59 protein-coding genes and 1 tRNA gene (1 of these 60 only partly in view) are annotated in these 55,752 nt (G+C 56.8%); 31 read left to right on the forward strand and 29 right to left on the reverse strand.

Going from position 1 to position 55,752, the window contains the following annotated elements:
- Positions 1–65 precede the first annotated feature (65 nt).
- Together IBX59_RS07545 and IBX59_RS07550 are read right to left on the reverse strand one after the other, a co-directional pair.
- A tRNA-Arg gene (locus tag IBX59_RS07545) sits at positions 66–142 on the reverse strand.
- Between the two features lie 46 nt (positions 143–188).
- Positions 189–500: an ETC complex I subunit gene (locus tag IBX59_RS07550; protein WP_296374064.1), complete on the reverse strand. Its 312-nt coding sequence runs from the start codon at positions 498–500 to the stop codon at positions 189–191.
- A gap of 165 nt (positions 501–665) precedes the next feature.
- Between IBX59_RS07550 and IBX59_RS07555 the strand changes: the two genes are divergently transcribed.
- The 3 genes from IBX59_RS07555 (at position 666) to uvrB (ending at position 5,293) form a co-directional block, all read left to right on the forward strand.
- The gene (locus tag IBX59_RS07555) at positions 666–1,238 is read left to right on the forward strand and encodes a hypothetical protein (protein ID WP_296374065.1); all 573 of its coding nucleotides are present in this window, start codon (positions 666–668) and stop codon (positions 1,236–1,238) included.
- A 24-nt stretch (positions 1,239–1,262) separates the two neighbouring features.
- Complete coding sequence (locus IBX59_RS07560) at positions 1,263–2,993, forward strand: methyl-accepting chemotaxis protein (protein ID WP_296374068.1); 1,731 nt, start codon at positions 1,263–1,265, stop codon at positions 2,991–2,993.
- Between the two features lie 74 nt (positions 2,994–3,067).
- Positions 3,068–5,293, forward strand: a complete 2,226-nt coding sequence (gene uvrB, locus IBX59_RS07565; RefSeq protein ID WP_296374070.1) for an excinuclease ABC subunit UvrB — start codon at positions 3,068–3,070, stop codon at positions 5,291–5,293.
- Positions 5,294–5,325: 32 nt separating this feature from the next.
- Here the strand turns inward: uvrB and IBX59_RS07570 are convergent, their stop codons facing one another.
- The 3 genes from IBX59_RS07570 to IBX59_RS07580 all read right to left on the reverse strand — a co-directional run bounded on the left by IBX59_RS07570 (position 5,326) and on the right by IBX59_RS07580 (position 7,524).
- On the reverse strand, positions 5,326–5,952 hold the full coding sequence (locus tag IBX59_RS07570; RefSeq protein WP_296374072.1) for a hypothetical protein: 627 nt from the start codon (positions 5,950–5,952) through the stop codon (positions 5,326–5,328).
- A 139-nt stretch (positions 5,953–6,091) separates the two neighbouring features.
- Positions 6,092–6,925, reverse strand: a complete 834-nt coding sequence (locus tag IBX59_RS07575; protein WP_296374074.1) for a universal stress protein — start codon at positions 6,923–6,925, stop codon at positions 6,092–6,094.
- 98 nt (positions 6,926–7,023) lie between these two features.
- Positions 7,024–7,524: an Lrp/AsnC family transcriptional regulator gene (locus IBX59_RS07580; protein ID WP_296374076.1), complete on the reverse strand. Its 501-nt coding sequence runs from the start codon at positions 7,522–7,524 to the stop codon at positions 7,024–7,026.
- Positions 7,525–7,687: 163 nt separating this feature from the next.
- Here IBX59_RS07580 and trxB point away from each other — a divergent pair, with 163 nt between their 5' ends.
- Positions 7,688–8,632, forward strand: coding sequence for a thioredoxin-disulfide reductase (trxB, locus tag IBX59_RS07585; RefSeq protein ID WP_296374077.1), 945 nt, complete (start codon positions 7,688–7,690; stop codon positions 8,630–8,632).
- A 195-nt stretch (positions 8,633–8,827) separates the two neighbouring features.
- Complete coding sequence (locus IBX59_RS07590) at positions 8,828–10,537, forward strand: bifunctional sulfate adenylyltransferase/adenylylsulfate kinase (RefSeq protein WP_296374079.1); 1,710 nt, start codon at positions 8,828–8,830, stop codon at positions 10,535–10,537.
- A 49-nt stretch (positions 10,538–10,586) separates the two neighbouring features.
- Here IBX59_RS07590 and IBX59_RS07595 read toward each other — a convergent pair whose 3' ends face one another.
- On the reverse strand, positions 10,587–10,811 hold the full coding sequence (locus tag IBX59_RS07595) for a DUF1150 family protein (protein ID WP_296374081.1): 225 nt from the start codon (positions 10,809–10,811) through the stop codon (positions 10,587–10,589).
- 3 nt (positions 10,812–10,814) lie between these two features.
- Positions 10,815–11,228: an Hsp20 family protein gene (locus IBX59_RS07600; RefSeq protein ID WP_296374083.1), complete on the reverse strand. Its 414-nt coding sequence runs from the start codon at positions 11,226–11,228 to the stop codon at positions 10,815–10,817.
- 188 nt (positions 11,229–11,416) lie between these two features.
- On the opposite strand from IBX59_RS07600, the gene IBX59_RS07605 reads away from it, so the two are divergent.
- From IBX59_RS07605 to IBX59_RS07615, 3 genes are all read left to right on the forward strand, one after another.
- Positions 11,417–11,617 carry a DUF465 domain-containing protein gene (locus IBX59_RS07605; protein WP_296374085.1) on the forward strand — a complete coding sequence of 67 codons (201 nt, stop codon included), beginning with the start codon at positions 11,417–11,419 and terminating at the stop codon, positions 11,615–11,617.
- Positions 11,618–11,684: 67 nt separating this feature from the next.
- On the forward strand, positions 11,685–12,173 hold the full coding sequence (purE, locus tag IBX59_RS07610; RefSeq protein ID WP_296374087.1) for a 5-(carboxyamino)imidazole ribonucleotide mutase: 489 nt from the start codon (positions 11,685–11,687) through the stop codon (positions 12,171–12,173).
- Entirely contained in the window at positions 12,166–13,236 is a 1,071-nt protein-coding gene (locus tag IBX59_RS07615; protein ID WP_296374089.1) for a 5-(carboxyamino)imidazole ribonucleotide synthase, read from the forward strand. Before purE ends, IBX59_RS07615 begins: the two co-directional genes overlap by 8 nt.
- A 137-nt stretch (positions 13,237–13,373) precedes the next feature.
- Here the strand turns inward: IBX59_RS07615 and IBX59_RS07620 are convergent, their stop codons facing one another.
- From IBX59_RS07620 to IBX59_RS07645, 6 genes are all read right to left on the reverse strand, one after another.
- A complete protein-coding gene (locus tag IBX59_RS07620; protein WP_296374091.1) occupies positions 13,374–14,096 on the reverse strand; it encodes an alpha/beta fold hydrolase in 723 nt (240 codons plus the stop codon).
- A 53-nt stretch (positions 14,097–14,149) separates the two neighbouring features.
- Positions 14,150–14,461, reverse strand: coding sequence for a hypothetical protein (locus IBX59_RS07625; RefSeq protein ID WP_296374093.1), 312 nt, complete (start codon positions 14,459–14,461; stop codon positions 14,150–14,152).
- Between the two features lie 3 nt (positions 14,462–14,464).
- Entirely contained in the window at positions 14,465–14,959 is a 495-nt protein-coding gene (locus tag IBX59_RS07630) for a GNAT family N-acetyltransferase (protein WP_296374095.1), read from the reverse strand.
- Between the two features lie 162 nt (positions 14,960–15,121).
- The gene (groL, locus tag IBX59_RS07635; RefSeq protein ID WP_296374097.1) at positions 15,122–16,765 is read right to left on the reverse strand and encodes a chaperonin GroEL; all 1,644 of its coding nucleotides are present in this window, start codon (positions 16,763–16,765) and stop codon (positions 15,122–15,124) included.
- A gap of 56 nt (positions 16,766–16,821) precedes the next feature.
- Positions 16,822–17,106: a co-chaperone GroES gene (locus IBX59_RS07640; protein ID WP_296374099.1), complete on the reverse strand. Its 285-nt coding sequence runs from the start codon at positions 17,104–17,106 to the stop codon at positions 16,822–16,824.
- Between the two features lie 148 nt (positions 17,107–17,254).
- A complete protein-coding gene (locus IBX59_RS07645) occupies positions 17,255–17,689 on the reverse strand; it encodes a MarR family winged helix-turn-helix transcriptional regulator (RefSeq protein WP_296374100.1) in 435 nt (144 codons plus the stop codon).
- A gap of 68 nt (positions 17,690–17,757) precedes the next feature.
- On the opposite strand from IBX59_RS07645, the gene hmgA reads away from it, so the two are divergent.
- From hmgA to IBX59_RS07675, 6 genes are all read left to right on the forward strand, one after another.
- Positions 17,758–19,113: a homogentisate 1,2-dioxygenase gene (gene hmgA / locus IBX59_RS07650; protein WP_296374102.1), complete on the forward strand. Its 1,356-nt coding sequence runs from the start codon at positions 17,758–17,760 to the stop codon at positions 19,111–19,113.
- On the forward strand, positions 19,110–20,066 hold the full coding sequence (locus IBX59_RS07655) for a fumarylacetoacetate hydrolase family protein (protein ID WP_296374104.1): 957 nt from the start codon (positions 19,110–19,112) through the stop codon (positions 20,064–20,066). Before hmgA ends, IBX59_RS07655 begins: the two co-directional genes overlap by 4 nt.
- Positions 20,067–20,154: 88 nt before the next feature.
- A complete protein-coding gene (locus IBX59_RS07660; RefSeq protein WP_296374108.1) occupies positions 20,155–21,384 on the forward strand; it encodes an MFS transporter in 1,230 nt (409 codons plus the stop codon).
- Positions 21,385–21,437: 53 nt separating this feature from the next.
- Positions 21,438–22,088: a peptide-methionine (S)-S-oxide reductase MsrA gene (msrA, locus tag IBX59_RS07665; RefSeq protein ID WP_296374110.1), complete on the forward strand. Its 651-nt coding sequence runs from the start codon at positions 21,438–21,440 to the stop codon at positions 22,086–22,088.
- 411 nt (positions 22,089–22,499) lie between these two features.
- The gene (locus tag IBX59_RS07670; RefSeq protein ID WP_296374112.1) at positions 22,500–23,369 is read left to right on the forward strand and encodes a 50S ribosomal protein L11 methyltransferase; all 870 of its coding nucleotides are present in this window, start codon (positions 22,500–22,502) and stop codon (positions 23,367–23,369) included.
- Positions 23,370–23,428: 59 nt separating this feature from the next.
- Positions 23,429–23,812 carry a hypothetical protein gene (locus tag IBX59_RS07675; RefSeq protein WP_296374114.1) on the forward strand — a complete coding sequence of 128 codons (384 nt, stop codon included), beginning with the start codon at positions 23,429–23,431 and terminating at the stop codon, positions 23,810–23,812.
- Between the two features lie 78 nt (positions 23,813–23,890).
- Here IBX59_RS07675 and IBX59_RS07680 read toward each other — a convergent pair whose 3' ends face one another.
- On the reverse strand, positions 23,891–24,169 hold the full coding sequence (locus IBX59_RS07680; protein WP_367119367.1) for a DUF1127 domain-containing protein: 279 nt from the start codon (positions 24,167–24,169) through the stop codon (positions 23,891–23,893).
- A gap of 242 nt (positions 24,170–24,411) precedes the next feature.
- Between IBX59_RS07680 and ruvC the strand changes: the two genes are divergently transcribed.
- The 16 genes from ruvC to folD all read left to right on the forward strand — a co-directional run bounded on the left by ruvC (position 24,412) and on the right by folD (position 39,750).
- A complete protein-coding gene (ruvC, locus tag IBX59_RS07685; protein WP_296374115.1) occupies positions 24,412–24,918 on the forward strand; it encodes a crossover junction endodeoxyribonuclease RuvC in 507 nt (168 codons plus the stop codon).
- Complete coding sequence (gene ruvA, locus IBX59_RS07690; protein ID WP_296374118.1) at positions 24,915–25,577, forward strand: Holliday junction branch migration protein RuvA; 663 nt, start codon at positions 24,915–24,917, stop codon at positions 25,575–25,577. Before ruvC ends, ruvA begins: the two co-directional genes overlap by 4 nt.
- Positions 25,578–25,586: 9 nt before the next feature.
- Positions 25,587–26,606, forward strand: a complete 1,020-nt coding sequence (gene ruvB / locus IBX59_RS07695) for a Holliday junction branch migration DNA helicase RuvB (RefSeq protein WP_296374120.1) — start codon at positions 25,587–25,589, stop codon at positions 26,604–26,606.
- 57 nt (positions 26,607–26,663) lie between these two features.
- Entirely contained in the window at positions 26,664–27,284 is a 621-nt protein-coding gene (locus IBX59_RS07700; protein ID WP_296374122.1) for a hypothetical protein, read from the forward strand.
- A complete protein-coding gene (gene ybgC, locus IBX59_RS07705; RefSeq protein ID WP_296374124.1) occupies positions 27,281–27,667 on the forward strand; it encodes a tol-pal system-associated acyl-CoA thioesterase in 387 nt (128 codons plus the stop codon). The genes IBX59_RS07700 and ybgC overlap by 4 nt, the downstream gene beginning before the upstream one ends.
- A gap of 114 nt (positions 27,668–27,781) precedes the next feature.
- A complete protein-coding gene (gene tolQ, locus IBX59_RS07710; RefSeq protein ID WP_296374126.1) occupies positions 27,782–28,456 on the forward strand; it encodes a protein TolQ in 675 nt (224 codons plus the stop codon).
- Between the two features lie 2 nt (positions 28,457–28,458).
- Positions 28,459–28,947, forward strand: a complete 489-nt coding sequence (locus IBX59_RS07715; protein WP_296374128.1) for an ExbD/TolR family protein — start codon at positions 28,459–28,461, stop codon at positions 28,945–28,947.
- A gap of 18 nt (positions 28,948–28,965) precedes the next feature.
- Positions 28,966–30,087, forward strand: coding sequence for an energy transducer TonB (locus IBX59_RS07720; RefSeq protein ID WP_296374130.1), 1,122 nt, complete (start codon positions 28,966–28,968; stop codon positions 30,085–30,087).
- 101 nt (positions 30,088–30,188) lie between these two features.
- Entirely contained in the window at positions 30,189–31,505 is a 1,317-nt protein-coding gene (tolB, locus tag IBX59_RS07725) for a Tol-Pal system beta propeller repeat protein TolB (protein ID WP_296374132.1), read from the forward strand.
- A 73-nt stretch (positions 31,506–31,578) separates the two neighbouring features.
- The gene (gene pal, locus IBX59_RS07730) at positions 31,579–32,109 is read left to right on the forward strand and encodes a peptidoglycan-associated lipoprotein Pal (protein ID WP_296374134.1); all 531 of its coding nucleotides are present in this window, start codon (positions 31,579–31,581) and stop codon (positions 32,107–32,109) included.
- A 19-nt stretch (positions 32,110–32,128) separates the two neighbouring features.
- Positions 32,129–32,950 (forward strand): tol-pal system protein YbgF, encoded by an 822-nt coding sequence (ybgF, locus tag IBX59_RS07735; RefSeq protein WP_296374136.1) that lies wholly within the window; start codon positions 32,129–32,131, stop codon positions 32,948–32,950.
- Complete coding sequence (tilS, locus tag IBX59_RS07740; RefSeq protein ID WP_296374138.1) at positions 32,941–34,224, forward strand: tRNA lysidine(34) synthetase TilS; 1,284 nt, start codon at positions 32,941–32,943, stop codon at positions 34,222–34,224. The genes ybgF and tilS overlap by 10 nt, the downstream gene beginning before the upstream one ends.
- A gap of 77 nt (positions 34,225–34,301) precedes the next feature.
- On the forward strand, positions 34,302–36,215 hold the full coding sequence (gene ftsH / locus IBX59_RS07745) for an ATP-dependent zinc metalloprotease FtsH (protein WP_296374139.1): 1,914 nt from the start codon (positions 34,302–34,304) through the stop codon (positions 36,213–36,215).
- A gap of 153 nt (positions 36,216–36,368) precedes the next feature.
- On the forward strand, positions 36,369–36,962 hold the full coding sequence (locus IBX59_RS07750; RefSeq protein ID WP_296374141.1) for an MOSC domain-containing protein: 594 nt from the start codon (positions 36,369–36,371) through the stop codon (positions 36,960–36,962).
- 125 nt (positions 36,963–37,087) lie between these two features.
- Positions 37,088–38,764, forward strand: coding sequence for a formate--tetrahydrofolate ligase (locus IBX59_RS07755; RefSeq protein ID WP_296374143.1), 1,677 nt, complete (start codon positions 37,088–37,090; stop codon positions 38,762–38,764).
- 92 nt (positions 38,765–38,856) lie between these two features.
- Complete coding sequence (gene folD, locus IBX59_RS07760; RefSeq protein ID WP_296374144.1) at positions 38,857–39,750, forward strand: bifunctional methylenetetrahydrofolate dehydrogenase/methenyltetrahydrofolate cyclohydrolase FolD; 894 nt, start codon at positions 38,857–38,859, stop codon at positions 39,748–39,750.
- Here the strand turns inward: folD and pdeM are convergent.
- The 15 genes from pdeM to IBX59_RS07835 all read right to left on the reverse strand — a co-directional run bounded on the left by pdeM (position 39,747) and on the right by IBX59_RS07835 (position 55,319).
- Positions 39,747–40,394 carry a ligase-associated DNA damage response endonuclease PdeM gene (gene pdeM, locus IBX59_RS07765; RefSeq protein ID WP_296374146.1) on the reverse strand — a complete coding sequence of 216 codons (648 nt, stop codon included), beginning with the start codon at positions 40,392–40,394 and terminating at the stop codon, positions 39,747–39,749. The genes folD and pdeM overlap by 4 nt on opposite strands.
- Before the next feature lie 39 nt (positions 40,395–40,433).
- Positions 40,434–42,839 carry a ligase-associated DNA damage response DEXH box helicase gene (locus tag IBX59_RS07770; protein ID WP_296374148.1) on the reverse strand — a complete coding sequence of 802 codons (2,406 nt, stop codon included), beginning with the start codon at positions 42,837–42,839 and terminating at the stop codon, positions 40,434–40,436.
- A gap of 142 nt (positions 42,840–42,981) precedes the next feature.
- Positions 42,982–44,292, reverse strand: a complete 1,311-nt coding sequence (locus IBX59_RS07775; protein WP_296374150.1) for an ATPase — start codon at positions 44,290–44,292, stop codon at positions 42,982–42,984.
- Positions 44,293–44,400: 108 nt separating this feature from the next.
- Positions 44,401–44,901 carry a prepilin peptidase gene (locus IBX59_RS07780; RefSeq protein WP_296374153.1) on the reverse strand — a complete coding sequence of 167 codons (501 nt, stop codon included), beginning with the start codon at positions 44,899–44,901 and terminating at the stop codon, positions 44,401–44,403.
- Positions 44,902–45,756 (reverse strand): tetratricopeptide repeat protein, encoded by an 855-nt coding sequence (locus tag IBX59_RS07785; RefSeq protein WP_296374155.1) that lies wholly within the window; start codon positions 45,754–45,756, stop codon positions 44,902–44,904.
- 27 nt (positions 45,757–45,783) lie between these two features.
- On the reverse strand, positions 45,784–46,344 hold the full coding sequence (locus IBX59_RS07790; protein WP_296374158.1) for a tetratricopeptide repeat protein: 561 nt from the start codon (positions 46,342–46,344) through the stop codon (positions 45,784–45,786).
- Between the two features lie 4 nt (positions 46,345–46,348).
- Entirely contained in the window at positions 46,349–47,317 is a 969-nt protein-coding gene (locus IBX59_RS07795; RefSeq protein ID WP_296374159.1) for a type II secretion system F family protein, read from the reverse strand.
- A 10-nt stretch (positions 47,318–47,327) separates the two neighbouring features.
- On the reverse strand, positions 47,328–48,293 hold the full coding sequence (locus tag IBX59_RS07800) for a type II secretion system F family protein (RefSeq protein WP_296374161.1): 966 nt from the start codon (positions 48,291–48,293) through the stop codon (positions 47,328–47,330).
- 5 nt (positions 48,294–48,298) lie between these two features.
- Positions 48,299–49,750, reverse strand: a complete 1,452-nt coding sequence (locus IBX59_RS07805; RefSeq protein ID WP_296374164.1) for a CpaF family protein — start codon at positions 49,748–49,750, stop codon at positions 48,299–48,301.
- A gap of 11 nt (positions 49,751–49,761) precedes the next feature.
- Complete coding sequence (locus IBX59_RS07810) at positions 49,762–51,006, reverse strand: AAA family ATPase (RefSeq protein WP_296374166.1); 1,245 nt, start codon at positions 51,004–51,006, stop codon at positions 49,762–49,764.
- Between the two features lie 258 nt (positions 51,007–51,264).
- Entirely contained in the window at positions 51,265–51,924 is a 660-nt protein-coding gene (locus IBX59_RS07815) for an OmpA family protein (protein ID WP_296374168.1), read from the reverse strand.
- Between the two features lie 16 nt (positions 51,925–51,940).
- Positions 51,941–53,350 carry a type II and III secretion system protein family protein gene (locus IBX59_RS07820; protein WP_296374170.1) on the reverse strand — a complete coding sequence of 470 codons (1,410 nt, stop codon included), beginning with the start codon at positions 53,348–53,350 and terminating at the stop codon, positions 51,941–51,943.
- 213 nt (positions 53,351–53,563) lie between these two features.
- A complete protein-coding gene (gene cpaB, locus IBX59_RS07825) occupies positions 53,564–54,400 on the reverse strand; it encodes a Flp pilus assembly protein CpaB (protein ID WP_296374172.1) in 837 nt (278 codons plus the stop codon).
- 340 nt (positions 54,401–54,740) lie between these two features.
- Positions 54,741–54,920: a hypothetical protein gene (locus IBX59_RS07830; protein ID WP_296374174.1), complete on the reverse strand. Its 180-nt coding sequence runs from the start codon at positions 54,918–54,920 to the stop codon at positions 54,741–54,743.
- Between the two features lie 219 nt (positions 54,921–55,139).
- Entirely contained in the window at positions 55,140–55,319 is a 180-nt protein-coding gene (locus IBX59_RS07835) for a hypothetical protein (protein WP_296374176.1), read from the reverse strand.
- Between the two features lie 347 nt (positions 55,320–55,666).
- Here IBX59_RS07835 and IBX59_RS07840 point away from each other — a divergent pair, with 347 nt between their 5' ends.
- Positions 55,667–55,752, forward strand: the 5' end (the start) of a protein-coding gene (locus IBX59_RS07840) for a lytic transglycosylase domain-containing protein (RefSeq protein ID WP_296374189.1). Its footprint extends 748 nt past the window's final position; only the first 86 of its 834 coding nucleotides appear in the window; it begins with the start codon at positions 55,667–55,669; the stop codon falls past the right edge of the window.

The following is a 55,752-nucleotide window of genomic DNA, read 5'->3' on the forward strand; positions in this document are numbered from 1 at the left end:
AACGGTATATGGGGATGCTTCGGCTGGGTGCAAGCATGTGCGCCACGCACAATACATCGAAAAATTGGTGATCCCACGAGGACTCGAACCCCGAACCTGCTGATTAGAAGTCAGCTGCTCTATCCAGTTGAGCTATGGGACCGTGCGCTTGTTCGCTGGCATGCAGGCAGGCGACGCAGGCCAGAACTCTAGTGTGTCCAGGCACCGCGGCGTTGGGTTGCGAAATTCTCTCCGTATCCGCCGGGGCGAATATTCGGTTTGCGCCGCTGTGGTTCCTGCACGACGGCGTCAATTCCGTGTTCGCGGGCATAATTCAGCGCGGCATCTTTTGTTTCGAACCGCAAACGCACCTGTGCCTGCGTGTCGGATGACGATGTCCAGCCCATCAATGGGTCAACTTCGCGTGCACTTTCCGCAACATGTTCCAAGACCCAATCATGGGTTTTGGCCATGCCTGAGGACATCGCGGTTCGGGCGGGTCTGTAGATACGTGCGCGCATGCTGGTTCTCCTTGCGTGTGATTTATTTCGAATTCGGGGATGCTTGGCAAGGTGGGGCAATTCGAAAAAAAGAGGACGCATTAATTAAGCGTCAAGTTAGTGGGTCTATGGTGCATGTCACAAGCCTCATTTTGGCTTTTGATTAGAAGTTGGGAACAAAAGATCATGATCAAGCAAAGTGTCACAACCCTCGCCATGCTGTTTGCCTGTCAGGCCGCGCTGGCGGATGAATTTACCCCCGCGCTTCAGGGGTACCTGGATACGAATATCAGCCAATGGGCCACCAATCCTGTCATCCTGGATGCGTTGCGCGCCGCGAATGCGAAAACTGCTGAATATGACCTTGTCAGCATCAACGCCTTGGACTTGGCCTGGCAGGCAGAGATCGGGATGTCCGATACCCCGACAATCACCCCTGTTTTGACAAATGATGCTGCGGATTTCCTGCGTGACCAAGTTGATGCATCGAATGGCGTCATTTCCGAAATTTTCATTATGGATCAGGTTGGACTGAACGTCGCGGTGTCGTCCGTGACATCGGATATGTGGCAAGGTGACGAAGAAAAGTTCACCCAAACCTATGAAGTCGGTGCCGGCGCCACACATATCGCAGAGGTCGAATTTGACGAATCCACACATAGTTACCTTGCCCAGGTGTCTATCAGCATCAGCGACCCCCAGACTGGCGACCTTCTTGGCGCGATGACCATCGGGCTGAACGCCGAGGCACTTTTTTAATCAAATCACGCAACGGGGGAGCCCATGTCTTTCTTCAACTCTGGTGCGATGCGTCGCATTTTCGGCCAATCTGTCTATGCAAAATGCCTGTGGATCACCGCAGTGACAACAGTGGTGGTCGCCACGCTGGTCAGTGTGCAAAATTTCAGTGTGAGCGAGAAAATAGCACGGGAAAGCATCATTGATCTTGGCACCACCAACACGGTGAATGCGGCCAGGGCGATGGGTGGCGCCATCCGGTTTCAGAAAACGGAAGAAATTAACAGACTGTTGGCGCAATTGCTGGACGGTTCGGATGGGCGGGCGCACGCGGCAATTGTGTTGTCGTTGCAAGGGAACGTTTTGTCTGAACTTGCCCGTCCCGGCGGTGATGTTGCGCAGCTTGTCCAAGTCGCCCGTGCTACATTGCGGGACGACATGCCGCGATCTGGCACGGATGGATTGGATATTGCGATTCCCGTCAGCTTTGGCGCCACGGATGAGACTGTCGGTGTGCTTGCCGTTGGTTGGACCGCTGCGCCGGTCCTGTCCAGGCTTGCACAGGAAAAAATACGTACATTGATTATTTCTGCAGTGTCTCTTTCAGCCATGCTGGGGCTTTCGATTTTCCTGTTGCAGCGCATTCTGGGCCATCCCTTACGTTGTCTTGAGGTTGCTGTTCAATCCGTCGCGAATGGCGATTATGGCGTGCCGATCGCTGGGGCAGGGCGGCCAGATGAAATTGGGCGTCTTGCACGCAATCTGGATCAGATGCGGTTGGGGCTGGCCGAGGCCAAGCTGGTCTCGGACCGGGCCGCGGAGGATCATGTAGAACAGCAAAACGTCATTGCTGCGCTGACAAGTGGATTGCAATCCCTTGCCGCCGGGGACCTTACGGCACAGATATCACAGGATTTTTCGACCCGTTACCAGCAGCTTAGCGTGGATTTCAACAATACCGTGCACACCTTGCATGATGCGGTGCTGACGATTGTGCAAAACGCGGAAATCATCCGGAAAGAGTCGGACGAAATCGGTGGCCATTCAAGTGATCTGTCCCGGCGGACGGAAAATCAGGCGGCGACACTGGAAGAAACTGCCGCGGCACTGGATCAACTGACCAGTGGTGTAAGGGCAGCCGCTGATAGCGCCCGAGAGGTGGAAGGGATTGTGCATGACGCACAAACCCAGGCGATTGAAAGTGCCACAATCGTCGCCCAGACTGTTGCGGCCATGTCTCAAATCGAAGGGTCTTCAACACAGATTTCAACGATCATCTCGGTCATTGACGACATTGCCTTTCAGACCAATCTTTTGGCCCTGAATGCCGGTGTCGAAGCGGCCCGGGCGGGCGAAGCCGGTCGCGGATTTGCCGTCGTCGCATCCGAGGTGCGCGCCCTGGCCCAACGTTCGTCCGAGGCAGCCCAAGAGATAAAGACCTTGATCGGCGGCAGTTCACAACATGTGGCGCGCGGTGTGAAACTGGTTGGCAAAACCGGTGATGCGCTGACGTCAATTACAGCGCGTGTCACGGAAATTGCCAGTCTGACTTCCAGCATGGCCAATGCGGCGACAGAGCAATCGCGCGGTCTGGCCGAGATAAATATCGGTGTGAGTCAGCTTGACAAGGTGACCCAGCAGAATGCGGGCATGGTGGAAAGCGCGGATGCGGCCAGCCAATCGCTGCGCAGGCAGGCGGCGGCATTGGGCAAAACCGTGGAAGGTTTTACAACCAACGCAAGCGGGCGAAGCAGGGGTGCACGGGTGGCCGCCTGATGTACAAAACAGAAACATAGCCAATAGGCGGGTTGAAAAACCTGGCGAAAGGAACACATCTAAGAGACAAAAATATGGAGCCTTGCCACGTGTCCGACGCAACAGCCGCTCAGCAGGATCCGACCGTTTATCTTGCCAACCCGTCCCCTGACGTCAAGTCCCGCGAAAAGCTGGAAGGCGGCAAGAAATTCGTGCTGAAAACCGAATTTTCACCAGCTGGCGATCAACCAACTGCGATCAAGGAACTCAGCGCTGGGATCATGCGTGGCGAACGTGATCAGGTGTTACTTGGGGCGACAGGCACCGGCAAGACCTTTACCATGGCCAAGATGATCGAAGAAACCCAACGCCCCGCGATAATTCTGGCACCAAACAAGACACTTGCCGCGCAGCTTTACGGCGAATTCAAGGGATTTTTCCCCGACAATGCGGTCGAATATTTTGTGAGTTATTATGACTATTATCAGCCCGAAGCCTATGTCGCCCGGTCCGATACCTATATCGAGAAAGAATCCCAGATCAATGAACAGATCGACCGGATGCGCCATGCGGCGACCCGCGCGCTGCTGGAACGTGATGATGTGATCATCGTCGCCTCGGTTTCTTGCATCTACGGTATCGGGTCGGTCGAAACCTATGGCGCGATGACGCAGGATATCCTTGTAGGTCAATCCTATGACCCGCGTCAGATCATCGCTGACCTGATCGCTCAGCAATACCGCCGTAATGATCAGGCGTTCCAACGCGGCACCTTTCGTGTGCGTGGTGACAGCCTTGAAATCTGGCCGGCCCACCTTGATGATCGCGCTTGGAAATTGTCGTTCTTTGGTGAGGAGTTAGAGGCGATCACGGAATTTGATCCGCTGACCGGCACCAAGACAAACAGTTTTGACAAAATTCGGGTTTATGCCAATTCGCATTACGTGACCCCAAAACCGACGATGCAGCAGGCGATTCAAGGGATCAAGAAAGAGCTGCGGATGCGGCTGGACCAGCTTGTCGCCGATGGCAAGCTGCTTGAGGCGCAGCGGCTGGAACAACGCACCAACTTCGATCTGGAGATGCTGGAAGCCACAGGCGTCTGCAACGGGATCGAAAACTATTCCCGTTATCTGACGGGGCGCGCGCCCGGCGAACCCCCGCCCACGTTGTTTGAATTCATCCCCGATAATGCGATTGTTTTCGCAGATGAAAGCCATGTCAGTGTGCCGCAGATTGGTGGCATGTATAAAGGCGACTACCGGCGCAAATTCACGCTGGCCGAACATGGCTTCCGCCTGCCGTCTTGCATGGACAACCGACCGTTGAAGTTTGAGGAATGGGATGCGATGCGCCCGCAGTCGGTGTTTGTTTCTGCCACGCCAGCGGCATGGGAACTGGAACAGACCGGTGGTGTCTTTACCGAACAGATCATCCGCCCCACCGGCCTGATCGACCCGCAAATCGAAATCAGGCCCGTAGACATGCAGGTCGATGACCTGCTGGACGAGGTGCGCCGCGTCGCCGCTGATGGTTTTCGCACGCTTGTCACCACATTGACCAAGCGAATGGCCGAGGATTTGACAGAATACATGCACGAACAGGGTATCCGCGTGCGTTATATGCACAGCGATATTGACACGATCGAACGGATCGAAATTTTGCGCGACCTGCGGTTGGGGGCATTCGATGTACTGATCGGCATCAACCTGCTGCGCGAGGGGTTGGATATTCCCGAATGCGGGCTGGTGGCGATCCTTGATGCGGATAAGGAAGGGTTCTTGCGATCTGAAACATCGCTGGTGCAGACAATTGGCCGGGCTGCGCGCAATGCCGAAGGCCGCGTGATCATGTATGCCGACCGGATCACCGGCAGCATGGACCGCGCAATGAAGGAAACCGAACGCCGCCGCGTCAAACAACTGGCCTATAACGAAAAACACGGCATCACCCCCACGACGGTGAAAAAGAACGTCGAGGATATTCTGGCCGGTCTTTACAAGGGCGACGTGGACATGAATCGCGTCACCGCCAAAGTGGATAAGGGCCGGGCAGGCGGCAATATCCAGACTGTGATCGAAGGCATCCGCACCGATATGCGCAAGGCCGCTGAAAACCTGGAATTCGAAGAGGCCGCGCGCCTGCGCGATGAACTCAAGCGGTTGGAGGCGGTCGAAATGGCCATCGCTGACGACCCGCTGGCGCGGCAACAGGCAGTGGACAAGGCTGTCGATGATGCGCAAAAGGCGTCAGGCCGCAGCACCGGCGGACGTGGCGGAATGCGTGGCGGCAAAAGCCGCTATGGTGGGGCACGCAAATAACCGGGTTAATTTGGTCTGGGAGCCCCGATCCGTCAGGCCGCGACAGGCAAGGCCAGATCTTGCGGAAACCGCCAAAGGATTGCCCCCTGCGTCCAGCGCCCTTTGATCAGGAAACCATGATCATTGACGCGTGGAAACCTGTTCTGCCAGTCCAGGAACCGGTCATTCGTGACGATCTTTATCCCGTATTTGGTGCCCTTTTCCAACAGGGTTTCATCTGCGATCGTGCCGCTTGGCACGACGTTGACCTGCCAGTGCGGCAACATCAGTTGCTGCGCCATGAAGCGGCCATTTGCATAGCGATCAAACAGCTTATAGCCCACATTTGCGTCAAAATAGACCAGTGGGGTATATCCTTGCATTTTCAAATCTTTCAGCACGTCAATCAGCACAAAGATATTGGGCGCACCGCCCCAATGCATGACGTTTGATCCATCAACAAGGATAGGATGTGCGGCTTCCAGGCTTTGATCTTTGCCGCGCAGCCTTCTTAGAAAAGGCCGGAGTGCAAAAAGGATCAGTGCCGCGCCAAACACTGCATAAATCACACCGGCCAAACCCGACAGGGCAAGATCGCGATTAGGGTGATCCCAAAGCAAACGGACGACCGGCACGAAAGAAATCAAAAGGCCATTCAACAGAAAAGAAAAGAAATGCATGGCCCTCGATACCAGATGCGCGCCGCCGCCGAGGTTATCGGAGCACAAACCAAGGTTGAATACAAGTTAAGATCACACGCATTTGGCTGAGATGCCGTACCACCGCTGCAGAACTGTGTGAACTTGGCTGTTTGCCTTTCTACCGCGCCATCAAAATCGGCACTTCTGCATTTTCAAGCAGGCTGCGGGTGGTGCCGCCAAAGACGGCCTCGCGCAGGCGCGAATGGCCGTATGCCCCGGATACGATCAGCGCGGCGCCACTATCGCGCGCGCAGCGCAACAGGGTGTCGGCAACGTTGCCTTCGGTCTTGGCAATCAGTTTGATGACCGGCGTTGCGCCATGCCGCGTGAGGAATTGCGCCATACCACTGCCGGGGTCAGATTGATCATGGCCTTGTGTCGGTGGGTCAATGATGCAGATGTCGGTTTCTGCTGCGCGGCGCAAGAACGGCAGGGCAGCACGGGTGGCCGACAGCGCCTCTGTCCCGTCGTTCCAGCCCAGCACCACGTTCCCGCCCATTGCAGGTGCGCCTGCACCTTTGGGAATCATCAAGACCGGACACCCCGCAATGAACATGCAATTTTCGACCAGACCGGCCAGTTCCAGATCATCCTGATAGGGGCGTCCCAGAACAACCAGATCACTGAACCGCAGTTTTTCGGCCAAATAATTGCCCAGCACTAATGACTGCACCATTGCGGCCTGCATCGACCAGCGCACAACTTCGCCCTGCATCCGGGTCTGGACCCAATCTTCAAGTTGCTCTCGTTCTTCGATTGCGTCCCGCGTTTGGGCAGCGACCACTGGCGTTGACATACCGCTTAGGTCATAGGCAAGACTGCTTTGGTTGATGGTGATTACGTGAATGTCCAGATGCGCATCTGTATCTTCCGCCAGCTTGATCGCGGCGTCCAATGCATCCTTGGCTGTGTTCATGCCAGTCAGGATGGTTGCGATGATTTTATAGCCCATGGGGTCGCTCCGCCTTTTCGTGATCTGCTACGCAACACCCTTGCACAATAGGGCAAGGTTTCACGTTGATGCAAATCAACACCGGCACGCGCGCTTGATCAGGGTTTTTGTGCCAGACGGCTTTCCAATACGTCAAATGGCACACCCGGTTCGTCCTTGGCGCCGCGGATCACCAACGATGTCTTGACGCTTGCGACATTATCGGCGCTGGTCAGTTCTTCGGTCAAAAACCGTTGAAAACTACGCAGATCCGGCGCCACGCATTTCAGGATGAAATCGACCTCACCGTTCAGCATGTGACATTCGCGCACAAGCGACCAGCCCTGACAGCGTTTTTCAAAGGCGCTCAGGTCCACTTCAGCCTGACTGACAAGACCGACCATCGCAAAAACCTGCACCTCGAATCCAAGTTCGCGGGCGTTGACATCGGCATGATAGCCAAGGATATACCCCTGTTCTTCCAGCGTGCGCACCCGGCGCAGGCAGGGCGGTGCCGAGATGCCAACACGTTTGGCCAGTTCGACATTGGTCATCCGGCCATCGGCCTGCAATTCGGCCAAAATCATGCGGTCGATTTCGTCCAGTTTCGTTCCGGGCATTTGCCACTCCAGCTCTTTTTCCGAATACTACTCAATGGCGCGAGGGTGCGCAATTATCTTTCGTGATTGCGCAACATAATAACTTTGCTTTGCTGTCATGCGCGGACTTTCAACTGTTGGCCTGCAACGCTATATCAACGCCGACCCTAGATAAGAGGCTGCCATGTCCCAGACCCGCCATTCCCCCGTTTTGATCATCGGTTCCGGCCCCGCGGGGTACACCGCGGGCGTCTATGCGGCCCGTGCAATGCTGAACCCCGTGCTGGTGCAGGGGATCGAACCGGGCGGCCAGCTGACCACCACAACAGAAGTAGAAAACTGGCCCGGCGATACCGAGGTCCAAGGCCCCGACCTGATGGTTCGGATGGAAGCACACGCCCGCGCGATGGGTTGCGATATCGTCAGCGATATCATTACAGAGCTGGATCTGCAAAACCGGCCCTTTACGGCGAAATCTGACAGCGGCACGGTTTATACCGCCGATGCGGTCATTCTGGCCACGGGCGCGCGCGCCAAATGGCTGGGCCTGCCGACCGAGGACAAGTTCAAGGGGTTCGGCGTCAGCGCCTGTGCGACATGCGACGGATTTTTTTATCGGGGTCAGGAAATTGTTGTTGTCGGTGGCGGCAACACCGCCGTGGAAGAAGCGCTTTTCCTGACCAATTTTGCCAGCAAAGTCACGTTGATCCATCGCCGCGATGAATTGCGCGCGGAAAAAATCCTGCAAGACCGGCTACAAAAGAACCCAAAAATCGAAACGCTTTGGTTTCATGAGGTTGATGAAATTTACGGTACCGACAGCCCGTTGGGTGTGGAAGGTATCCGGGTCAAGCATACGAAAACCGGCGAAATCACCGATATCCCTGCCAAGGGCGTGTTCATTGCCATCGGCCACGCGCCTGCGTCCGAACTGGTCAAGGACCAGTTGGAACTGCACAACGGCGGTTACGTCAAGGTTGCGCCGGGCACGACCCGCACGGCGATTCCGGGTGTCTTTGCCGCAGGCGATCTGACTGATCACATTTATCGCCAGGCGGTGACATCGGCCGGCATGGGCTGCATGGCGGCGCTGGATGCGGAAAAGTATCTGGCCGAACAGGGTGATTGACCCGCGTTGCCAGCAAGCTGTGGGTGTGCAGGCGAACCTGTTCATTCCACCCCATGGCTGGCTGATTGTCTACTGTTCCGTTGTCTGCAACAGGGCGCGAATATCCGTCCTTTCTGACCTGACTGCGCTGGACATGCGCCAATAGGGGGGGCTATGCCCCGCCGCAGAACATCCCAATTTCTTAAGAGTTTTCATATGACGCAGGACCTTGCACCGATCCCCGAACTGTTTGTTTCCTATGACAGTGCCCAAAAGCTGAAAGTGTCAGCCGGGGATCTGGTCAGCCACGACCTGACGCCGCGCCAGATTTGTGACCTTGAACTGCTCATGAACGGCGGGTTCAGCCCGCTCAAGGGGTTTCTGAGCGAGGCTGATTATAACGGTGTCGTTGAAAACATGCGCCTTGCCGATGGCGCGCTGTGGCCCATGCCCATCACGCTGGATGTGTCTGAATCTTTTGCCGAAAAGGTGCAGCCAGGGCAGGATATTGCCCTGCGTGACCAAGAAGGTGTGATCCTTGCCACGATGACCGTCACCGATAAATGGGTGCCCAAAAAGGCGCACGAGGCTGAAAAGGTGTTCGGCGCAGACGATAGCGCGCATCCGGCGGTGAATTACCTGCATAATACGGCCGGTAAAGTCTATCTGGGTGGGCCGGTGACGGGTATCCAGCAGCCGGTGCATTACGATTTCCGTGCGCGGCGCGATACGCCGAACGAATTGCGCAGCCTGTTTCGCAAACTGGGATGGCGCAAGGTTGTGGCCTTTCAAACCCGCAACCCGCTGCACCGCGCGCATCAGGAACTGACATTCCGTGCCGCCCGCGAGGCGCAGGCGAACCTGCTGATTCACCCCGTCGTCGGCATGACCAAGCCCGGCGATATCGACCATTTCACCCGCGTGCGCTGTTACGAGGCGGTGCTGGATCAATACCCATCATCGACCACCACGATGAGCCTGCTGAACCTTGCCATGCGCATGGCCGGCCCGCGCGAGGCGGTATGGCACGGCCTGATCCGCAAGAACCACGGCTGCACCCATTTCATCGTCGGCCGCGACCACGCGGGCCCCGGCAAAAATTCCGCCGGTCAGGATTTCTATGGCCCCTATGACGCGCAGGATCTGTTCCGCGCCCATCAGGATGAAATGGGCATCGAAATGGTTGATTTCAAACAGATGGTCTATGTGCAGGACCGTGCGCAATATGAACCGGCGGATGAAATCCACGACAAGGATAAAGTGACGATTCTTGACATCTCGGGCACTGAATTGCGCCGCCGTCTGGCCGAAGGTCTGGATATTCCCGAATGGTTTTCCTTTCCGCAAGTGGTTGAAGAGTTGCGCAAAAGTCGCCCACCCCGCGCCAGCCAAGGCTTTACCGTATTCTTCACAGGCTTTTCGGGGTCAGGCAAATCGACCATCGCCAACGCGCTGATGGTCAAGCTGATGGAAATGGGTGGCCGTCCCGTGACCTTGCTGGATGGCGATATCGTGCGCAAGAACCTGTCATCCGAACTGGGCTTTTCCAAGGAACACCGCGACCTGAACATTCGCCGCATCGGCTATGTCGCGTCGGAAATCACCAAGAACGGCGGTATCGCGATCTGTGCACCCATCGCGCCCTATGCCACGACCCGGCGCGCGGTGCGCGAAGACATCGAACAATTCGGTGCGTTCCTAGAGGTGCATGTCGCCACGTCGATCGAAGAATGCGAACGGCGCGACCGCAAGGGGCTGTATAAATTGGCCCGTGAAGGCAAGATCAAGGAATTTACAGGTATTTCAGATCCTTACGACGTTCCGGAAAAGCCAGAATTGCGGCTGAACACCGAAAATGTCGCGGTCGATACCTGCGCCCATCAGGTCATTCTGAAACTGGAAAGCATGGGGTTGATCCGGGCTTGATCCGGTGCGCTGGCAGCAATGGCCCGCCGACGCGGGCCGCTTATCTTGGTTAATGGACTGTGACCGGCTGCATGTCGTTTTCGCGCGCAAGATGAAACGCTAGTTTTCGGTTGGCGACCAGCGCCAATTGTTCGCCTTCGATATTATGCACAGCGAACAGCGTTTTCAGATCGCCGACCTGTTCTTGCATGTCGTCCGGCAGATCGGCAACGGCAACCGGTTTCACATAGACGATACTGCGATCCAGATCTTTAAGATCAAATTTTGCGTTCATGGCTTACCCTTTTTTTATCTTGATTGTCTGCACGATCGTGTCTTGCACGGCGCGTGTCAGATCAACGTGCAACAATCCGTTTTCCATCACCGCTTCACCAACTTCCACCCCGTCAGCCAACACGAATGACCGTTGAAACTGCCGTGCGGCGATGCCGCGGTGCAGGAAAATCCGGCCTTCGCTGTCGTCAGCCTGACGCCCGCGAATGACCAGCGAATTATCCTCGACCGTGATGGCCAGGTCACTTTGTGAAAAACCGGCCACGGCCAGCGTTATCCGATAGGCGTTTTCAGACGTCTGTTCGATATTATACGGCGGATAGCCATCATTCCCGCTTTTCGCGGTGCGTTCGACCAGCCTTTCCAGCTGTTCAAAGCCCAGAAGGAACGGATGCGTCCCCAAAGCAAGTTTCGTCATCAGACATGCCCTTTTTCTTAAGCGACTGCCAGTGCGGCCCCGATTGCGGCGACCGTCCTGTCAAAGATATGGGGGGGCGGGGGGCCTTGATCAAGAGTAAGTATTAGGAAGTTGCCCACTTACCGGTATACAGTGCATTAGTAACATCCTTTGAAACGGGTTGGCGTATCGTGAATAAATGGGAATCAATGGAAGAAACCGACGTGTTGCGCGTCGAACTGGAGGTTCTCAAACGGCAACACCGCGATCTGGATGAAGCTATCGACGCGCTGCACGCGCGCGGATCGGCGGACATGCTGACGCTCAAGCGGCTCAAGAAACAGAAACTCGCTCTAAAGGATCAGATTTTCCGTCTGGAAGACCGGATTTTCCCCGATATCATCGCGTGATCGCCCGTTGCAGACTTGTTGCGCTTGGCTATAGTGCGGCTTCAATTTGTTGCGGGACGACACCCTTATGACCCAGCCTTTGGTCGGCATTATCATGGGCAGCCAGTCAGACTGGCCTACCATGCGCGAAGCGTCTGAAATTCTTGATCAGCTTGGCATCCCCTACGAGGCGAAAATCGTCTCGGCGCATCGCACGCCTGACCGGCTGTGGGACTATGGCAAGCAGGCCGTGGGCCGGGGATTGCAGGTGATTATTGCAGGCGCTGGCGGGGCCGCGCATTTGCCGGGCATGATGGCATCGAAAACGCGCGTGCCTGTGATTGGTGTGCCTGTGCAGACCAAGGCGCTGTCGGGCGTTGACAGTCTTTATTCCATCGTACAAATGCCGCGCGGATTTCCGGTCGCGACCATGGCGATCGGGGCGGCGGGGGCGGCCAATGCCGGGCTGATGGCAGCGGGAATTCTAGCCCTGCAAGATGCAGAACTGGCCGCACGGCTGGATGCATGGCGTCACGACCTGTCTGCCGCAATACCGGAAGAACCGCACGATGACTGATCCATTGCACGTCGGGGCAACCATCGGTATTTTGGGCGGTGGCCAATTGGGGCGCATGCTGTCGGTTGCCGCATCCCGGTTGGGGCTCAGAACGCATATCTTTGAACCCGGTGCAAACCCGCCAGCCGCTGATGTGGCGCATCGGGTGACAACCGCCAGCTATGATGACGCCGCCGCGCTGACCGCCTTTGGCCGGTCGGTTGATGTGATCACCTATGAATTTGAAAACATCCCGACCAGCGCGCTGGACCTGCTCGAGGCACTGGCGCCGATCCATCCGGGTCGGCAGGCGCTGGCCACCAGTCAGGACAGGTTGACAGAAAAAACATTTTTGCAACGCTTGGGCCTGCAAACCGCGCCCTTTGCGGATATTGCCGCGATGGCTGACCTGACAGCGGCGATTGCCCGTATCGGGACACCTGCCATTCTGAAAACCCGGCGCATGGGTTATGACGGCAAAGGGCAGGCACGGATCATGGGGCCGGATGATGCTGCTGCGGCGCTGGCCGATATAGAGGGCGCGCCGGCGATCCTTGAAGGGTTCATTGATTTCAGCCACGAAGTCTCGGTGATTGGCGCGCGCGCCACTGACGGTTCGGTGGCCTGTTACGATCCTGGCGAAAACCTGCATGAAGCCGGTATTTTGCGCACAACCACCGTGCCTGCACGGCTAACACCGGCCCTGCGGACCGATGCTGTGCTGATCGCAGCGAAAATCCTGAATGCGCTGGATTATGTCGGTGTGATGGGGGTCGAGCTTTTCGTCACACCGCAGGGCCTGATCGTGAACGAATTTGCGCCCCGCGTTCATAATTCCGGCCATTGGACGCAGAATGGCTGTATCATCTGCCAGTTTGAACAGCATATCCGCGCCATCGCTGGCTGGCCATTGGGCGACGGGATGCGCCATGCGGATGTGGTGATGGAGAACCTGATCGGCGAAGATGTCAACCGGGTGCCAGACTTGGCAAAAACGGGTGCAGCCATTCATTTGTATGGTAAATCTGGTGTGAAACCGGGCCGCAAGATGGGGCATGTCAATCGGATCGTGAAACGGGCGTAATGTGTTGGGGCAAAAGCGGTGTATGTTGCCGCGCCGATGTCCTGGTCTTGTTCTGCGTCCACGCTTTAATATTCCAGCCGCAGGCGCACGCCAGCCACAAGGTGCAAGGTTGAAAAAACCGCGCCGCCTTTGGCCGATCAGTCATTGCCGAAAATCACATCGCCCAGACTAAGCGTTGGATCAAAACGACCGTCGCGCAAGAACGCAATGACTTCTGCCATCACCAGCGGGTTGTTCATCATGAATGTATGCGTGACGGGCAGCATGATATGATCCTTCATGCCTTCCATCCGGGTCGAGGCGACAGAAACCTTGCCATCGTCAGGCCCGTCGATCAGGGCGGAATAAAAAGGGTTCAATGACCGTGTGCCCGCGATGATCCCAACCTCATATGCAGGCAGCCCCAGGGTTCTTGTGATGCTGTCTTCGTCCGTGCCAAGCTGCAAACCGGCGGGGCCGTTGACCCATTGAAAAGGTTCGAAATCACCAAAAATGTCAACCAGTTCCGACCCGCGGTTGGGTGGCCCCAGCATCACCACGCGCCCCATATCCGCAGGGCGATTGTTCGTCAGCCACAAACGCGCAAGGATCCCGCCCATGGAATGCGTCACAAAATGCACCTTGGCCTTGCCGCAGGCGGCAACATCTTCGGGCAGATGTTCGTCAACCAAGGTTTGAATCGTGGCGCTGGTAGAGGGGTATCCACGGTTCACGACCTTATAGCCTTCGTTTTCAAGAGCGATCTGCATGGGGGCAAACGAAACTTCGGTGCGGGCAAGCCCGTGCAGAAGGACCACACATTCCTGCGACATGGCTGTGGTCCCCCAAAGTGTGAAAAGAACGGCGAATATATGCTTCATGCTGCAAAAGTAACATGCCCGCCGTGCAACGAAAGCCCAGGGCGGTAAAAAATTTAGCGGCCCGTTAGCAGTGACACGCCGATCCCCGTTAAAACAAATGCGCCGGCAATCAATAAACGTAACGTCAGTCGCTCGTGCAACAAAAGCATCCCTGCCGCGACTGAAATGACTGGCACGCTGACTTGCGCGAGGCCAGCGACTGTGCCGGGCAGCACCAGCGCCCACAGCATCGCGGCCCCCGCCGCGACACGGATGGCGGCAAATGTCATGGGATCCATCCCGTTATGGGCGTTTCCGATCCGGTTCAAAACTGAATTTGACGCAAAGGCGGACATCGTCAGTGCGATCAGCAAGAACGGTTTCACACCTTAAAGCCCCTTGAATGCCGCTGGAAACACCAAGTCTACTGCCGGGGACTGCGTGCCCAGACCCGCAACCATCAGATGTTCGGGCGGGCAGGGTGATTGCGGCCATGCTTTATCCGCGACCGAGAAACCCGACTTGGCAAAAAAGGCAGGCTCACCCACAACCACGACGGGGGTGTTTGTCAGCCTTGCCCATTCGGTCAGCACCCCCATCATCCGCTTGCCGTATCCGCGCTGTTGCATCTCGGGATGGATGGCCACCGTTGCCAACGCCAGCCACCCCCGTGGCTGCACCATGTGCGACAGCGCATAATATCCCACGACGCGGCCCCTCATCGGCAGCACGGTTTCACCGGCAATACCGCGTGACTTGCGCAGTTTGTGAACCAAAAGCGACATGACCGGGCTGGGAAAGGCGCTGCGCAGCAAGGCGTCAACCGCATCTTCTTCGCCTGACTGCATGTCACGGGAAAATTCGGGTGTTTGCAGTGTGATCATGCAGATGACGCTAGGCGCGCGGGAGGGGCAGCGCAATAAAAAAGGGCGACCCGGTTGGGACGCCCTTTATTGTTTTGGGTGATGCCTTGCAGGTGGCAGGTATTTGCAAGCAAATACCTGCCACCTGCGTGACGCGTTTGGGCCTACGGCCCAAGCCGCATCTTACATCATGCCGCCCATGCCGCCCATGTCGGGCATGCCGCCGCCGGCGCCTGCACCTTCCTTGGCGGGTTTGTCGGCAACCATGGCTTCGGTTGTGATCAGCAGGCCAGCAACAGATGCTGCGTCTTGCAGTGCAGTGCGCACAACCTTGGCCGGGTCGATCACGCCAAACTTGAACATGTCGCCATATTCTTCGGTCTGTGCGTTGAACCCGAAAGCCTTGTCGTTGGATTCACGGATCTTGCCCGCCACAACGGACCCGTCAACACCCGAGTTTTCAGCGATCTGGCGCAGCGGTGCCTCCAGTGCCTTGCGCACGATGGCGATCCCGACGTTCTGGTCGTTGTTCGCACCTTCGAGGCCTTCCAGCACTTTACCAGCCTGGACAAGTGCAACACCACCACCCACGACGATACCTTCCTGAACGGCGGCACGTGTCGCGTTCAGGGCATCGTCAACGCGGTCTTTGCGTTCTTTCACTTCGATTTCCGACATGCCGCCCACGCGGATTACGGCAACACCACCGGCCAGTTTGGCCACGCGCTCTTGCAGTTTTTCGCGGTCATAGTCGGATGTGGTTTCTTCGATCTGGCCGCGGATCTGGCTGACCCGTGCTTCGATTTCAGCCTTGTCACCGGCGCCATCAACGATGGTTGTTTCGTCTTTCGTGATCGAAACGCGCTTGGCGGAACCCAGCATGTCGATGGTGACGTTTTCCAGCTTCATGCCCAGATCTTCGGAAATCACCTGACCACCGGTCAGAATGGCGATGTCCTGCAGCATGGCTTTGCGACGGTCGCCAAAACCGGGTGCCTTGACAGCAGCGATTTTCAGGCCGCCACGCAGTTTGTTCACGACCAAGGTTGCCAGTGCTTCGCCTTCAACGTCTTCGGCGATGATCAGCAGGGGCTTGCCGGACTGGATGACCGATTCAAGCAGGGGCACCATTGGCTGCAACGACGAAAGTTTCTTTTCGTGCAGCAGGATGATGGCGTCTTCCAGCTCTGTCGTCATCTTTTCGGTGTTGGTGACAAAGTAGGGCGACAAATAACCGCGGTCGAACTGCATGCCTTCGACGACATCGGTTTCTGTTTCCAGACCTTTGTTTTCCTCGACGGTGATCACACCTTCGTTGCCGACTTTTTGCATCGCGTCGGCGATCTGGCGGCCGATATCGGATTCACCGTTGGCGGAAATGGTGCCGACCTGTGCGACTTCGTCGCTGTCGGATACGGGCCGTGCTGCGGCCTTGATCGCTTCGACGACTTTGGCCGTGGCCATGTCGATCCCGCGCTTGAGATCCATCGGGTTCATCCCGGCGGCAACAGATTTCATGCCTTCCTTGATGATCGCTTGGGCCAGCACAGTGGCCGTCGTGGTGCCGTCGCCAGCTTCGTCATTGGTGCGCTGGGCAACTTCCTTGACCATCTGCGCGCCCATGTTTTCGAACTTGTCTTCAAGCTCGATCTCTTTGGCGACAGAAACACCGTCTTTGGTTATGCGTGGTGCGCCGAAGGATTTTTCCAGCACCACGTTGCGGCCTTTGGGGCCAAGTGTAACCTTCACCGCATTGGCGAGGATGTTGACACCTTTGAGCATGCGATTGCGTGCATCGGTATCGAATTTGACGTCTTTAGCAGCCATTTTCATGTGCTCCTTGCATTAGAAATATGATTGAAAGTTGCGCATAACCGCAGGGATTACAGGATCCCCAGGATGTCGCTTTCTTTCATGATCAGCAGGTCTTCACCGTCGATCTTGACTTCTGTGCCGGACCATTTGCCAAACAGCACTTTGTCGCCCGGCTTTACAGCCATTTCGATCAGCTCGCCGCTGTCCTTGCGGGCACCTTCGCCGACGCTGACGATTTCGCCTTCGGCGGGTTTTTCTTTGGCGCTGTCAGGAATGATCAGACCACCTTGTGTTTTTTCATCGCCTTCGATGCGACGGACCAATACGCGGTCGTGAAGTGGTTTAAATGCCATTTCAGAACTTCTCCAGTTCGTGTTTCCTTCATGTTAGCACTCAGTAAGGTCGAGTGATAACATTGCGTAGTTAGGCGCGCTGCGACCTTGTGTCAACAGGTCCTGAAATCTGGATTTGAAAAAAAATGCATACTTGCCCGGGGTGGCTTTATTGTGCGGCCAGCGCTGCCAGGCAGCGTTTCAACGCCGCGCCTTCCTGCCGCGAAAACCCCGCCATCAGTTGCGCGTCAAAAGCCTGTGCCGCCTTATACAGATCATCAAACGCCGCCTGACCGTTCTTGGTCAGGTCCAGTTTGGCCTGACGCCGGTCCCTTGTCACAACATTGCGGGTCAGAAAACGCTTGGTTTCCAGCGCGGCGACCGCCCGGCTGATCTTGGTCTTGTGGACCCGCGCACGTGCGCCAATGTCTTTCGCGGTCATGGGGCCATAGCGCCCCAGATGAAACAGCACCCGCCATTCGGTGCGCAACATTCCGTAGCGGTCCTTGTAATGGCGCTGGAAGCCCGCGCTGGCGGTTTCGGCTGCCTGCGCCAGCAAGTAGGGCAGAAACCCCTGCAAATCAAAGCTGTCGTCGTTATGCATTCGGCAAACTCCCCCTTGTTAGTTACAAAAACAACTAATACGTCCCGCAGATAGCGGAGGAACCTGTCATGAACAAGCAGCCAAGCACCTTGCAAACGGCGCCGACACCTGTGGGCACTACACCTGGCTATATGCCCGGTTTTGGTAATGACTTCGAAACAGAGGCTCTGCCAAGTGCCCTGCCACAGGGCATGAATAGCCCGCAGAAATGCAATTATGGCCTTTATGGTGAACAACTGTCCGGCACGGCGTTCACCGCGCCCAGCCACCAGAACGAACGCACATGGTGTTATCGGATCCGCCCGTCGGTCAAGCATACCCACCGGTTTGCCAAAATTGATCTGCCTTACTGGAAATCGGCCCCCCATATCGACCCTGAAGTTATCAGCCTTGGCCAGTATCGCTGGGATCCGGTGCCGCATGCGGACCAGCCGCTGACGTGGTTGACGGGGATGCGCACGATGACCACAGCGGGCGATGTGAACACGCAGGTCGGCATGGCCGCGCATATCTATCTGGTTACAACCAGCATGGTGAACAGCTATTTTTATTCCGCCGACAGCGAATTGCTGGTGGTCCCACAGGAAGGCCGGTTGCGGTTTTGCACCGAAATGGGCGTGATTGATCTGGAACCACAGGAAATTGCCATTTTGCCGCGCGGTCTGGTTTACCGGGTCGAGGTGCTGGAGGGGCCGGCGCGCGGCTTTGTCTGTGAAAACTATGGTCAGAAGTTCGATCTGCCAGGGCGCGGGCCGATCGGGGCGAATTGCATGGCCAACCGGCGTGATTTCAAAACCCCCGTGGCCGCGTTCGAGGACCGCGCGGTGCCATCGACCGTCACGATCAAATGGGCGGGCCAGTTTCATGAAACCCGCATCGGCCACAGCCCGCTGGATGTGGTGGCATGGCACGGGAATTACGCGCCCTGCAAATACGACCTGCGCAGCTATTGCCCGGTGGGGGCGGTCCTGTTCGACCATCCCGACCCGTCGATTTTTACCGTGCTCACCGCCCCTTCGGGCGTTGAAGGCACGGCCAATATCGACTTTGTGCTGTTCCGCGACCGCTGGATGGTGGCCGAAAACACGTTCCGCCCGCCATGGTATCATAAAAACGTCATGTCTGAACTGATGGGCAATATCCACGGGATTTACGACGCCAAGCCCAAGGGGTTTGTTCCCGGTGGCATGTCGCTGCACAATATGATGTTGCCCCATGGGCCGGACCGCGCCGCGTTTGAGGCAGCGTCAAACGCGGATCTGGGCCCCGAGAAACTGTCTGATACGATGTCTTTCATGTTCGAAACGCGCTTCCCGCAGCACCTGACCCGTTTTGCCGCGCAAGAGGCGCCCTTGCAGGACGATTACATCGATTGCTGGGCCGATCTGGACAAGAAATTTGATGGCACAGCGGAGGTAAAATGAAGGTCGCAACACTTCACGATGGCAGCCCTGACGGACGGCTTGTGGTGGTTTCTGACAATCTGGGCCAGCAAACCCCTTGTGTCGCCCGATCCTTGCAAGGCGCGCTTGATGGTGGCGGCCTTGATACCGTTGGCGCAGCCGCCCCATTTCGTGCCGCGGCATCTGCGTCACCTTTGCCGCGCGCCTTTCAGTTTCTGGACGGTTCTGCCTATGTCAATCATGTCGCACTGGTGCGCCGCGCGCGCGGGGCGCAGATGCCCGACAGTTTCTGGCATGATCCGTTAATGTATCAGGGCGGGTCAGACAGCTTTCTTTCGCCGGCAGCGCCGATTGTGGGCGATCCCGAATGGGGCATTGATTTCGAAGGCGAGATTGCTGTCATCACTGACAATGTCCCCATGGGGGCAACCCGCAAAGAGGCGCTGGCGGCGATCCGATTTGTGATGCTGTGCAACGATGTGTCGCTGCGCAATCTGATCCCTGCCGAACTGGCCAAAGGATTTGGCTTTGTGCAATCCAAACCGGCTTGCGCGTTTTCGCCGGTGGCCGTCACCCCTGATGACCTGCCGGGCTGGCGCGATGGAAAGTTGCACGGCATCTTGCGGATCGATTTGAACGGGGCGCCTTTTGGGCGGGTTGATGCCGGCGTCGATATGACCTTTGATTTTGGTCAGTTGATCGCCCATGCCGCCAAAACCCGGCATCTGGCAGCAGGCACGATCATCGGGTCGGGCACAGTGTCAAACAAGCAGGACGGCGGGCCGGGAAAACCGGTGGCGCAGGGGGGGGCGGGCTATGCCTGCATCGCGGAACAACGCATGATCGAAACGATCCAGACCGGCAAGCCCCGGACGCGTTTTCTGCAACCCGGTGATCGGGTAAGAATCTGGATGGAAGATTCCAATGGCCGGTCTATCTTTGGCGCGATTGATCAAACGGTTCAGGCGATCTGACCCGCAGGTTGTTTGCCTGAAACATGCAAATATCCGGCCTGTGTTGGTGCCTCTCGCCAAGGTGTAAAAACGGGCGTAATGCAGTGGCATGAAGATTGTCCGCCTTGATCAAGCCCACACACTGCCATTCTGGCGCAGACCCGTCGCTTTGTTGTTCTTGATGGCAATGGCGATGCCGGTTGCCTTTGCGACGTGGTCGGCCTTGCTGAATAACTTTGTGATCGAGGTGGCGGGTTTTGACGGCGGCGATATCGGCTTGTTGCATTCGATCCGCGAAATCCCGGGGTTTTTCGCCATAGGCGTGATCGCCCTAATCATATTCATCCGTGAACAGGTGCTGGGGCTGGTCGCGCTGGTCATGCTGGGGGTGGCGACGGCGCTGACGGCGCAGTTCCCGTCGATGGGGGGGATCCTGACAATCACCATGCTTTCGTCGATCGGGTTTCATTATTACGAAACAGTCAATCAATCGCTGCAATTGCAGTGGATCAACAAGACCCGCGCACCGCAAATGCTGGGCTGGTTGTTGTCGGCAGGGTCGGGGGCAACGATCATCGTTTATGTGCTGATCGTGCTAAGTTGGGAACGGCTGGGGCTGACCTATTCCATTGTTTACTGGCTTTCGGGCGGGTTCACGGCGCTGGTCGCTGTCTTTTGCCTGCTGGCCTATCCGCAGTTCGAAGCGCCGCATCCGCAACTGAAAACCTTTGTGCTGCGCCGGCGGTATTGGCTGTATTACGCACTCCAATTCATGGCGGGTGCGCGGCGGCAGATTTTCGTGGTTTTTGCAGGTTTCATGATGGTTGAACGCTTTGGCTACAAGGTGGATGAGATCACGCAGCTGTTTCTGTTTACCCTTGTCATCAACATGGTCGCGGCGCCGATGCTGGGCAAACTGGTGGCCGTTTTTGGCGAACGCCGCGCGCTGATTATTGAATATGCGGGGCTTTGTTCCGTGTTTCTTGCTTATGGGGGCATCTATTATTTCGGCTGGGGCGTTGTGCTGGCAACTGTCTTATATGTTGTGAACCATCTGTTTTTCAGCCTTGCCCTGGCAATCAAGACCTATTTTCAGAAAATCGCCGATCCGCAGGATATTGCACCGACGGCGGCTGTGGCCTTTACTATTAACCATATTGCGGCGGTGTTTCTGCCAGCGCTTTTGGGTTATGTATGGCTGACATCGCCGGGAATGGTGTTTTTGCTTGCCGCTGTCATGGCGCTGGTCTCGTTGGGTTTGTCGGCATTGATTCCACGCCATCCCGGCCCGGGCCACGAGACCGTTTTCAAAGGCCGCTTGCTTTCCGCAGCAGAGTAGCAAAGCCGCCGAACCGCGCTATCTGACAGTGCATCCAGAAATGAGGCAAACAGATGTTTTTCATGAACCGCACAAAGACTGAAATGGTCAGCCCTGATGCCGCCCTGCCGGGCCGGGCCAACGCCATTCCGACAGCCCATACGCATTTTGTTTTTGGCACGCCCCTGACCAATGATGTGCCCGAGGGCATGGCGCAGGCCATGTTCGGCATGGGGTGTTTCTGGGGGGTGGAACGCATATTCTGGAAGCTGGACGGTGTGACGTCCACGATGGTGGGTTATGCCGGCGGATATACGCCCAACCCGACCTATCAAGAGGTATGCACAGGCAAGACCGGCCATAACGAGGTGGTCCGCGTGATTTTTGATCCGGCCAGCATCACTTACGAACAGCTTTTGCAGGTGTTCTGGGAAGGGCATGATCCGACCCAAGGTATGCGTCAAGGCAATGATCGCGGCACACAGTATCGGTCAGGGATTTACACCTACACAGATGCGCAAAAGGTGGCGGCAAAGGCATCCATGGCTGGGTTTGCACCACGGCTGTCAGAGGCAGGATTCGGGGCAATCACGACCGAGATTGTCACCGCGCCAGCATTCTATTTCGCGGAAGATTATCACCAGCAATACCTGGCAAAGAACCCCGCCGGCTATTGCGGGATCGGCGGCACGGGCGTGACCTGTCCGATTGGTATGGGCGTCTGAGCGCGGGTGATCCTTGATCTGACGGCGCGGGTCTTGCAGGCGTCGCAGGGGCGTGCGACTGCATTGAAATTGCCGGACCCGCGGTACGGAACGTTCGGCGACGGTCCGCCGTTGCGTCTGTTGATCGTGGCCGATCCATCAGCTGTTGCCGGAACCGCTGCAGTGGGTGCTGGGGCGGCAGGCCATCTGCTTTGACGCGCGGCTGCGGATATGAGAGGTGCCAATTGCCCGCATCGTGCTGCGGTCCGTGTTGATATTGCGTCTTTGGCGGTTGACGGGTGCCACTGTTGTCCGGCGGATTATGCAGTAAGGGCAGACAGCATTTGCACGGCCTTGCAGACAGATCCGGGTGCGCTTGACCCAGACAGCGACAGGCCCTAACCCGGATCAATATCGCGAAAGGCCGCAGGCATGACCACATATTCCGCAATCACCACGATCATGGGCGAAGACGCCGCCAGCAGACTGGCAGAAGCCGTCGAAGACCTGACCCCGGAACCCACCGGCGTTGGCACGTTCGAGGTCGAGGACGGGTCAGGTCTGTGGGAAGTCGCAAGTTATTTCATGGATCGCCCCGATGCGGGGGCGCTTGCGGTGTTGTCGGCCTTGCATGATGCGCGGCCATTCACAATTTCTGAAATTCCCGATCAGGATTGGGTGTCGCATGTCCAACGTGAACTGGCCCCCGTCGCGGCGGGGCGGTTTTTTGTTTATGGGAGCCATGACGCCGACAAGGTGCCGACAGATTGCGTGCCTTTGCTGATCGACGCGGCCATGGCCTTTGGCACCGGTCACCATGGCACTACGTTGGGCTGTCTGCGGGCCTTTGATGCCTTGCTTGATGCGGGGTTTGCGGGTGGCAAGGTGGTTGATATCGGTTGCGGCACAGCCGTGCTGGCGATGGCGGCGGCCAAGGTGTTGCCTGACCTGGTGCTGGCCAGCGATATTGATCCGGTTGCGGTCGAAGTTGCAACAGCAAATGTGGCAGCAAATGGGCTGGCTGGCCGGGTTGATTGTGTCGTGGCGGCAGGGTTTGCCGCCCCGGAACTGGCAGATGCGGCCCCCTTCGATTTGATATTTGCCAATATCCTAAAGGGCCCGCTGATCGGGCTTGCCCCTGAAATGGGGGATGCAGCCGCACCGGGCGCATATGTGATTCTCTCGGGGATCTTGAATGAACAGGCTGACGAGGTTACCCGCATTTATAGCAAAAACGGGTTCAATGTTATCAAATCAGATAGTATTGTTGACTGGACGACGCTGACACTTCGAAAATTGTAGTTTATTTGTCAGCGGTGCCGGTAGGGCGGCATGATAATGCTTGTTTTATTGACACTTTTTTGAGACATTCATGGGCAATTCATTGTGAGGTGTCCGTTATGTCCGGTATCCAGGTTTCGTTTGATAAAAGACTTAAACGCATCGTGCGCCGTCACGAACGTATGGCTAACGGTGTTGTCCAAAGGGTCACGTCTGATGGATTGATCGTCGCCCGGCCACGGCTCTACAAACCGCATTTTCCGCTGCGTAGCGTCGCCATTTTAATGTGCGTCGGGTTCCTGTTCAAGGGGCTGGCGCTGTCTTATCTCGGCGCTGATGATTACACGGCACGTCTGGCCGCCTTGCAGCAGGGCAACATGGTGGAACAAACCGGTGCCTGGGTCATGCAATCAGACCCCGCGACCCGCTTTATTGCTGATCAGGTTGCGATTTTATTGCGCTAAGCCTTTTCGCGCGAACCATCAAAAAGGCCGCCCCTTTGATAGGGACGGCCTTTTGTGATTACAAAGGCAGTCGAGGCGTTATTGCTTGCCAAAAGTTGCGATCCTGTTGATATCGGCCGCGCAAAGACCGATGTCATCTAATTCGCGCGCACTCAGTTTTGACAGCGATTTGCGCGTGATGCGGGCATCGTTCCAAGCGGAAAGAGTTGAAAAGCTGCGAGAGATCACAGCAGCAAGGTTGCCAGCTGAAAATCGCCCGATCTGGCGTTGTGTGTCGATAGAGGCCATGGCCCAAGTCCTTATGCGGATGCTGCACAGCAGCGTGTAAAGCGATGGGCGGCAGATAAGGTGGATCATCTGGTCTTACCAGTGATGTTCCTGCATGGGTCATATGCGTTTTAAGAATGCCTTGTTCTCATGCAAAAAAGTTCAATTTTTTATATCATTTACAGTGTTTTATAACTTTGTTCATCTGGCAGCCACCGGACGTTATCGCACTTATCAGCGCGCAGCGGACCGGTCGGTGCTGACGCAAACCCCTTGGTGTTTGTTCGCGGTTTGTGCTAGCGCTGGTCCAGAACAAGAAAACGGGGCGGCATATGCGTGTTTTGGGAATCGATCCGGGCCTGCGAAACATGGGCTGGGGCGTGATCGAGGTTACGGGCTCGCGCATTGCCCATGTCGCCAATGGGATTTGCCATTCGGTCGGGGATGATCTGGCGGTCAGGTTGCTGTCCTTGCATGGCCAGCTGACGGATGTGATGCAGCAATATCACCCGGATGCGGCGGCTGTTGAACAGACATTTGTCAACAAGGACGGGGCAGGGACGCTGAAGCTGGGTCAGGCGCGCGGCATCGCCTTGTTGGTGCCCGCGCAGGCCGGGATCGCCGTTGGGGAATACGCGCCCAATGCGGTCAAAAAGGCTGTCGTTGGTGTCGGTCACGCAGAAAAGCACCAGATCGCCCATATGGTCAGGTTGCAACTGCCCGGTTTGCAATTGGCGGGCCCTGATGCGGCAGATGCTTTGGCGATCGCGCTGTGCCATGCCCACCATCTGCAATCGGCACGCAGCTTGATGGTCGCTTTGGCAAAGGCAGGCACATGATCGGGAAAATTGCAGGGCGGCTGGAATATCGCGCCGCCGACCATGTTTTGATCGACGTGCGCGGCGTGGGGTATATTGTTTATGTCTCTGACAGGGTCATGGCCGGGTTGCCAGGGACTGGCGAACAGGTTGCGCTTTACACTGATCTGCTGGTCCGCGAAGATAACCTGCAGCTGTTTGGGTTCACGACCTTGGTGGAAAAGGAATGGCATCGCCTGTTGATGTCGGTGCAGGGGATCGGGGCCAAGGCATCGCTTGCGATCCTCAGTGTGCTGGGGGCTGAAGGTGTCAGCCGGGCCATTGCCCTTGGTGACTGGAACGCAATTGCCAAGGCGCGCGGTGTTGGCCCAAAGACCGCGCAACGCGTCACGATCGAGCTGAAAGACAAAGCGCCCGGCGTCATGGCGATGGGCGGCACAGTTGCCGCAGCCTTGGGCGACGCTGTGATCGAGGCAGACATCCCCGGGCCAGTCCGCCGCGCCACACCGCCGCCGCGCATCAACCCCGCGCAGGCTGAAGCGTTGTCGGCCCTGACCAACCTTGGCTACGCCCCCGGAGAGGCAGCCAGCGCCGTGGCCGAAGCAGCAGGCAACGACCCCGATACCGAGACATCTGCCTTGATCCGCGCAGCCTTGAAGCTGCTGGCCCCGAAAGGCTAGGACTGAGAGATGACTCAACCGGACCCCACATTGCGCCCAGCCCCGCAACCCGAGGATACCGACCGCGCCTTGCGGCCGCAGACGCTGGACGAATTCATCGGCCAGCGCGAGGCCCGCGCAAATTTGAAGGTGTTCATCGAAAGCGCACGTCGCCGCGGCGAGGCGATGGATCACGCCTTGTTTCATGGCCCGCCTGGGCTGGGCAAGACCACGCTGGCGCAGATCATGGCGCGCGAACTTGGTGTGAACTTTCGCATGACCAGTGGGCCGGTATTGGCGAAAGCCGGTGATTTGGCCGCGATCCTGACCAATCTGGAAGCGCGCGATGTTTTGTTCATTGATGAAATTCACAGGTTGAACCCAGCTGTCGAAGAGGTGCTTTATCCCGCGCTAGAGGATTTTGAGCTGGATCTGGTGATCGGTGAAGGCCCTGCCGCACGCACTGTGCGGATTGAATTGCAGCCCTTTACGCTGGTCGGGGCGACCACGCGGATGGGTTTGCTGACGACACCTTTGCGTGACCGGTTCGGGATACCTACCCGGCTGGAATTTTATACCGAAGACGAGCTGCACCAGATTGTCACGCGCGGGGCGCGGCTGATGGGTGCACCTGCGTCTGACGATGGCGCGCGCGAAATTGCCCGCCGTGCCCGTGGGACCCCGCGCATCGCGGGCCGTTTGCTGCGCCGCGTGGTGGATTTTGCAATTGTCGAAGGTGATGGCACGGTAACGCAAGCCATCGCAGATTTGGCGCTGACCCGGTTGGGGGTGGATTATCTGGGGCTGGACAATGCCGACCGCCGCTATTTGCGCCTGATTGCGCAAAGCTATGGTGGTGGGCCTGTGGGCGTTGAGACATTGTCAGCGGCGCTGTCGGAAAGCCGGGATAGCCTGGAAGATGTGATTGAACCGTATTTATTGCAAAAGGGTTTGATCCAGCGCACCCCGCGCGGGCGAATGCTGACGCAGCCGGTTTGGGCGCATCTGGGGTTGGATGCCCCCCGGTCGCAGACAGATTTATTTGGGTAGGGGAAGGCTCAAATTTCGCGAAATTTGAGCGCCTCCGGCGGGAGTTTTTGGGCCAAGATGAAGGTGGATATCGCTGATTTGTTTACCCGGCGCGATGGCGGGTATGTTTTTGCACGCTGGGGGCGGCCGATCGTTCCCGTTGTTTTTGGCGTGGATGATGCGTCGCTTGCGGTATTCAAGGGCGCGATCGAGGCGGTTGTGGCTTTGGCGGGGCACAAGATGGCTGAAACCGACTTTGAATTGGGTGCAAACCTGATGGTGTTTTTCTGCCGTGATTGGTCAGAACTGTCTGACGTGCCGCATTTGGACCAGCTTGTCCCCGATTTGCACCCATTGGTCGACAGATTGACAGCGGCGCAGGCCAACCAATATCGGATTTTCCGGTTTGATGACCAAGGGGGCATTCGCGCGGCTTTTGTGTTCTTGCGGCTGGATTCGCATCTGGCGGAGGTTGCAGTGGATACTCTGGCGCTGTCACAGGCGGTGCAAACTATTCTGCTGTGGTCCGATCGGGCATTTGAGGATTTGCCACCCCTTGCCATGATCAATGGCCATGCCGTGTTGCGGCCCGAAATTGCCGATGTGATCCGCGCCGCCTATGATTCGGTGATGCCCGTGGCCGCGCTTGACGCCAGTCATGCGCTCCGGTTGGCGGCGCGTGTGGTGCCGCTGTCATGATCCATCGGTTTGGTTTGCGCGTCTATTACGAGGATACCGATCTGGCCGGGATTGTTTATTATGCGAACTATTTGAAATATATCGAACGCGCCCGCAGCGAATGGGTCCGCGCGTTGGGAATTGATCAGGTGGCGATGAAGGCTGATGGCGTGGTTTTTGCCGTCAGGCGGGTTGAAGCCGATTATCTGGCGCCGGCCCGACTTGACGATCTTCTTGATGTTGAAACGGGGGTTGAACGGATGTCAGCCGCGCGCCTTGTGCTGCGACAGGATGTCAAGCGGGGTCAGGACCTGCTGTTTTCTGCCTTGGTGACGATTGTTTGCATTGGTGCCGCAGGTGCGCCGCTGCGCCTGCCGGCGGTGATCCGCCGGTCTGGGTGTTGATTGCGCGTTGCATTTCGCAGATGTGATGCCGGATTGGTTGGATTTCCTGACGCAGATGCGGTATTGATCTGCTTAATCAGAGCCCGCAAGTGGGCCTAAGGCAGAGCAGGCAACATGGACGCAGCAACCGACTTTACCATGTGGGCGCTTTTCGCGCGCGCAACCATCATCGTGAAACTTGTCATGATCTTGCTAATCGCTGCATCCGTGTGGTGTTGGGCGGTCATCATCGACAAGGCGATACAATATCGCAAGGCCCGCGCAGAGGCATCGGTGTTTGACCGTGCATTCTGGTCGGGTGAACCGCTTGACGGTTTGTTTGACCAGATCGGTGCCGATCCTGACGGGCCGAGTGAAAAGATTTTTGCCGCTGGCATGTCGGAATGGCATCGGTCGCACCGGCAAGACGGGGGTTTGATTGCCGGCGCGACGGCCCGGATCGACAGGTCAATGGATGTGGCGATCGCAAAGGAGACAGCAAAGCTGCAAAAAGGACTGCCCGTGCTGGCGACCGTCGGTTCGACGGCGCCGTTTGTGGGGTTGTTCGGCACGGTCTGGGGCATCATGAACGCCTTTATCGAAATCGCAGAGGCGCAAAATACCAACCTTGCCGTTGTGGCGCCCGGTATTGCCGAGGCGTTGCTGGCCACGGGTCTGGGCCTTTTGGCGGCCATTCCGGCGGTGATATTCTATAACAAGCTGTCATCGGATAGTGATCGGATCGTAAGCGGATACGAAGCCTTCGCAGACGAATTCGCCACGATTCTAAGCAGACAACTGGATAGCTGATCATGGGTGCCGGGGTAATGAAATCAGGCGGGGACAGCGGCGGACGCCGCCGTCGCAAGGGCCGCACGCAGCCGATGTCGGAAATCAACGTGACGCCGTTTGTGGACGTGATGCTGGTGCTGTTGATCATTTTCATGGTCGCGGCCCCGTTGTTGACGGTGGGTGTGCCTGTGGAACTGCCCAAGACCGCGGCGGATACGCTTCCCGGTGATGATGAAGAACCGTTGAGCGTGACAATTACCGCGGCGGGTGTCGTGATGATCCAGGAAACCGAGACAACCTTCGCAGACCTGGTGCCCAAGTTGCGGGCCATTGCTGCGGAACGCACCAGTGACCGGATATTCTTGCGCGCTGACGGGGCCAACGACTGGAACACAGTGGCGCAGGTGATGGGGGCGCTGAACGCTGGCGGGTTTTCCAACATCGGGCTCGTGACAGACATTGGCGGGCCGGCATCGGGTGTTTCTGTTGCCAACGGGTCTGATGGTTAGGTCATGCAAACGCCGGGCATGTATATATCTGCCGCAGGTCATGTCATTCTTATCGGCTGGCTGATCGTGGGTTTGGGGTTAAAAAGCGCCCCCCTGCGGTTCGAGACGATGGACGTGTCGATCGTATCCAGCGAAGAATTCGCGGCGTTGACGGTCGCTGCCCGCACCCCTGTCCCGGGGCAGGCTGAACCTGATGTGCTGGCGGCACCCGAGGTCGAGGCAACACCGCCGCCGCCCGCCACACAGGAACCGCCGGCGCCCGCGTTGCCCCCTGCGCCGGTGACCCAGCCTGTTGAAGAAACACCGCCACCGCCACCCCCAGCCCCGCCTGTGGCTGTGGTCACAGACCAACCGCCCGTAGCACCAGCGCCGCCCGCGCCGCCGCCGGCAGCGGATGTTGCCATCAGCCCGCGCCCGACGCCACGGCAAGCCCCGACGGTAGCGTCTACAATTACCGCGCCGCCGCCGCCGGATTCGCGGGTTGATGACGTGGTGCGGCAAGAGGCTGTGCCTGATCAGGCCGCCGAAGCCGAAGTTGTCGAACAAGAGCAAGAGGCGACCGCCCCACCCGAGACCACGACTGAGATCGTGATCGCCGATGAGGCACCATCGGGGGCTGTGGAAACATCCATACGCCCCAGCGCGCGCCCGAACCGGCCCGCACCACCTGTGCCCGTGCAAACACCTGCCCCTGCTGAAACACCTGCGCCGCGAGTGGCAGAAACACCGCCACCGGCACCCGTGCCGCAGGATGACATCAACGCATTACTGTCTGATCTTGGCGCAGAAGCTGTGGCGCCGGCGGCCCCCGCTGTTGCGGCTGGTCCGCCCATGACAGGGGCGGAACGCGACAGTTTTCGCGTCGCTGTGAACCGCTGTTGGAACGTTGACCCCGGATCGGTGGCGGCGCGCGTCACGGTCGAAGTTGGGTTCAGTCTTGACCGTTCCGGGCAAGTAGACGGCGATGTCCGTCTGATCGGGTCTGACGGTGATCGCAGTGCAACAAATACCGCCTTCGAGGCCGCGCGCCGGGCCATTTTGCGGTGCCAGTCGGGCGGCTATGCATTGCCTGCTGAAAAATACGATCAGTGGAAAGACGTGGTTATCACTTTTGATCCCAGCGGGATGCGGATGCGATAAGCAAAGGAAAAAGCATGTTTTACGATATGGTTTCAAAAAGCGGCGATAACAGACAATATAGGCCTGCGAGGGGACGCCCCAACAGGCAGAGTAAGGCGGAAATGATGAAACGAGTTTTGACGCTGCTGGTGGCCCTTTTTCTGGCCGGTCCGGTTTTGGCACAGGGTGGCCCGCTGCGGCTCACCATTACCGACGGTGTGATCGAACCGATTACCTTTGCTGTTCCTTCCTTTGAGGCGGAAACACCCCAGGCCCAGCAGGTCGCGCAGGATATTTCGCGGCTTGTCGTCGCGGATTTGGCCGGAACGGGTTTGTTCCGCGAGGTGCCTGCGGCCGCCTTCATTTCACAAGTGTCATCTTTTGTGCAACCGATTGCCTTTTCTGACTGGCGGGCGGTGAATGCGCAGGCGCTGATCACAGGCGCCGTCACGGCGCGCGGTGATCAGCTGGTTGTGAAATTCCGCGTTTATGACGTGTTTTCAGGGCAGGAAATGGGGGGCGGCTTGCAATTTGCCGGCACAACGGCAGGCTGGCGACGCATGGGGCATAAGGTTGCCGATGCGGTGTACAGCCGGATCACAGGCGAAGGTGGCTATTTTGACAGCCGCGTTGTCTTTGTGTCAGAAAGCGGCCCTAAAGATAACCGGCAAAAGCGGCTTGCCATCATGGATCAGGATGGCGCGAACCTGCAATTCCTGACGGACAGCAGCACGATCGTGCTGGCACCGCGGTTTTCCCCAAACGGCGATCGCGTGCTTTACACCAGTTTTGAAAGCGGTTTCCCCCGGATCAACGTGCTGAACGTGGCCAGCCTGGGCCGCCAGCAACTGTCTACCGCACCGGGCGAGATGGCGTTCAGCCCGCGATTTTCGCGCGACGGTCAGTCAGTGATTTATAGTCTTTCGAACGGCGGGACCACCGACATCTATCGCACCGATCTGGCGACAGGGCAGCATCTGCGCCTGACACAGACCCCATCCATCGAGACCGCGCCGAGTTTGTCGCCCAACGGCGATCAGATCGTCTTTGAAAGCGATCGCTCTGGCACGCAACAGTTGTATATCATGCCCGCAAACGGTGGCGAGGCGCGGCGGATTTCCTTTGGTGAAGGGCGTTATGGCACCCCTGTGTGGTCGCCGCGCGGCGATCTGATTGCTTTTACCAAACAGAATGCGGGACGTTTTCATATTGGTGTGATGCGCACGGACGGGTCCGAAGAACGCCTGCTGACGTCTTCTTTTCTGGATGAAGGGCCAACATGGGCACCCAATGGCCGGGTGATCATGTTCAGCCGTGAAACCCAGGGTGCCGCGGGTGCATCGGCGCTTTATTCTGTCGATATCTCGGGGCGCAACCTGAAGGCAGTGCCCATTCAGGGGGCGGCGTCTGACCCGTCATGGGGGCCGCTACAGCCCTGAGAAGTGTCATTCCCCCCATAGCAAAGCCATGCTATGTTGGATCAAACGGGCAGAAAAAACAGGAATGAAATCCATGAACGTGATAACGAAAGCAACCGTGCTGATCTTGGTGCTGGCGACCGCAGCTTGCACCAACCCTAACCGGTTTGGTGCGGGCTCGGGCGGTGCAGGGGCTGGGGCTGATGTGGGTGTGAACGGCGCTGGGGCAGGTGGCGTTGGGTCGGTAAGTGACCCGAGCAGCCCGATGTTCTTTAACCAAACCATTGGTGACAGGGTGTTGTTTGTGATCGATTCGTCGGCAATTTCGCAAGAAGGCCGCGCCATTCTTGATGGGCAGGCGCAATGGCTTTTGACCAATGCCGATTACCGCGCCATCATTGAAGGGCACGCAGACGAACAGGGCACCCGCGAATATAACCTTGCGCTTGGTTTCCGGCGGGCCAATGCAGTGCGCGAATATCTGGTGTCACGGGGTGTGCCGTCTGGCCGGCTTGAGGTGACAAGCTATGGCAAAGAACGCCCGATTGAAATTTGTTCGCAAGAATCTTGTTATGCGCAAAACCGTCGTGCTGTAACGGTCCTGTCGTTTGCGCGCATCAGCTAAGTTAAGCAGAGGATCGTTCATGTCATTGCCTCGCTTTGTTGTTGTTTGCGCCGTTTTGCTGGCCCCGCTGCCTGCAGTCGCGCAAGAAGAAACACTAGCGGATATTCGCCAGCAGTTGACGGTGCTTTACGTCGATGTCCAACGTCTGAAGCGCGAACTGTCAACGACAGGTGGGCCGGCCAGCGGGGTTGCTGGGAATACGCCGCTAGACCGTCTAAACGCGATCGATTCGGAATTGCAGCGGTTGACAGCAAAAACGGAAGAACTGGAATTCAGGGTGAACCGGATCACGGTTGATGGCACCAATCGGATTGGTGATCTGGAATTCCGCCTGTGCGAACTTGAATCAAGGTGCGATATCGCGACATTAGGCGAAACGCCGTCGCTGGGCGGGGTCGATAATGCGGCGACTGTTCCGGCGGCGGCGCCACCGCCTGCGACCGGTGGCCCGGCGCTGGCCGTAGGTGAATCCAGTGATTTCCAGCGGGCGCAGGAGGCGCTCGCCTCTGGTGACTTTCGTAGCGCCGCTGACCAGCTTGCGGCCTTTGGCGCGACCTACCCCGGAAGCCCGCTAGCACCGCAAGCCGATTATCTGCGCGGCGAGGCATTAGAAGGTCTGGGGCAGGTCACGGATGCAGCCCGCGCCTATTTGGCGGCGTTTTCCAGTGATCCAAATGGCGGCAGGGCACCTGACGCCCTGTTCAAACTGGGTGCGTCATTGGGTGCGATCGGCCAGACGCAGGACGCATGTCTGACTTTGGCAGAAGTCAACGTGCGTTTTCCTGGCAGTGCAGCGGTCACGCAGGCCCAAACGGTGATGCAAAACCTGGGATGTCAGTAACGCACAGGTTGGCGGATCTTGCTGCTGGGTTCGCAGCGGCACTGGACCACGAAAAAAACCATTCTGGGCAGGGGCCGATCGGGCTCGCTGTGTCGGGCGGGGGCGATTCTGTTGCGATGATGCATCTTGCCGCGCGCAGTCTTGGCCAAGCCCGTTTTCGAGTTGTAACGGTTGATCACGGATTGCGTGCAGCTGCTGCAAAAGAGGCCGCGCTTGTCGCAGGGCAAGCGGCCAGTCTTGGTATGCCTCACGATATTTTGTCTTGGACGTGGGACCGGCAGGGCAATTTGCAGGCTGCTGCCCGTGCGGGCCGTTGGGCGGCGATCCGGGGGTGGTGCGCACAGCACGGAATCGCGATGGTCATGATGGGCCATACGGCCGATGACCAGTTGGAAACCTTGCTTTTGCGGCTGGCGCGCGGATCGGGCGTTGATGGGCTTGGTGCGATGGGGCGGGCAGATTTGCGTGACGGCCTACGGATTTGTCGGCCTTTGCTGGACATATCACGCGATGATCTGCGGGATTGGTTGCGCGTTGAAGATATCGCGTGGTGCGATGACCCCAGCAATGAGGATCCGCGCTTTGATCGGGTGCGCGTGCGCCAGATGTTTGGACAACTGCAAGCACTTGGCCTGACCCGCAAGCGCCTGTTGCAGACTGTTGACCATATGCAGGCAGCACGACTGTCCTTGCAAAAGGCGGCACAGGATTTTGCCCGCATTCATGTGCGCCAGGAGGCCGGCGACCTGATTTTTAGACCACCCGCGTTGAATTTAGCGCGCGAAGATGCACCACGCCGTGTGTGCGCTGCTGCGCTGTCTTGGGTCGGTGCCCAAGCGTATCGGCCTCGGTTCGACAGTCTGCTTGCCGCCGCGCGGCGTGTCAGCAGTGGGCATCAGGTGACGTTGGGTGGTTGTATCCTGTCGCCGCTGCCTGACGGGCAGGGCGCCCGGCTCACGCGGGAAGCAGCGGCGACGCGACCCGTGACCCGGTCGTCTGCTGGTGCGGTGGACGAAACCGGCGTGATCTGGGATCGTCGTTGGTTTTTGGATGGACCATTGACCGCCGGTCTGACCTTTCGGGCGCTGGGTGAGGGGCTTGTGCAATGCGCCAACTGGCGCGCCGCAGGCTTGCCGCGCACGTCACTGATGGCGTCCCCTTCGGTGTGGCGCGATGACACGCTGATCGCGGCCCCCGTGGCGGGCGTTGGCAATGGTTGGTCTGCGCGGATTGTCGCGGATTTTCATTCCACGGCCTTTGCCATTGAAGATTAAGGTTTAACGTCTATCTTAAGCGTAACCTTCATGGCACGACTCTGTCGCCCCATTTCCCGTTTGATAAGGAGTTCCCCTTGGGCAACGCACGAAATTTCGTTTTTTGGATCGTCCTGTTTCTCATGGTCCTCGCGCTTTTCAATTTGTTCAGCAGCCCGCCCGGAACGTCCGGTGCTGACGCCAAGAGCTATTCTGAATTTGTTGCTGCGGTTGATGCAGGGCGCGTGACGAACGTGGTGATCGACGGTGAAAGTGTGCGTTTTACTGAAAACGGGCGCACCTTCACAACGATCAAGCCCGAAGACGCAGCCATTACGAACCTGTTGATCGCGGCCAACGTGCCGGTCGAAGCACGCAGCCAGCAACAATCGGTCTTTCAGTCTTTCATCCTGAGCATTTTGCCGTTTCTGCTGCTGATCGGTGTGTGGATTTATTTCATGAACCGGATGCAGGGCGGCGGCAAAGGCGGGGCCATGGGCTTTGGCAAATCAAAAGCCAAGCTGCTGACCGAAAAACATGGTCGGGTGACGTTTGACGACGTGGCCGGCATCGATGAAGCCAAGGAAGAATTGGAAGAAATCGTCGAATTTCTGCGCAATCCCCAGAAATTTAGCCGCCTTGGTGGCAAGATCCCCAAAGGCGCGCTGCTTGTCGGACCTCCAGGGACGGGTAAGACGCTGCTGGCACGCGCCATCGCGGGCGAAGCGGGCGTGCCTTTCTTTACGATCTCGGGGTCGGATTTTGTTGAAATGTTCGTTGGCGTCGGTGCAAGCCGTGTGCGCGACATGTTCGAGCAGGCCAAGAAAAACGCGCCCTGCATCGTGTTTATCGACGAAATTGATGCGGTGGGCCGCGCCCGCGGTGCAGGCTATGGCGGCGGCAATGACGAACGCGAACAGACCTTGAACCAGCTTCTGGTTGAAATGGACGGGTTCGAGGCGAACGAAGGTGTGATTATCGTTGCGGCGACCAACCGGCGCGACGTGCTTGATCCCGCGCTTTTGCGGCCGGGCCGGTTTGACCGTCAGGTTACCGTGCCGAACCCCGATATCAAAGGCCGTGAAAAGATTTTGGGCGTCCATGCGCGCAAAATCCCGCTGGGGCCTGACGTGGATTTGCGCATCATTGCCCGTGGGTCGCCCGGGTTTTCTGGTGCCGATCTGGCGAACCTGGTAAACGAGGCGGCCCTGATGGCTGCGCGTATTGGTCGCCGGTTTGTGACCATGGCCGATTTTGAATCGGCCAAGGACAAGGTGATGATGGGGGCAGAACGCCGGTCGATGGTAATGACTGCCGAACAAAAGGAAATGACAGCCTATCACGAAGCAGGCCATGCGATTGTTGGGATCTCGCTGCCAAAATGTGACCCGGTCTATAAGGCTACGATCATTCCGCGCGGCGGTGCGCTGGGCATGGTGATGAGCCTGCCGGAAATGGACCGCCTGAACATGTTCAAGGACGAATGCCATCAGCGTCTGGCGATGACCATGGCAGGCAAGGCGGCCGAGATCATCAAGTATGGCGCCGATCAGGTCAGCAACGGGCCTGCGGGCGACATCCAACAGGCCAGCCAATTGGCCCGTGCGATGGTGCTGCGCTGGGGCATGTCAGACAAGATCGGCAACATTGATTACGCCGAGGCGCATGAAGGCTATCAGGGCAACACGGCTGGTTTGTCGGTTTCCGCCCATACCAAGGAGTTGATCGAGGAAGAGGTGCGCACCTTTATTCAGGCAGGCTATGAAAAAGCGCGCGAGATCATTCTTGAAAAGAATCAAGAATTCGAACGCCTCGCCCAAGGGTTGCTGGAATACGAAACGCTGACCGGGGAAGAAATCAAGCGCGTGATGCGGGGCGAACCGCCGCATCTGAGCAATGATGTCGATGATACGCCAACGTCTGGCGGGTCATCGGTGACGGCGATCCCAAAGACAAAACCCAAAAAGCCCCGCGCACCCGACAGCGGGATGGAACCGGAACCTTCGGTTTGACCTGATGAAACGCCGCCCCTTTCCGGGCGGCGTTTTTCATTTTGGCATTTCAGCATTGTGGCTTTGGGCCATTTCTCCGCTGTCGGCCTTGATGCGTTGATCCTTTTTGACGATTGGCTTAGCACTGCTGCATCGCCTGAAGGAGAGCTAGGGATGCCAGCATTGAAACCAACCGATATCACGGGACAGGTTGTCTGGATTGGGTTTGTGACAGACCGTGACACATCGCTATGCGCAGAACCCCTGCCAGATGCTGCTCTGACATTTGCGGGGATCCCGGGGGAAACTCACGGCGGGTTGACCCGCCTGTCATGCTCGCGCGTGACAAGCCAGCATCCGCGCAATACTGAAATTCGCAACGTGCGCCAATTGTCGATCGTCTCAGCCGAAGAACTTGCGGCGATCGCAACAGACTGTGGGCTTGACACCCTTGACCCGGCACTGATCGGCGCGTCGTTGGTTGTGCAGGGCATTCCTGATTTTTCGCATCTTCCACCTTCTTCCCGGCTGCAACTGCCTGATGGCGCAACCTTGGTTGTTGATATGCAGAACCGGCCCTGCAACCTGCCTGCCAAGGTGATCAATACCCGCCACCCCGGCGCGGGCGACGCGTTTAAAAGGGCGGCAAAGGGCCGCCGCGGTGTGACCGCATGGGTCGAGCGCGAAGGCCGCCTGCGGGTGGGCGATGCCGTGCGTTTACATGTGCCCGATCAACGCGCATGGCGTCCCCAGGTTTCCCATCGGTAACAACCGTCATCGCTTCCGCCGATTCCGGGGGCGAAAATGTCGCAATCGCTGTCACGGTCAGGTTGCAATGCGGGTAGAAGCGATGTGAACAGGGGTGCATCGGCCCCAGGACAGGGAAATCGTTTATGGACTATAAATCAGACATCGAGATTGCACGCGCAGCGGTCAAGCGTCCAATTCAGGATATCGGCGCAAAGCTGGGGATCGGCAGTGACGATCTGCTACCCTATGGGCATGACAAGGCCAAGGTCAGCCAGCGATTTATAAACAGCGTGCAGGATCGGGTTGACGGCAAGTTGATCCTTGTGACGGCCATTAACCCGACGCCCGCCGGGGAAGGCAAAACAACCACGACTGTTGGCCTGGGTGATGGACTGAACGCCATTGGCAAAAAGGCGGCGGTTTGTATCCGCGAGGCATCGCTTGGCCCTTGCTTTGGCATGAAGGGTGGCGCTGCCGGGGGCGGCTATGCGCAGGTGGTTCCGATGGAGGACATGAACCTGCACTTCACGGGGGATTTTCATGCGATCACGTCTGCGCATAACCTGCTGGCGGCGATGATCGACAATCATATTTACTGGGGCAACGAGCTTGAAATTGACATCCGCCGTGTCGTCTGGCGACGCGTGTTGGATATGAACGACCGTTCCCTGCGCCAGATCACCACCAGTCTGGGCGGTGTCGCCAATGGCTTTCCGCGCGAAACCGGCTTTGACATCACTGTTGCGTCCGAAGTCATGGCGATCCTGTGTCTGGCGCGAAATCTTGCAGATCTGGAAAAGCGTCTGGGTGATATCATCGTAGCCTACCGTCGCGACCGTAGCCCGGTCTATTGCCGAGACATAAAGGCTGATGGTGCGATGACAGTGCTTTTGAAGGATGCGATGCAACCGAACCTTGTGCAGACACTGGAAAATAATCCTGCCTTTGTGCACGGTGGCCCCTTTGCCAATATCGCCCATGGCTGCAATTCGGTCACGGCAACAACGACGGCGTTGAAACTGGCGGATTACGTGGTGACAGAGGCCGGGTTTGGCGCTGATCTGGGTGCTGAAAAATTTATGAATATCAAGTGCCGCAAAGCGGGTATCGCCCCATCTTGCGTGGTGATTGTTGCCACGGTGCGGGCGATGAAGATGAATGGCGGGGTGGCCAAGGCCGATCTGGGGGCTGAAAACGTCGCCGCAGTTGAAAAAGGCTGTGCCAACCTTGGCCGGCACATCGAAAACATCAAAAGCTTTGGTGTGCCTGTCGTGGTTGCCATTAACCATTTCGTCACCGACACCGATGCTGAGGTGGAGGCTGTAAAAGCCTATGTCAGCACCCAAGGATCAGAGGCGATCTTGTGTAAACATTGGGCGCTGGGGTCGGAGGGAATTCTTGACCTGGCGGCACGGGTAGCGGAAATTGCTGATGCAGGTCAGGCTGACTTTGCGCCGATCTATCCTGACGACATGGGGTTGTTTGCCAAGATTGAAACGATTGCAACACAGATCTATCGTGCTGATGCGGTGATTGCTGACACCAAGATCCGTGATCAACTGCGGCAATGGGAAGAACAGGGATATGGTCATTTGCCGGTCTGTATGGCAAAGACGCAATATAGTTTTACAACTGATTCCAACTTGCGCGGTGCGCCCACCGGTCATAGCATTCCCGTGCGCGAAGTCAGGTTAAGCGCGGGCGCAGGGTTCATTGTGGTGATCTGTGGGGAAATCATGACGATGCCCGGGCTGCCCCGTATCCCGTCGGCAGAGGCGATCAGGCTGAATGCAGAAGGCCAGATTGAGGGATTGTTCTAAGGAAACGGGCGGGGCGACGCTCGGCTTGCGCCATCGCCCCGCCCACCTGCCCGCTGCCTTCGGCGGGGATATTTTTACGCGGAAGAAACAATATGACAGCGACAGTAATCGACGGAAAAGCCTTTGCTGCAAAGGTGCGGGCGCAGGTGGCGACCCATGTAGAGCGATTGAGACATGACCACGGGGTTACCCCTGGTCTTGCGGTTGTGCTGGTTGGCGAGGATCCGGCCAGCCAAGTTTATGTCCGTTCCAAAGGTAAGATGACGGTCGAAGTGGGTATGACCAGTTTTGAACACAAGCTGGCCGCGCATGTAACCGAGGCGGAGTTGCTGGCGCTGATCGCGCAGCTGAACAATGACCCTGCGGTGCATGGGATTTTGGTGCAACTGCCGTTGCCGGGGCATCTGGACAGTGATCTGGTTATCAATGCGATTGATCCGGCCAAGGATGTGGACGGGTTTCATATTTCAAACGTCGGGCTGCTGGCCACGGGGCAAAAGGCCATGGTGCCTTGCACGCCGCTGGGCTGTTTGATGATGTTGCGTGACCATCACGGGTCGCTATCAGGTATGGAGGCTGTGATTATTGGCCGGTCGAATATCGTTGGTAAACCGATGGCGCAGCTGTTGCTGGGCGATAGCTGCACCGTGACGATTGCCCATAGCCGGACGCGGAACCTGGCAGAGGTTGTGCGGCGCGCAGATATCGTTGTTGCCGCTGTCGGGCGGGCGCAGATGGTGCCGGGGGGCTGGATCAAACCGGGTGCTACCGTGATTGATGTGGGCATCAACCGGGTTGATGCGCCACAAGGCGGCACCCGTCTGGTGGGGGATGTAGACTATGACAGTTGCGCGCAGGTTGCTGGTGCCATCACGCCGGTTCCGGGTGGTGTCGGCCCGATGACAATTGCCTGTCTGTTGGCCAATACCATCACCGCCTGTTGCCGCGCGCATGGTCTGCCTGAACCCGAAGCGCTGACCGCCTAGCGGTGCAGCGGCACGGCAAGTGCCTTGTGGCCTGTCAGAACAGCTGTGGCGCGTGATGGAAATAACGCGCGCAATGCCGGTGTGTCGCTTGCCAACCCGCCTGTATAGGCCCCATAGGCTGGCAGGATCATCCGCTGATCATCAAACAGGAACGCAGGCCGGCTGCGCCCGGCAATCCGGTGTTTGGGATGGTAGTGGCCCGAGACTTCGCCGGGGGTGTCGCTGGCAATGTGGCGAAAGGTCAGTGCAGCGATCCGTGTCTGCGCCAGATGTGTGCCACCCAGGTTGACCGGTGCGGGGTCATGGTTTCCGGTAATCCAGATCCAATTGCGACCAGCCTGCAACTGGATCAGCCAAAGACGCATGTCATCGGGCAGCGCTTGCGCTGCCGCCTGATCATCAAAGCTGTCACCAAGGCAAATAACGGTTTGCGGCGCGGTTGATACAATATCGGCGGCGAGACGTTCCAGTGTTTCTTGCACTTCATATGGCGGCAACATGATCCCGCTGCGCCGCGCGATCCGGTCTGATTTGCCAAGATGCAGGTCCGACACGCAAAGCACCGCATGATCGCGCAGAAACAGCGCACCAGACGGCAAGGCGGTGCAGCCCGTCCGGTGAAAAAAGAAATCATAACCGTTCATGACCCGTTCTTTGCGCCATGCATGCAACTGCCGCAAGGGTCAAATTCCGCTGACGCCCGCTGCGTTCATGAGTTTCGCGGTTTCTTCTTCCAAGAGACGGTCTTGCGCCGCCCCCTTGATCGCGATGCGGCCCATTTCCAGAAACATCGGTGCTGCAAGTGGTGTTACGTGGGCCAGCGCCACATGATCGATGCGCCCCCTTGTACGTGCCAGCATTTCCGCGATCCGGCTAAAGTCGACCAGACCGCGCAGCGCCTCTTCGCGGGTGATTTGCAGGATCAGGTGGTTGGGGTCATATTTGGCAAGCGTGTCATAAAGGATGTCGCTGGAAAACGTGGCTTGCCGTCCTGTTTTGCGCGCTTGCGGCAGGTTACGTTCAATCAGCCCTGCAATGGTGGCAGCACCGCGAAAGGTGCGTTTCATGACTGCATTGCCGGATAGCCACGTTTCAAATCCGGCGTGCAGGTCATCAGCGTGAAACAGCGATTCGGGGGTATCGACCGGGTCCAGTCCCCAAATCAACGTTGCATAGTCGGTGCTGACAAACCCAAGGGGGTGCAGGCCTTGTTCTTCCATCCTCTGGGTCAGTAACATGCCCAGTGTTTGCATCGCGTTGCGCCCCGCAAAGCCGTAGGCGCACAGATGATGCCGCCCGTCATGTGGAAAAGTTTCGACCAGTATCCGGTCCGCTTGCGGTAGTTTTGAAACCCGTCGCTGCAGATCAAGCCATGCGGTAGTGTGGCCTGGCAAGTTGGGCCAGGTGTCTTGCTGAAACATATGCAGGATGCGTTGTGACAACTGGGTGGAATTGGCAAATTTCGTTCCCATGAAGGTTGCGATTTTCGGCGTCTTGTCTGCGCGGCGTGTCACTTCGACAGTCATGTCGCGCAGTCCTTCGTAACGCACGACCTGCCCCCCGATCAAAAAAGTATCGCCGGCGGTCAGTGTGGCGGCGAAGGCTTCTTCGATTTCACCCAAAGGTTTGAAGCTGTTTTTCAGGCGCACTTTGACCGTGTCGGTATCTTGAATGGTGCCGATATTCATGCGGATGCGCTGCGCTGCGCGCGGGTCGCGCAATTGCCAATTGCCGTCGGGGGTTTGCAGCAGCCGTTTCCATTTATCATAGGCGCGCAGAGCATATCCACCGGTGGCGCAGAAATCGAGGCAAGCGTCGAATACCGCGCGCGGCAGGTTGTGGTAGGCTCCGACGGTCTGAACCTCTGCAAACAGATTGTCGGCGTTGAACGGGCCAGCGCAGGCCCGGATCAGGATGTGCTGGCACAGCACATCGCGGGGGCCGGGGCCTTTGGTGTCGCCATCCAGATCATGCGCCTTTACGGCCTCTAGGGCGGCGACACATTCGATCACTTCAAACCTGTTTGCGGGCACCAGCAGCGCCTTGGATGGCGCGTTGTAACGGTGGTTGGCCCTGCCGATGCGTTGCACCAACCGTTTGATGTTCTTTGGGGCGCCAATCTGGATGACCAGATCGACATCACCCCAGTCAATTCCCAGATCAAGGCTGCCGGTGCAGACGATGGCGCGCAATTCACCTGCGACCATCGCGCTTTCGACCCGCGTACGTTGTTCCCGTGACAGGCTGCCATGGTGAATGCCAATGGGCAGATCGTCGGTATTGGCCAACCACAGGTTGTGAAAGAATATTTCAGCCTGCGCGCGGGTATTGTGAAAGATCAGCGTGGTCTTATGTTGCCGGACCTGATCCAGAACGGCAGGAATGGCATATGCTGCCCCGCCACCGGACCAAGGCGGGTTTTCCTGCGTTGTCAGCATCGCGATATCAGGGTCTGGTCCGGGATCGGCGGTGATGATGGCACAGCGGGCGGGATGACAGGCAAGCTGCCCTGCGATGGCGGCGGGGTCTTCGACGGTGGCCGACAGCCCCACCCGACGCAGACCGGGCGCCAGACTTTGCAATCTGCTCAGCGCCAGCATCAACTGATCGCCGCGTTTGCTTTCGGCAAGCGCGTGGATTTCGTCAATGATCACGCGCTGCAATCCGGCAAAAATACGCGGCGCATCTTCGTAGCTGGTCAGCAGCGCAAGCGATTCAGGTGTTGTCAGTAAAATATGAGGCGGATCGGCGCGCTGGCGCCGCTTTTGTGTATAGGTGGTATCGCCGGTGCGGTCCTCGATCCGGATGGGCAGGCCCATCTGTTCGATCGGCGTGCGCAGGTTGCGTTTGATATCTGACGCCAACGCCTTTAACGGCGACACATAAAGCGTGTGCAACCCGCTGTGCTGACCTGTCGCCAGTGCTGTCAATGTGGGCAAGAATCCGGCCATCGTCTTGCCGCCGCCTGTCGGGGCGATCAGCAACAGCGCCGCTGCGTCTGCATGGTCGATCATGGCCTGCTGGTGGGGATGGATCACCCAGCCGCGTTCCGCAAACCAGCCTGCTATGATGGGGGAAAGGCATGTCATCAGGCTGAATTGGGGTCGGCCCGCGAACGATCAAGCCTAAGCAATTCTTTTTTGCACTTTGGCCGTGATAAAGAAAAAAGGCTTCCCCTTTGGAAAGGGAAGCCAGTTGCTTGGGAGTTCGCAATGCGGTGAATGACGGCAGTCAGCGCACAATCTCTTCTTCCTTGACGAACATGTTCGCCCATGCGCGGTCGATCAGTTCGGGTGACATTTGATAGGGGATCCCTTCAAATTCGCAAATTGCAATCATCTGGTCGATCAGAAAAATAGGTTGATAGTTCGCATAGACATTGTCGATCTCAGGGTAGCGGACGTTCAGCAGATGGATCAGCGTTTCTTCGTCCAATGGCATTTGTCGCTTGCGGGCGACCATGGCGAAAATCTTGAGGTAGTCTTCTTGATTGGGTCCATCGATTTTGATCTTGAAGAAAATCCGTCGCAAAGCAGCTTGGTCAAAAATCGCATTGGGGTGAAAGTTGGTGGAGAAAATGACCAGTGTATCGAAAGGCACTTCGAATTTTTCACCCGATTGCAGCGCTAGAATATCCTTGTTTTCTTCCAGCGGAACGATCCAACGGTTGACAAGCGTTTGAGGCGGTTCGGCTTGGCGGCCAAGGTCATCGACGATGAAGATACCGCCAGTTGATTTCAACTGAAGCGGTGCCTGATAAGTCCGTGCCGTGGGGTTGTAGACAAGATCAAGCATGGATAATGACAATTCACCGCCTGTGATTACCGTAGGACGTTCGCAGCGCACATAGCGGGTATCAAACCGGCCAGACGTCCGGCGCAGGCTGGTGGGGTCATCAACGTCATCCTCGGCAGAGGAATGCACGATTGGGTCATAGACAGTGATGACCTGACCTGAATATTCAATGGCCCGTGGCACATAGATCTTGTCCCCCAAGGCATCCCTGATCCCGTTGGAGATTGACGATTTGCCGTTGCCCGGTGGGCCATACATCAGGATCGATCTGCCAGCACTGACAGCAGGGCCAAGGTTTGACAGCAGATCGTCAGGCAAGATCAAGTGGTTCATTGCGTTGGATAATTGGTCGCGCGTGATCTGGATGTTGCGGATCGACTGCCGTTTGATCTGTTCGCGGTATACATCCAGCGGCACAGGCATCGCGCCGTAATATTCGGACTGGTTCAACGCATCCAGCGCGCGCGCGCGCCCTGCATCGGTCAGTTGATATCCCATTTCAGTGCCGTTGTTGGCATTGAGCGTGCCTGTCGCCTCTAACAGCAGCTGGCCGCGGGCCAGATCAACCAGTTCCTGTGTCACTGCGACAGGCAAGCAAATGGCCCGGCTGATCTGTGACACCTGATCCAGGTTCATGCGAAACATGGTTTTGATCAGGATGTCGCGCATCATCGACCTTGGCAGCAACATCCCGTCAAGACTGCGAGGGGCAGGCGGTGCCATAACGCCGGTAGCTTGCATATTCATTACTTTTTTCCCCTGCTGCAATGGGATTGGCATATCGCGCCGACCCCCTATGCATCGCAGTGCATTATGGCGAAATCGTGAACAAAGATGTCCCAGTCCAAGGCATTATCAGCCAGGTGTGCGATATATTGCGACCAATAAAAGGTAAAAAAGCAGCGTCATACCCAGCGGCAGGCCCATGGGAAACCGTCTGCCGCTGTGCCAGCTTTCCCAGTGCGGCACCAATTTGCGCAGGCCTCCATATTTGGCGATACGATGCACGACATAGCCCGCAAGAAGGCATGACGCCAAAACAAGAACGATCAGTTGGATATCACCCAAAGCGAACATCGGTGCCGCCGCCGCGATGAATTTCGCATCACCCGCCCCCATGAGCCGCGCTGCATTCAGCAAGATCCCGACCAGCAGCGCCACAATCATATGCGTCCACTGCCAAAGATAGGTCTCGATCGGAAATGCGAACAGCCCCAACACAGCATAGGCACCAGCAAGCGCCATGACCGCCTTGTTTGGAATTTTCATCGTGCTCATATCGCTCCATGCGACATAGATCGCGATGGGGATGACCGCAGGCAAAAACCAAAAAGCAGCGGATGCAGGCAAAACCATTCAGTTCACAACGTTTGATTCAAGTGCTTCCAACGCGCGAACAGCTTCGGGAAAAAACTGTGGGTGTGTTTCGATCGCGTCATTCAAAAGGGATTTTCCGATGGTGACATCGTTTTGCTTGATCGCGGCAAGCGCCATCGTGTGCAGCAGCTGCGCCCGTTCGATCTGCGTCATTGGAATGACGGGAAGAGCATAGTTGCGTTGGGCGCCGCGTGCCAGAACAAGGTTGTTCTTGGCTGTGAAGATATCGCCATCATAGCGCAGGGCATCAATAAAAAGCCGCTCTGCTGCGGGGTAATCGCCGCGGGTCAGTTTTGAAAATCCCCAGTTATTATAAACACTTGCCGGACGTGTTGTCAGACTGGCGGCGGTTTCATAAAAACTGTCTGCCTTGGTCCACTGTTTCTTGCTGTCGGCGACCATCGCCTCTAGCCGGTAGCGTTTGAAGGTTTCATAGGTTGGCGGGATCGTGTTCAAAGCGCCCGCCGCATCGTCCCAGCGGTTGTTGCGAATCAGCGCATCGGCCAGTTCGACCCGGTCGTCGTTGTTCGCATCAGGATGGGTGACGACAACGCCCCAGGCCGTGGCCGCTTCGGGGCTGCGACCTGCTCGGATCAAGGATTTTGCCAGGCCGCGTTGCAGGTCAATCCGCCCCGGATCGCTGGCGTTGGCGCGTGTGAAATAGGCGACGGCCTCGTTCGGGTCACCGACCGTCAACATCACATCATTCAGGTTGCTTTCGTCAACGACGTTCAGGTCACGCAGGGCGCGTTCGACTTCTGAATCGCCAGATTTTTCACAAGCGGACAAACCAAAGGCCCCCGCACAAAGCGTCAGAAAAATGAGGTGGCGCATGTTTCTGCGTCCTTTTGCTGCTCTTGCTTAAAGATCCGTCATCAGAATAAAATCACCTGCACCGCGGCGGATCAAACTGAAAGTCTGGACGTCCTCTATCACAGTATCAGCCGGATTTGCCAAATTTGCGAGGGCAAAGCGCAAATTGTTGCGAATTTCATCCGAATTTCCGTTATCTGCGGCAAATGCGCGCTCAAAAAACGCGCTCGCTTCACCAGCCTGGCCCTTTTCCATCAGAACAACGCCAAGATTGTTCAAAGCGGGCACAAAGGTCGGGTCTTCTTGTGTCGCGCGGCGCAGCCAACGTTCGGCTTGGTTCAGCCGCCCGAGTTTCAGGTTTGCTGATCCGATTGCCGACATTGTATCAATGTTCAGCCCTTGTTGCGCCGCCGCGCGATTATACGCCTTGAGAGCAAGGTCGTATTCTGCCCCGGCCATCAACCGGTGTCCAATGATCAGCCCGTCAATATCTGATTGGCCGGAAACGCCCGGTGCAAAAACCCCGTCACTTGACCGATGAAAGCCGCCTGTAGAACAGGCGGCAAGTCCGATAAGCACCAGACCGAGAAAGGCCCGTGATTTGCGCATGAATTCAACCGCCCCCAAGGTTTTTGACGATCGCATAGATTGATGGACCGATCAAGATCGCCATCAGGGGGGGCACGGTCAGCATCATGGTCGCAAGCGTCATTTTGGTAGGAAGTTTGTTTGCCTTTTCTTCGGCGCGCATCACGCGTTTATCGCGCATTTCTGATGCATAAACCCGTAAGGCATCTGCAATGGATGTCCCGAACTGTTGGGACTGCACCAAAACCGTGACAAAACTGGAAATATCCTGCACGCCCGCCCGGTCTGACATATCTTTCAGAACGGTATTTTTATCCTTGCCCGCCTTGATTTCCTGGCTGACGGTTTCAAATTCTTCCGCCAGCTCTGGAAAACCTGCCTTTAATTCATGGGCCACGCGGATGATCGATTGGTCCATGGATTGCCCCGCCTCGACGCAGACCAGCATCATGTCCAGACTGTCGGGAAATCCATTGGTAATCGCCTCTTTTCGGACGCCTTGACGGCGCGTTACCCAATATTTTGGCAAAATATAGCCAACGCCGCCGGGCACCATGATCATCAGAACCAGATTCTGGGTCGTCACATCGCCCAGCGCCATCTGGTACAGCGCATAAATACCGCCAAGGACAAGGCCCAGCACACCCAGAGCAAACTGCGAAAAATGATAGATCCGGACCGCATTTTTGCTGCGATACCCAGCTTGCAGAAGCTTGAGCTTGACGGCGCTGAATTCTGCCGCGTTTTGCGGTTCGAGAAAGTTTGCGTATTTTTCCAGTTTATCCCTGTTGCCAACATTACGCAGCTTTTCACCCTTGGTAGGTTTTTCGCTGGTCTGTCGGTTCATGGCCTTCAGTTTGTCAAGCGGATCAACCTCGCGCTTAAGAAATAGGGGTAAGGCAATCAGGATCAGGAAGACCCCCAACAGCCCCACAATCATCAACCCACCAAAAGGGCCTAGGTTGTCTGTCAAAAATGCCTGGATCGCTTGCATGGGTGTCTCCTCAGACTTTGATATCGACCAAAGCGCGCATGACGATCAGGTTCACAACCAGAAAAGCCGCAACAATCAAAGCCGCCGGGATGAAATATGGGCTTAATTTTACTTCGTCGAAATAATCAGGTTTCACGAGTGTGATTCCCACCAGCGCCAGGAAGGGAAAACCCGATAACAGGTTTCCAGACCATTTCGCCTCTGCCGTGATGGCTGCCACGCGGCGGAAAAGCCGGAACCGCGCCCGGATCACCTTGGCCAGGCCGTCAAGAATTTCCGCAAGGTTACCCCCTGATGACTGCTGAATTGTCACGGCGACCGCGAGAAAGCGCAAATCCTGGATATCCAGCCGTTCTGCCATGGCCTTGAGTGTTTCGCCCATGTCACGCCCATAGGCAGCCTCGTCTGAAATGATCCCCATTTCTGTGCCCAAGGGATCGGCGACCTCTTTTGCGACAATGGCCACGGCTGATGAAAACGGATGCCCCACGCGCAGGGATCGCACCATCAATTCCACCGCTTCTGGCAATTGTTCGCTGATCATATCGAGACGTTTCTTGGCTTTGCGACTGATCCACGTGTAAACGCCACCCACCCCCATCGCGACGGCGACAGCTGCCCGCACGGGAACGCCGACCTCGGTCATAATGGTCAGCATGATGAAGGAAACAAAGCTTACCACCACCATCAGTAAAATGATTTGCGACGGGGTAAAGGCAATGTTGGCTTTTTGTGCTTTGGTTGCAAGCAGCGAATAGATTGGAATGCTTTGTGACTTCATGTGCTGGGTCATCTCCTTGCGGAGTTGGTCCAGCACTTTTTCACGGTTGCCGCCCTTATCTAGCAGGTCCAGACGGCGGTTGACCTTGCCATCCATGCTGATCGATTTGCCAAAGATGACGAGATATGCCCCCTGAACAAGCGCCAGCACAGCGAAAAAGATGACGATATAGATGATGGGTTCGGCAGAAATCATTTGGTTTACTCCGCGACCATGGGTTCAAAGATTGCCGGTGGCAGGTCATACCCCCAAAGCTTGAAGCGTTCGGAAAAGTGACTGCGCACACCGGTTGCGGTGAAGTGGCCGATGATCTTATTGTCAGGTGTCAGCCCAACGCGCTGATAACGAAAGATTTCCTGCATCGAAATGACATCGCCTTCCATTCCCGTGATTTCGGTGATCGAGGTCATCCGCCGTGACCCATCCTGCAAGCGCGAGGCTTGGACAATCAGGTTCACAGCCGAGGCAATCTGGCTGCGCATTGCCTTGATCGGCATTTCAATGCCGGCCATGGCAATCATGTTTTCCAGCCGCGATACGCCATCACGGGCGCTGTTGGCGTGAATCGTTGTCATCGACCCGTCATGCCCGGTGTTCATGGCCTGCAACATGTCAATCACCTCTTCACCACGGGTTTCGCCTACTATGATGCGGTCTGGCCGCATCCGCAGGGCGTTTTTCAGACAATCCCGCTGGCTGACAGCGCCTTTGCCTTCTACATTGGGGGGGCGGCTTTCCATCCGGCCCACATGGGTTTGTTGCAACTGTAATTCTGCCGTATCTTCGATGGTCAGGATGCGTTCGGAATCGTCAATGAAGCCAGATAGCGCATTCAGCGTCGTGGTTTTCCCCGACCCCGTTCCGCCTGATACGATGATGTTCAAACGGGTCGATACAGCGGCCTGAAGATAGGCTGCCATTTCTTCGGTAAAGGCACCAAATTTCACCAGTTCATCGATGCCAAGTTTATCTTTCTTGAATTTTCTGATCGATACCAGACTGCCGTCAACCGCGATCGGGGGCACCATGGCGTTGAATCGCGACCCGTCAGCAAGGCGGGCGTCAACGTAAGGGTTGCTTTCGTCAACCCGCCGCCCCACGGCCGAAACGATCTTGTCGATGATCCGCAGCAGGTGCCTTTCATCCTTGAAGGTGATGTCCGTCAGTTCCAGTTTTCCGTTCCGTTCAACAAAAATCTGCTGGGGCCCATTCACCAGAATATCGTTGATGGTGTCGTCTTTCAGCAGGGTTTCCAGCGGTCCCAACCCCGTGACTTCAAAAAACAGATCCTGGCTAAGGGTCTGGCGTTCATCGCGGCTTAGAACGATCCCCATATCTTCAAGGGTCTCATTGGCGATTGCGTTGATTTCAGTGCGCAACTCTTGCTCGGTCGCGGTATCAAGCGCGGCAAGGTTCAGGTTATCAAGCAACGCTTTATGCAGTTCCAGCTTGATTTCGCCGAGCCGTTCCTTGCGCCGCTTTTCTTTGTCATGAGCGGCAACTTCGGCTGGGCGGCTAGGCATGGACCGCATCATTGTCTTGTGTGTGTCATCGACCTTGGGCGGCGCGACAGGGGCGGCATTTCCCTTGGTTGCGGTTGCCGGTGCAGTCGCATTTTTCGTAACTGTCGGTTTTTTATACTTCGAAAACATCAATTTGCCTCTTACGCTTTGGCTTCGACAGTGTCGGCCTGATTGACCTCATGCAGTGATTTTGCAAGTTTCAGAATTTCCTTGCGCAGGGGGTTTTTCGCTATCCCCACTGCCATTGGTGCACCGTGATCGCCGCTCTGGCTTACTGGCTTGCCGCCATCGGGCAAAAGAACGTCGATTGAAATACCAAGACTTTCCGCCAGCCGTTTGACCCGGCTTTTCCCGTTCAGATCCGTAAATCCTGGGGCCCGGTTCAGCACAAAGCGCATTTTTTCAAAGGGTAAATCCTCGGATTGAAGCGCGCGTTTGATCCGTAGGGTGTTTTGTGCGGATCGCATATCAAGTTCGATCATTGCGAAATAGACATGCGCAGCCTCTAGAATGGTTTGCGACCATTCCACCATTGTCGTTGGCATATCAATCACGACGTAATCAAAGTTGGCACGCGCCATATCGATCAGGCGGGTGATGTCGGCCGGGCTGATCATGTCCAACGGGATCATGTCCAAAGGCGATGTCAGCACATGTAACTTGTGTTCATAGACCAACAGTGCCTGGGTGAACGATTCGTTATCCATTGCTTCGGTGTCTGTCAGAAGTTCCAGCACAGCTTCGCGGCGCGGCAGGTCGAGATATGTTGCTGCCGTGCCAAATTGAAAATCCAGATCAATCAGGCAGACTAGTGGCGGGTCTGTCTTGTCAATATTGGCAAGTTCCCAAGCCAAATTGACGGCGAGTGTTGTCGCACCGGTGCCACCGGCCAACCCTTGCACTGGGATCACGACACCAGCGCGATCACCTGTGATCTTGCGTTTTTCATCGGTTGATTGTGCGGGCTCATCGGGGGCCGCAGTCAGCACCCGTTCGATCGCGCGGGCAAGTTCGTTTTCAGGAAGTGGGTAGGGGACGAATTCATCGCCGCCCTCGCGCAAAAGCTGGTGCAAAGCCGCCGGGCTGACATCTTCGGCGATCAGGATCACCTTTATGCCGGCTTTTTTTGCCGCCATGATGATATCGGACACAGTCGTCAGGTTGTCTTCGTCCTGCGCATCCATTGCAATCGTGACAAATTGCAGGCCTTGGGCTTCGGGCTGGCCTAGAAAGGCTTCGGCATCGTCAAAGCTCAGATCACCCCATGAATCACCAAGGGCTGCTTCCATGTCCTCGATCAGCAGTTCAAAAATCTGAACATCGCGGCTAATTGTGCAAGCAACAATTTGTGGCGTGTCGTGTTGAACAATGGGTTCTGTGCTCATCGTTTGATGTCCTTATCTGTGCGGCTGGTTCGCAAGAGCGTTGGATTACACGCAAACAATCAAAAAACATTTATCGTTACACGGCATGTCAACGACGGCTCTGCCCCAATTTCGTTCGTTATCGTGAACAATCATGTCGAGATTTGGACCAAAAAATCGTAATTGTGCGGAAAATTGCGACGATGATGGAAATAATGCACAAATGTTTACGCCGGGCGCATGGCCCGGCGTAACTGAAGAACAAATATTGTCGCTTTGTCAGTTAGAGCTGTCGGCAATCCCTGCTGTTTCCCTGATCCGGGTAGGATAGGTGGCACTGGCGACATATTCGCGAAAGATCACTTGCGCATATTTACCGTTCAGCAGCATGGGATTGGTTTCAACAAAACCTGATACTTCGGTCACTGTCCGGCGGTTCCGGCGTTCAGGCCCGGTGGTTTGAATGATTGGTTGCGTTTTGCCGAAGGATGCAACGGCTTCCAGTCGGCTACGGTCGATCCCCTGCGACGTCAGAAAGGCAACAACCGCCTGTGCGCGACGCAAGCCAAGCGCACGGTTATAGGCCTCGCTGCCGACAAGATCTGTGTGGCCATAAACCCGGAACCGGACCTCTGGGAACTGGCGGATCCAATCAGCCTGCCGCATCAGGGTTGCCCGCGCGTCAGCATCCAGTTCCGCCCTATCGAAGGCAAAGTTGACGGTTGAATTCACCTCGGATGCGAAGCGGCGCGCAAGATTGATCGTGTAATCTTGCTGGCCACTTTGCACGGCCACGTTGTTCATCGTGGCGTTGCCAAATGCACCGGTGTCAACGTCGGCCCCGGCTTCGCTTTGCAATGCGGTAAAATCGTTCACCTCAGGCGTGGAACATCCCGCAAGAAAGGCGGCGGCCATGGCGGCCATTAGAAATTTTTTCATTGACCTGTGCTCCAATTCATTCGTCCAGGACGTAGCCGTAAGACCCGCTAAAATCTTGACGCGCAACTTCCGCGGCACTGCCTTTCGGGCCATTCGTTGCAACTGTTTTACCCAACAGGAACAGATCCGCCTCGCTTGGTGGGCGCACGCGATCTGTGGGTAATGCAAGGGCCGAACCCCGGGTCGGTGAAACCAGATGCGGCGTCACGATGATGACCAGTTCGGTCTGGCGGCGTTCATATTCCGCACTGCGGAACAATGCGCCCAGAATAGGAATATCACCGATCCAAGGCACTTGACCGTTCAGATCCCTGAAATCATCTTGCAACAGTCCAGCGATTGCAAAGCTTTCCCCATCGCGCATTTCAACGGTCGTCTTCGTTTCGCGCCGCGAAAATGCGTTGATGGTGATGCCGCCTGCCGTAAAGGCGTTCGTTGAATCAACAGACGATACGGCAGCTTGCAGTTCAAGGTTGATGATGTCGCTGTCAACCACAGTCGGGATAAAGTTCAGCTCGATCCCGAAAGGTTTGAATTCGACCGTAATCGCACCGTTTTCCTGAGACACGGGAATGGGGTATTCGCCACCGGCAAGAAAGCTGGCGGATTGACCGCTAAGTGCGGTCAGGTTCGGTTCGGCCAATGTGCGCACCGCGCCCCGTGCCTCCAATGCTTCCAAAAGCAGGCCAACTTGCAGGCTGCCCGCATTGAAACCAAAGGTGATCGCACCGTTGCTGCTGGGTTCTGGTGTCAGGCTGCCGGGCACGTTGGTCAGGCCACCGTTACCCGTGCCGCCGTCAATATTAGCCCGGTTGTTGAACCCGGTTCCATTAAACGCCAGCGAACTGGACAGTGATTTGCGCACAGACCGCTGCATTTCGGCAAAGCGCACCTGTAGCATGACCTGTTGCGTGCCGCCAACGCTCATCAGGTTAGATACCCGGTCAGGGGCGTAGCGGTTTGCCAGTTCCAGCGCCCGGTCAAGCCGCGCGATCGAACTGACGGTGCCCGAAAGGACGATGCCGTCATTTGCGGTCCGCACCTCGATGTTTTCACCGGGAAGGATTTGCGTCAGGCGTTCCTTGAATTCGCCCATATCGGGGGAAACCTGCACTTCGACGTTGGCAATCAGCCGGCCATCGGCCCCCAACAGGGTCAGGGTGGTGCGCCCCGGTTCCTTGCCCAGCACATAGATCGTGCGGTCAGAAAGCGATGAAATATCAGCAATGCCGGGGTTTGCGATGGATAATTCTGCAAAAGGAACATCGCTTTCGACAACGATGGCCCTGCTCATGGGTACGCTTAGGTTAGACGATGCAGAACCGCTCAGCACCCGCAGCGTTTCGGCCGATGCCGTCATTGGTGCCGCCGAAAGCGACAGGATCAGGCCTGTTAATGCAGCCCGTAAAAATCTGTTATCTGTCATAAGTGACCTGCCTCTCCGATCACGCCTCATTTTGGGTCTTGTGCGCCCGCTATGAAGTTACCATGCGGTAGATGCGCATTTATTGCAATAATCAATAGGTTGGGACGCAAACCGCATGTGGATTAAGGGCAACACATCGCAAAAAGGCGCAAAAAAAAGCGCGCCCGAAATATCCGGGCGCGCATTTGATGTTGCAGATGTTGTGGGGTAGGGTCAGTTGGAACACTCTATCTCGACTTGCACCCGCTCTGTCCCGCTGCGCTGGATGACATAGCATTTTTGTTCTTCAGGCGCTGGTTCCGGCGCGGATTGCACTTCAACCGCTTGTTCGCCGGTGATTTGCATGTTGTCCACCTGGATCGCACCTACGGTTTCCACGTCACCCGCCCCGACCAGCGACAATGTCAATGCACCGCTGTTGGCCGCCTGCGTCAGCAGGGCCACTTCTTGCGGGGTGACTTGCACAACAACGTTTTGTGGCGCGCCCCGGCTTTCCTGATCGCCGATCACCGCGATGATCTGAAGCCCGGATTTCAACAGATTCGTCACCTCGGCCCCGTTGCGCAACTGGCCAGTCCAGTAGACATCAATCCGGTCGTTGGGGCGCAAGGCACCAAAACCCGACGCGACCCGGCCCGCGATGGGAAAGGCGCGCATGCCGGGTTCAACCAACGCGGTCAACCCGCGGCTTGCGCCAGGTTCGGTGACTTTGTTCGCCATGATCGGTTCGTTGATCTGCATGGGCAAAACCACCACACGGGGGGTATCCAATCCGGCGGGGAACAACTCTTCCTCGGTTTGGAAAACGCCTTCGGGCAGGGTGTCGCGGGCATATGTGACCAGCGCCACATCTTCGGCGGTCAACAAATCACCATAGGTCAGGGCGCGGGTGGGGGCATAGATTTCAACCGTTGCAACGGCCTGTGCGGCGCGCTGTTGCATCCGCGCCAATTGTGCCGATTGCGTGTCCATATATCCTTTGACCATGTAGACGGCAAAACCAGCCAACCCCATGCCAATCAAAAGAACGAGTCCAAAAACTGCTTTCACGCCTGAAACCTCTGCTAATTTCTTTTGTTGCTCTGCAACGCTTTATAAATGCGCTTTTTTATTGATACCGCAAGGCGTCGAACAGACCAACAGCCAACTTATCGTATCAGGCCGAAGTTTTGATAAGTTAAAAATAAACAGCCCGAAAAAGGCCAGATACTTCGCGCACCGCGCAGAACCAACAAGAACAGAAAGCACCTGGAATGCTTCAGTCTGCGGGCACTTCAGAACCGTGCGGTGGCATTTGGGAAAATATTCACGCGGATCGGATCAGCAACTGTGACGCCGCGAAGTTGGCGTCACTGCCTGAAAGACACCAACACCGGTCCGGCTGGCTGCGTCAGTTAACGGGTTGGGCAAGCATCGTATCTTTTAGCCAGTTGGCCTGATCTTCGGCCGCGCCACCGACGATTGACATAATCAAAAGGGCCAAAGCAACCATTGCCGCCGTCAAGACAACAAAATCGACGGTCACTGCACCGGCATCGTCTTCGTAAAAGTTGGTCAGAAATCTTTGCATACTCAGCCCTCCAGAGGCCCTGTTTACGTTTTTCCATCGCACGATCGTATCGTTTTTGCAGCGCGAACTATTTTGGTGCGTTGTTTCAATCAAAGCCGATCAATGCGGCAATAGTTTGACTTAACTTGCTTTTTCTGGCGGCAACCGGCTCAGTTTAAAGGAAAAAGCCGCACTGCCGATCCGGCAATGCGGCTTTTCATTCAGGTCAAAGCAAATCTATCAGTTGGCTTTTTGGTTGGTCAAGCTTGTTTCAATGTCAGTAGCCAGGCCAGTTGCGCCACGGCTGACTGCTGCGCCAACGGCCAGGCCAAGCACGACGATGGCTGCGGTCAGGACCACGAAGTCAACTGTGACAGCGCCGTCTTCGTCGTTGCGGAAGTTCTTGATAAAGTTAAGCATTGTGTTCCCTCCTCAGGGTATCGCTGATGTTCATACTCTTCCTCGCCGGGCGAATAACGCTGGGTCTGAACTGCGCTTCCCGTCTTGGATGCGTTGATATAGCCCTGCGAATGGGGCGGGAATTTGACCTGAAATTACTTTTTTCATGACGCTTCCGAATTTGACCTAAAAAAGTGTTAACAAATTGATATAAAAAGGAAAAAAATTTAAAAATTCGTCTGGTCATGCCAATGACGTTGCGCGAAAGCCTGCAATGGGGCCAAATCGCCCAGATTGTTGCGGTTTTTCTGGCTCTACACCCGTTTTCTGCCATGTTACCCACGATGAACAGAATAGGCCGCGTTGAAATGATCCGCTTTTCTCTGCTCTTTCTTGCCTGGACGCTGTTGGTGGGTGCCGCACCCGTCACTGCCGAAGTGCTGCGCTTGCAGCC

The sequence above is a fragment of the Yoonia sp. genome, from assembly GCF_014859355.1.
Classification (GTDB): Bacteria; Pseudomonadota; Alphaproteobacteria; order Rhodobacterales; family Rhodobacteraceae; genus Yoonia.

Bases quoted from the DNA above. Each gene is read 5' to 3' on its own strand.
- IBX59_RS07550 (WP_296374064.1), bottom strand. From the start codon at position 500: ATGCGCGCACGTATCTACAGACCCGCCCGAACCGCGATGTCCTCAGGC.
- IBX59_RS07555 (WP_296374065.1), top strand. From the start codon at position 666: ATGATCAAGCAAAGTGTCACAACCCTCGCCATGCTGTTTGCCTGTCAG.
- IBX59_RS07560 (WP_296374068.1), top strand. From the start codon at position 1,263: ATGTCTTTCTTCAACTCTGGTGCGATGCGTCGCATTTTCGGCCAATCT.
- uvrB (WP_296374070.1), top strand. From the start codon at position 3,068: ATGGAGCCTTGCCACGTGTCCGACGCAACAGCCGCTCAGCAGGATCCG.
- IBX59_RS07570 (WP_296374072.1), bottom strand. From the start codon at position 5,952: ATGCATTTCTTTTCTTTTCTGTTGAATGGCCTTTTGATTTCTTTCGTG.
- IBX59_RS07575 (WP_296374074.1), bottom strand. From the start codon at position 6,925: ATGGGCTATAAAATCATCGCAACCATCCTGACTGGCATGAACACAGCC.
- IBX59_RS07580 (WP_296374076.1), bottom strand. From the start codon at position 7,524: ATGCCCGGAACGAAACTGGACGAAATCGACCGCATGATTTTGGCCGAA.
- trxB (WP_296374077.1), top strand. From the start codon at position 7,688: ATGTCCCAGACCCGCCATTCCCCCGTTTTGATCATCGGTTCCGGCCCC.
- IBX59_RS07590 (WP_296374079.1), top strand. From the start codon at position 8,828: ATGACGCAGGACCTTGCACCGATCCCCGAACTGTTTGTTTCCTATGAC.
- IBX59_RS07595 (WP_296374081.1), bottom strand. From the start codon at position 10,811: ATGAACGCAAAATTTGATCTTAAAGATCTGGATCGCAGTATCGTCTAT.
- IBX59_RS07600 (WP_296374083.1), bottom strand. From the start codon at position 11,228: ATGACGAAACTTGCTTTGGGGACGCATCCGTTCCTTCTGGGCTTTGAA.
- IBX59_RS07605 (WP_296374085.1), top strand. From the start codon at position 11,417: ATGGAAGAAACCGACGTGTTGCGCGTCGAACTGGAGGTTCTCAAACGG.
- purE (WP_296374087.1), top strand. From the start codon at position 11,685: ATGACCCAGCCTTTGGTCGGCATTATCATGGGCAGCCAGTCAGACTGG.
- IBX59_RS07615 (WP_296374089.1), top strand. From the start codon at position 12,166: ATGACTGATCCATTGCACGTCGGGGCAACCATCGGTATTTTGGGCGGT.
- IBX59_RS07620 (WP_296374091.1), bottom strand. From the start codon at position 14,096: ATGAAGCATATATTCGCCGTTCTTTTCACACTTTGGGGGACCACAGCC.
- IBX59_RS07630 (WP_296374095.1), bottom strand. From the start codon at position 14,959: ATGATCACACTGCAAACACCCGAATTTTCCCGTGACATGCAGTCAGGC.
- groL (WP_296374097.1), bottom strand. From the start codon at position 16,765: ATGGCTGCTAAAGACGTCAAATTCGATACCGATGCACGCAATCGCATG.
- IBX59_RS07640 (WP_296374099.1), bottom strand. From the start codon at position 17,106: ATGGCATTTAAACCACTTCACGACCGCGTATTGGTCCGTCGCATCGAA.
- IBX59_RS07645 (WP_296374100.1), bottom strand. From the start codon at position 17,689: ATGCATAACGACGACAGCTTTGATTTGCAGGGGTTTCTGCCCTACTTG.
- hmgA (WP_296374102.1), top strand. From the start codon at position 17,758: ATGAACAAGCAGCCAAGCACCTTGCAAACGGCGCCGACACCTGTGGGC.
- IBX59_RS07655 (WP_296374104.1), top strand. From the start codon at position 19,110: ATGAAGGTCGCAACACTTCACGATGGCAGCCCTGACGGACGGCTTGTG.
- IBX59_RS07660 (WP_296374108.1), top strand. From the start codon at position 20,155: ATGAAGATTGTCCGCCTTGATCAAGCCCACACACTGCCATTCTGGCGC.
- msrA (WP_296374110.1), top strand. From the start codon at position 21,438: ATGTTTTTCATGAACCGCACAAAGACTGAAATGGTCAGCCCTGATGCC.
- IBX59_RS07670 (WP_296374112.1), top strand. From the start codon at position 22,500: ATGACCACATATTCCGCAATCACCACGATCATGGGCGAAGACGCCGCC.
- IBX59_RS07680 (WP_367119367.1), bottom strand. From the start codon at position 24,169: ATGATCCACCTTATCTGCCGCCCATCGCTTTACACGCTGCTGTGCAGC.
- ruvC (WP_296374115.1), top strand. From the start codon at position 24,412: ATGCGTGTTTTGGGAATCGATCCGGGCCTGCGAAACATGGGCTGGGGC.
- ruvA (WP_296374118.1), top strand. From the start codon at position 24,915: ATGATCGGGAAAATTGCAGGGCGGCTGGAATATCGCGCCGCCGACCAT.
- ruvB (WP_296374120.1), top strand. From the start codon at position 25,587: ATGACTCAACCGGACCCCACATTGCGCCCAGCCCCGCAACCCGAGGAT.
- IBX59_RS07700 (WP_296374122.1), top strand. From the start codon at position 26,664: ATGAAGGTGGATATCGCTGATTTGTTTACCCGGCGCGATGGCGGGTAT.
- ybgC (WP_296374124.1), top strand. From the start codon at position 27,281: ATGATCCATCGGTTTGGTTTGCGCGTCTATTACGAGGATACCGATCTG.
- tolQ (WP_296374126.1), top strand. From the start codon at position 27,782: ATGGACGCAGCAACCGACTTTACCATGTGGGCGCTTTTCGCGCGCGCA.
- IBX59_RS07715 (WP_296374128.1), top strand. From the start codon at position 28,459: ATGGGTGCCGGGGTAATGAAATCAGGCGGGGACAGCGGCGGACGCCGC.
- IBX59_RS07720 (WP_296374130.1), top strand. From the start codon at position 28,966: ATGTATATATCTGCCGCAGGTCATGTCATTCTTATCGGCTGGCTGATC.
- tolB (WP_296374132.1), top strand. From the start codon at position 30,189: ATGATGAAACGAGTTTTGACGCTGCTGGTGGCCCTTTTTCTGGCCGGT.
- pal (WP_296374134.1), top strand. From the start codon at position 31,579: ATGAACGTGATAACGAAAGCAACCGTGCTGATCTTGGTGCTGGCGACC.
- ybgF (WP_296374136.1), top strand. From the start codon at position 32,129: ATGTCATTGCCTCGCTTTGTTGTTGTTTGCGCCGTTTTGCTGGCCCCG.
- tilS (WP_296374138.1), top strand. From the start codon at position 32,941: ATGTCAGTAACGCACAGGTTGGCGGATCTTGCTGCTGGGTTCGCAGCG.
- IBX59_RS07750 (WP_296374141.1), top strand. From the start codon at position 36,369: ATGCCAGCATTGAAACCAACCGATATCACGGGACAGGTTGTCTGGATT.
- IBX59_RS07755 (WP_296374143.1), top strand. From the start codon at position 37,088: ATGGACTATAAATCAGACATCGAGATTGCACGCGCAGCGGTCAAGCGT.
- folD (WP_296374144.1), top strand. From the start codon at position 38,857: ATGACAGCGACAGTAATCGACGGAAAAGCCTTTGCTGCAAAGGTGCGG.
- pdeM (WP_296374146.1), bottom strand. From the start codon at position 40,394: ATGAACGGTTATGATTTCTTTTTTCACCGGACGGGCTGCACCGCCTTG.
- IBX59_RS07770 (WP_296374148.1), bottom strand. From the start codon at position 42,839: ATGACATGCCTTTCCCCCATCATAGCAGGCTGGTTTGCGGAACGCGGC.
- IBX59_RS07775 (WP_296374150.1), bottom strand. From the start codon at position 44,292: ATGAATATGCAAGCTACCGGCGTTATGGCACCGCCTGCCCCTCGCAGT.
- IBX59_RS07780 (WP_296374153.1), bottom strand. From the start codon at position 44,901: ATGGTTTTGCCTGCATCCGCTGCTTTTTGGTTTTTGCCTGCGGTCATC.
- IBX59_RS07785 (WP_296374155.1), bottom strand. From the start codon at position 45,756: ATGCGCCACCTCATTTTTCTGACGCTTTGTGCGGGGGCCTTTGGTTTG.
- IBX59_RS07790 (WP_296374158.1), bottom strand. From the start codon at position 46,344: ATGCGCAAATCACGGGCCTTTCTCGGTCTGGTGCTTATCGGACTTGCC.
- IBX59_RS07795 (WP_296374159.1), bottom strand. From the start codon at position 47,317: ATGCAAGCGATCCAGGCATTTTTGACAGACAACCTAGGCCCTTTTGGT.
- IBX59_RS07800 (WP_296374161.1), bottom strand. From the start codon at position 48,293: ATGATTTCTGCCGAACCCATCATCTATATCGTCATCTTTTTCGCTGTG.
- IBX59_RS07805 (WP_296374164.1), bottom strand. From the start codon at position 49,750: ATGTTTTCGAAGTATAAAAAACCGACAGTTACGAAAAATGCGACTGCA.
- IBX59_RS07810 (WP_296374166.1), bottom strand. From the start codon at position 51,006: ATGAGCACAGAACCCATTGTTCAACACGACACGCCACAAATTGTTGCT.
- IBX59_RS07815 (WP_296374168.1), bottom strand. From the start codon at position 51,924: ATGAAAAAATTTCTAATGGCCGCCATGGCCGCCGCCTTTCTTGCGGGA.
- IBX59_RS07820 (WP_296374170.1), bottom strand. From the start codon at position 53,350: ATGACAGATAACAGATTTTTACGGGCTGCATTAACAGGCCTGATCCTG.
- IBX59_RS07830 (WP_296374174.1), bottom strand. From the start codon at position 54,920: ATGCAAAGATTTCTGACCAACTTTTACGAAGACGATGCCGGTGCAGTG.
- IBX59_RS07835 (WP_296374176.1), bottom strand. From the start codon at position 55,319: ATGCTTAACTTTATCAAGAACTTCCGCAACGACGAAGACGGCGCTGTC.